Source organism: Flavobacterium zubiriense, from assembly GCF_041729725.1.
GTDB lineage: Bacteria > Bacteroidota > Bacteroidia > Flavobacteriales > Flavobacteriaceae > Flavobacterium > Flavobacterium zubiriense.
Map to the genome: position 1 here is coordinate 1 of NZ_JBCFQL010000020.1, position 44,826 is coordinate 44,826.

Sequence of the window (44,826 nt, forward strand, 5' to 3'; positions counted from 1 at the left end):
AAAGCTCCTACTATATTATAGTACAAGCTTCATATATAAGGTATAAATTAGGTTTTAAGGTTTGGTAGATAATTTGGTGTCCCAATACTCGTTCAATTTATCTACATCTACAGGATTAATAGCTGGTTGGTTTAATAATCTACCTGATTCGAAGGCTTCTTTAAGAATGTTTTCTATTAAATAATCTTCATTTGACTCAAATGGTTGGTATTGCGATTTTAAATTAATATCAAACATACTAGCGGCTGTGTTAGACCAAAAAGCTTTCCAGCCGCTTTTTAAAGTTTTGACCAACTCGTAGGTTGTTTTTCCTGTTTGCCTATGAATCAATTTGACTAAAATGCGACCTTGGCTACGAGATAATTTTTTTAACCTCGCTTCAAATTCATTTGTTAGATAGTCTTCTACTATTTTAAAATACTTTTTCTTCTCTCTTTCAGAGGAAAGTCGAGCCATTCCCTTATTTAAATTAGTCAATCTGTCAGCTGCTAATTTAGCATAAGGATACGTTCTATAAACGCGGCTTTGCAAAATAAGATATTGTTTTCTTGCTTCGGGATCTTGTTTTTCCTTTGAAATTGTAATTTCAGGCAGCTTTATAGTGTCATCTAATATACTATCTTTTTCTGTCAACACGTACCCCATAGCATTTGGATCATAAGGAGTACTTCCCTGGCTAAAACCTAAAAAAGACAACAATAAAAAGAATGCTAAAAAATAAATAGATTTCATAAAGACAATATTTTGCTGTAAAATTATACATTATATATACAACTGTAATACCAAATTTATAATTTAGCAAAAAAATATTTTTATGAGTACAAAATCGATATTAAACAATGAATCGATGGCTTTTTTAGAAAGCTACCTTAATAATGCTTCTCCAACTGGTTACGAAAGTAGCGGGCAAAAAATATGGATGGAGTATCTAAAACCTTATGTTGACACTTTTATAACAGATACCTATGGAACGGCTGTGGGAATTATCAATCCAGATGCTCCTTTTAAAGTTGTAATTGAGGGTCATGCTGACGAAATTTCGTGGTATGTGAATTACATTACCGATGACGGTTTGATTTATGTAATTAGAAATGGTGGTTCTGACCACCAAATTGCGCCTTCAAAACGTGTAAACATTCATACTAAAAAAGGTATTGTAAAAGGTGTTTTTGGTTGGCCAGCCATTCACACTAGAAATAGAGACAAAGAAGAAAACCCAAAAACAAGCAACATCTTTATTGATTTAGGGTGCGAAACAAAAGAAGAAGTAGAAAAATTAGGCGTTCATGTAGGTTGTGTGATTACCTATCCTGATGAATTTGTGATTTTAAACGAAAACAAATTCGTCTGCCGCGCCATTGATAACCGCATGGGAGGCTTTATGATTGCCGAAGTAGCTCGCCTTTTGCACGAAAACAAAGTAAAATTACCTTTTGGATTATACATTACAAATGCTGTCCAAGAAGAAGTAGGCCTGCGTGGTGCTGAAATGATTACACAAACCATAAAACCAAACGTGGCCATTATTACTGATGTGTGTCATGATTCTACTACTCCAATGATTGACAAAAAGATTGAAGGAGAAACAAAGATTGGTAAAGGTCCAGTAATTACTTATGCTCCAGCGGTACAAAACAATTTAAGAGACTTAATTATTACTACTGCCGAAGAAAAAGAAATTCCATTTCAACGTCTCGCCTCTTCTCGTGTTACTGGTACTGATACTGATGCTTTTGCTTATAGCAATGGCGGTGTGGCTTCGGCATTGATTTCGCTTCCGTTGCGTTACATGCACACCACTGTGGAAATGGTACATAAAGAAGATGTTGAAAATGTAATTAAATTGATTTACGAAACCATACTTAAAATAGAGAACAACGAAACTTTTTCTTATTTTAAATAATATTCATAGAGAATAAAGAATAAAAAATCCGTCTTGTTTAGAACGAGACGGATTTTTATTTTTAAAACTTTTTCGAATTATTTGACACTTTCTAGATAAGCCACAACATTTTTTTCTATTCTTTCATTGATATTAGAAATATCTGCTTTTACAAATTTTTCTCCAATGATATTTTCGTATAATTCGATATATCTGTCTGAAACCGTTTCGATGTATTCGTCAGTCATTTCAGGAATTTGTTGTCCTTCTTGTCCTTGAAAACCATTTTCAATTAACCAACGGCGTACAAATTCTTTAGATAATTGTTTTTGTTCTTCACCATTGTCTTGTCTTTCTTGATATCCTTCTGCATAAAAATAACGAGAAGAATCCGGAGTATGGATTTCATCAATTAAAACAATTTGTCCGTCTTTTGTTTTTCCAAATTCATATTTAGTATCCACTAAAATCAATCCGCGACTTGCAGCAATTTCAGTTCCTCTTTGGAATAAATCTCTGGTATATTTTTCTAAAACTAAATAATCGTCATCATTTACAATTCCTTTATCAAGAATAGCTTCTCTAGAAATATCAGCATCGTGTTCCCCATTATCAGCTTTAGTAGTGGGTGTAATAATTGGTTCTGGAAACTTATCGTTTTCTTTTAAACCTTCTGCCATTTTTACGCCACAAATTTCTCTTTTACCAAGAGCATATTCGCGTGAAGCGTGCCCTGACAAATATCCACGAATTACCATTTCAACCTTAAAAGGCTTACACAAATGACCTACAGCAACACTTGGATCCGGCGTAGCAATCAACCAGTTTGGAACAATATCCTGAGTCAATTCCATGAATTTTGTAGCAATTTGGTTCAGAATTTGTCCTTTGTAAGGAATTCCTTTTGGCAAAACCACATCAAAAGCCGAAAGCCTGTCAGTGGCCACCATTACTAATAATTCATCATTAATATTGTAAACTTCTCTTACTTTGCCTCTATAAACCGATTTTTGATTTGGAAAATTAAAATTAGTGGTAGTGATTGTATTGCTCATTTAGATACGTATTGCGTTGATTTTATAAGAATGCAAATTTAGGATTATTTTAGACAGAAATACAAAGAAAGTATCCTATATCTAAAAATATTGTTATGAGAAGTAGAAAGCAGTTTCATCACAAATTTTAAAAATTCACAATGATTATTTTAGAGCTGAAAAATTTTGAAAAAAAGTTTTAGTTCATGCCTGTTGTAAATACTCTGTTTGCTGTTTAACAATAGTCTTAGTAGCTGTTTAAATTTTAGGTATTAGAATTTTTAGAAGATTATTTTTCGATAGACAAGGATATTTTTGAAAGAATAATCAGCTTATTTTAGAATAAATTTAACGAAGAATAGCGGGAAATAATCCATAAAAAACAATTAGATAAAGCTTCAACATTTAACCGTTGGGTGAAATAATCAAAAACGTTAATGGTAGTGTTTTTTGCGTAATGAAATGCAGCGAAAAATGTATCGAGAACCGTTTTCTATTCAATATTTTCTTGTTCTCGATACAAATTTTCCGAAAAAGCTGTCGCGTTTTCTGAAAATTCACTCGAACTGACAAAAATTTAATATCCAAAAACAATTTCACCCAACGAGTTAAACATTTACTTAAATACATCTAAATGATTTTGTGTGTTTTTTTAATAGCATAGCTGTATGCAGTTACAATTTGAATAGTATTAGTTCCCTAACTGATGGAGTTGTAATCATTTCTATAAAAAACAGCTAGTTGTCTATTAATAATGATAAGGAGATACAATAAAGCTTTTTACAGAAAAAAAAAATGTCTATACCTCTATATTTAAGAACAAGCTGAATAATTACAGCGGTTTTATTTTTAAATTTAGAAGCTAAAGTGACTGTACTATTTTTAATTCCTTGTGAATGCTTATATTTGCTATCTTATAATTTTTAGCTTTTTTTATGACAACTACTAATAGACGTTTTCCTGCTGAATGGGAGATACAAGAGGGGATTTTACTTTGTTTTCCGCACAACGGAAATGATTGGCCTGGAAAATATGAAGCAGTACAATGGGCTTTTGTCGAGTTTATTAAAAAAATCACTACTTATGAAAAAGTATTCTTAGTAGTAATTGACGAAAAACTAAAAGCAAAAGTAATCGATATGCTCGACCGAGCACGAGTGAATCTAGATCTGGTTTCGTTTATCATTCAAAAAACCAATCGCAGTTGGATGCGAGACTCTGGTCCTATTGTAGTATATAAGGACGGCGAAAGAGAAGCGTTAAATTTTAATTTTAACGGTTGGGCGAAATATAAAAATTTCCAGTTAGATAAACACGTTCCTGGAAAAGTGTCGGATTTTTTAAAACTTCCTTTAACGCAGGTAACATATAAAGGAAAACCAGTAATTGTAGAAGGTGGTGCAATTGATGTAAATGGCAGAGGCACGCTTTTAACATCTGAAGAATGTTTAATGCACCCAAGTATTCAAGTTCGCAATGCAGGTTTTACTAAAGCGGATTATGAAGCAATTTTTAAAGAATACTTAGGTATAACTAATGTAATTTGGCTAGGCAATGGGATTGAAGGTGACGACACACACGGTCATATTGATGATTTGGCTCGATTTATAAACGAAGATACTATTGTGACCATCATAGAAACTGACCCAAACGACGCCAACTACAAACCTTTACAAGACAATTTAAAACGTTTGCAAAATGCCAAACTGGAAGATGGTAAATCACCTGTAATTGTAACTTTACCGATGCCGAAAAGATTAGATTTTGAAGAGTTAAGATTACCAGCAAGTTATGCTAATTTCCTGATTTTAAATCATTGTGTTTTAGTTCCAACTTTTAATGATGCTAACGACAGAAAAGCTTTGAATATCTTGGCTGAATGTTTTCCCGACAGAGAAATCATTGGGATTAGCGCGATAGATTTGATATGGGGGTTCGGGACTTTACATTGCTTGAGCCAACAGATTCCTAAGTAATTTATAGTCCGTAGATTTTATTTACAATCCATCTAAATCTGCTTAATGTGCGTGCTTTTCAATTTTCACGTAAATTAAGCAGATTCTTTTAGAAAATAAAGTTCATTGTAAGATTTCTAATCTTGGTTGATAAAATACAGTGGTTGCGAATAATTTGCAATTGCGACTAGAGCATTATAAATATATCTGGACACCAAAGCTCCTCCTTCAAAATTAATTAAATCAATATCATCTTCAGGAGTATGGTATTGCGGATGTCCTCCGGTATGAAATCCTATTGCTGCAATTGAAGATTTGTAAAAAGAAACATGATCCGAACCGCCTACTCCACCAGCATGAATAACTGGATTTAAACCGCTTTTCACTCCTATTTTTTTCATTAATTCGACACCGTCAGGAAAAGTTCCCGCACCTCCCATAAAAATTTGGTTTTCTACATTTAACCTTCCTACCATATCCATATTCAACATTACTTTCACTGCTTCTTTTGGAACGGGTAAGTTATTTACAAAATATTTTGAGCCAAATAAACCCTGCTCTTCTCCACTAAAAGAAATGAAAATGATACTTCTTTTCGGTTTTATTTCTAACTGGGATACTTTTTCCAGAATACACAGCAGCGCTGAAACACCAGAAGCATTATCATCCGCACCATTATGAATAGCCACTGTATCCTTTTTTTTACTGTTAGAAGCTATTCCTCCCCATCCCCAATGATCATAATGCGCTCCTATGACTATAAATTCCTTTTTTAGCTTTTCATCTGATCCTTCAATATATCCCACAACATTTTGAGTTGTAACGGTATCCGATTTCACCTTATTGATTCCTTCTTTAACAAACAATTGAAAAGATTGATAATAATTTTCATTGAATTTTTTCAGTTCGTATTTCTTAAAATACTTTCGGATGTAAGCTGCCGCATCATTATTACCTTTTGTTCCAGGAAAACGCCCTTCCATTTTATCCGATGAAAGATACTTGTCGTGTTTGTAAAAGGTTTTGGCATTAATACCATCCTGAGCATTTATAGTGGTATTCAAAAAGAATACACTAATTAAAAAGAGCTTCCGTTTTAAGTTTTTTAAAAATAACATCATTCCTTTTTTAAAATTAAAAATTAAGTAATAAAATAATTTTACAGTTATATAAAAAAATGCTTCTATATGAATTAATTTACATAATTATATATTTATTTCACCCGTTGGGTGAAATTATCAAAAACGTCAGTTCGAGTGTTTTTTGCGTAATGAAATGAAGCGAAAAATGTATCGAGAACCGTTTTCTATTCAATATTTTCTTGTTCTCGATACAAATTTTCCGAAAAAGCTGTCGCGTTTTCTGAAAATTCACTCGAACTGACGAAAATTTAATATCCAAAAACAATTTCACCCAACGAGTATTTATTTCATAAGATACTAGTTAAAACTTATTATGACTTATGTGGTTAAAACCGACATTATTTATTCCGATTACTTACTCAAGTTCAAAAATTTTATCCATCACTATCCATTTTTCTCCTGGTTTAGAATTCGGGAGTGCTTTTTGAAATTTCCACATCAAGGTTTCCCATTCCTGAACTTTTAAATTTGCGGCATCTAATTTTGATTTTTTCTCAAATGAAAAATCCGAATTAGCTTCTATAATCATCATCAAACGATTTCCGATATTATAGATTTCAAGATTAATAATCCCTGAATCTTTAATACTTTGTAAAATCTCGGGCCAAACCTCCTGATGCAATCTTATGTATTCCTCAATTAAATTTGGATCCTCTTTCAAATCTAAAGTAAGACAGTATTTTTGCATAATTTATTTTCTATTTAAATTTTTATTTTTTTACAAGATTAAGAAATAGGAATGAAATATTGTCGGTTTTTTAAACTTATAAGTCCAATACGTTTTTATTTTACCTAGTGTCTTACTTAATAAGTATTATGGTTTTATAAAATAAACCCCATAAGACAAGGCAGTCGATTTTGTATGATAATAAATTTATTAGTACTTATAGTAAGCTTAAAACTTACTTATTTTGGAAATTCGAAAGCCAGATGCTTGATGTATTTTCGATTGTAAGTATACAAAACATGAACTTTACCATCGGTCGTTTGAATGATTGCTGGATAACTAAATTCGCCTTCCGCCTGGTTTTCGAGATCAAATAACTTTTGCCATTTTATTCCATCATTCGAATATTCGACATCCAAAACATTTCGACCATTGAACCAATCTTTTCCTTGTGGCAATGGATTATTGACCAATAAAAATGTTTTTTTGGCGAGAGTAACAGCATCAATTCCAGAATTAGAATTGACAACAGCAATACTATCTGTTTTTTTCCAACTTGTTCCATTGTCTTCTGACCAAGTTGCAATCAATTTATTGTGCTTACTTCTGGACAACATCTGAATTTCATTGGGAGAATGAACTAAAAATGTAGGTTGAATGATCTGAAATTCTTGCGGATTTTCGATAGCTGTTTTCTCCCAGGAATCAGTAGCTTCGATATATTTTTCTACATGAACATTCCATTTGTTATCTCCTATATTTTCAGTACTACTTCCGCATAAAATCACACCTGGAGTGGTCTCAATTGGCTTGTTTTTGATTGGGCCAAGAATGCCTTCTGGTAGGTATTTTGGAGTACTCCAACTAACTCCATTATCTTTCGAAATTACCATCGCACCAAACCATTCTCTTGGATTTTTTCCAACTTTATAAAACAAATATAAATTTTCGCTTTTACTCTTAAATAGCACTGGATTCCAGCAAGGCAAAGTATCTTTTTGGGTTATTAAAGGCGAAATAATAGGTTGTGGAATCGACCATTTTTTATCTTTATAAACTGATAAATAAATTCCAACATCTTTTGCACCTTCATATTTTCCACCAAACCATGCTGCCATTAGTTCGTTTGGATTAAACTCAACTAAAGTTGCCGCATGACTATTAGCTGTTACAGGCGGATTAGCTATAAAAGTATTTGTGACATTAACTGCTTTTGGCATTTTCTTTAATGAAACACAAGAAAGGCATCCAAAAACGAGTAGTGCTATGAAATATTTGAATTTTAAAATCATTGCGAATTGTGACTATTTATTTTACTTTTTACTTAATCCCAATTTGTGTCCTGCAATAGCATAATACAAAATCACGAGATAACACGGTAATAAAATCCAATATCCCTTTGTAGAAGCCGTTGCTGTAGCTAAGGCATCGTTCATTCCCTGAGCGATATATTCTGCTTTATTTGAGTCGACAAGTTTACCATACAATGGCGGAATTATTGCTCCTCCAGAAATAGCCATAATCAACAATGCCGAAGCAGTTTTAGTGAATTTCCCCAAACCTTTTAAAGTTAAAGGCCAAACAGCTGGCCAAACCAAAGCATTTGCGATACCCAATGCTGCTACAAATAATACTGAAGTAAATCCATCGGTAAAAACAATACAAAATGAGAATACGATTCCTAAAATAGCACTTCCTTTTAAAGCTAAAGTTTGCGTAATGTATTTAGGAATTAAGAACGCGCCTAAAGCATAAGTTGCTACCATAGCCATCAAAGTAAATGTGGTAAAAAACTTTGCATCGGCAACTGGAATACCTAATGAAATTCCGTATGCTATAATGGTATCTCCCGCAATAACCTCAACACCAACGTACATGAAAAGGGTAAATACTCCAAGCCATAAATGTGGAAATTGAAAAATACTCGTTTTAGTGGTATTGCCTTCTTTTGGTTCATCAATTGGTTCAGCTTCTACATCTGGTAATGGTGCTTTCCTTATTAATATTCCTAAAGTAAATAAAACCAAAGCCATTACCACATAAGGTGTTACGACACTATCAGCCATGGTGTCTAACAATGCTGCTTTTTCGGCAGCACTTACCACGTTTAGTTTTTCTTTGATTTCATCAATCCCTGATAAAAGTAATGCGCCAAAAATAAGCGAACCTAAAGCACCCGCCACTTTATTAGCAATTCCCATAATTGAAATTCGTTTTGCCGCGCTATCAATAGGACCTAAAATGGTAATGTATGGATTTGATGCCGTTTGTAATAAAGTCATTCCGGCTCCCTGAATAAAAATTCCCGTCAAAAACATCCAATAGGTTCTTGCTTCGGCTGCGGGTATAAAAACTAAAGCCCCAAATCCCATTATAAATAATCCTAAAGACATTCCTTTTTTATATCCAACTTTTGACAAAATATAAGAAGCGGGCAAGGCCATCACAACAAATGAAATATAAGATGCCGAAGCCACTAAAAGTGACTGTGCCGATGTTAATTCATTTATGGTTTTCATAAACGGAATTAACGCACCATTAATCCATGTTACAAATCCAAAAATAAAAAATAGTCCTGCTATAATTATAATTGGGATCAAGGTGGTGTTTTTTGTTTGAGAAGATGTTATATTACTTGGCATAAGTATTGATTTATTTTTTTAATAATTCCAGTTGTTGTCTTAAGTAAGTCGAAAGTTTTAAAGTCGTAAAATCAAAAGAGGCTTTATTGGCTTAAACAACTATAAGTTTCTATTTTAAACAACATTATATCGTTTTAAATACGATATTATATAGTTTTCACTACATAAATTAAACTCTTTATTTTCTAATTAAAAGCAGCTATTATTTAACTAATACTATCCAAAATAGCTTTAATTGTATCGCCATCAGAATGGACAATTATACGATCATCAAATAATTTTTGATTGTTCATGGACAGCTTTTCATCTGCTTTTTGATATCTTATTAAAGATGCTGAACAATGAATTTCTTTAAATTCCATATTTTTAAATAAGTGGGCATTCTCTTTAATGATTCCTCCTCCTGGAAGAATAATAATCTTATTTTTTGCTCTTTCTTTCAACACTTTTAAAAGTTTCATCCCTTCAAGAGCGGTCTGTTTTTTTCCTGAAGTCAACACTCTGGCTGCTCCAATTGTTATTAATTGTTCTAGGGCTTCAAAAGAATTTTCGATCCAATCAAAAGCTCGGTGAAAAGTAAATTCTAATGGTTTAGCCAATTTGATTAATTCCTGTGTTCTTACGATATCAATGGTGTTGTCAGGATTTAAAACACCCGATACAATTCCGTTGCAACCTAACTCTTTGCACATTTGAATATCTGTTTTCATGATAGTAAATTCTGCTTCAGAATAGGTGAAATTGCCACTTCTGGGACGTATCAACACACTCACTGGAATAGTTACTGCTGCTAACACATTTTTAAGCAATCCATAAGAAGGCGTAATTCCTCCAACTGCTAATTCTGAGCACAATTCTATTCGATGCGCTCCCGAATGCTGCGCATTTATTGCCGATTGATAAGACGAAGCACAAATTTCTAGTAGCATGTTTTTTAAATCAATTATCTATATTATCCAATTGACCAACTAATATCCCTGAAATGTTCCAGTGATTGGTACTTGAACCTTCATTTGCTCCTTGTTCTATTACAATTTCAATCAGATGATTCCCTTTTTGCAACTGAGACAAGGGAATAATATAGGGGGGTGTTAATGTTCCTGGACACCAATTTGAACGACTCAAATCACTTGAAGACAATCCATCAAGGAAATTTCCTGATGCAGGATTAGACAATCGATAGGTTGCGCAGTCCGTTCGCCAAGGAATAATTTTAAACACTTCTTCACCATTAATAAATATTTTATTCATCCTTGGTACAAATTCATCACCATTACCCCATCCACCATGACCAGTAGTAGTGTATAAAAGTTGAAGATTTTTAATATTTTCTTTTAATTCAAAATTTACTCTGAGTGTATCGTTAGCAAAAAGTCCTCCATAATTTTGTCCTGACATCTCCATAGTATTAACTGTTGAAAATAAAGGATTAATATATTTCACCGTAGTATTTAAATTTTTTCTTTCAATTGCTGGATGAACATCTAACTCAAGACTGACTGTATGTCCTCCAATATCATAATTACCTATAAAAACTCCAATCCAAATTTCATCTTCTTCTGTGGGAATAAGTGAAGTTACTTCTTGTTTATAAACAACTTCTTTAGCCCAATTATAATTATTTATCTTTCGCTTGCTATTATAGTAATCCACACCAAAGGGAGTGAAAAAACTGAGTATTTCTATTGCCGGAGCATAACTATTTTCTTTAACAATTCCTTGATATTCTTTTTTATTTTTATCTATATGAACGGGTAACTTATTCAGTCCATACAAATAAGCATCCAGTATGGTAGTTAAAACACCATCTTTTTTAGCAGGAATGACAAATACAGAGCCTGTTCTATCATAAGCATCTCCATTAGATTTTGTTATTAATTTTGCAAAAACAGCTTTACTGTTTTTCAAGGCAGGGGTAATTTTAATTTTTTTCAAAACAACACTTCCATTTGAAAAATGATATACTTTATCAGGAACAAGTTCGGCTTCTTTGGGAATTGTTCTTTTGGGATCAAAGTTAATATTTTCGTTTTCGAAAATACTAATTCTATCGTATCTGGACTTTATGATGATTTCTTCAAACTCGGATTGATTTACCACGAATGCATTGCCAATATCGGTATAAAGCGGTTTTGGATTTTTTACTTTAGTTATTGCATTGGCAACTAAGGTTTGATTTCCATTAAATACCATTTTCAAAACAAGGGCATTTTTATTAGGCAGATAATTACTATTAGGAGTTCCCTTAGGAATTGTTTTTTCAGTGTACCAAATATCTATTCTATTAGAAAAATAAGAAAAAGAAACATGCTCACAGTTATAGCCAAGTATTACGGCATTGTCTTCTTCTTTTTTTGGACTTGGTAAACTATCAAAAGGAGTTATTTTTTTATATATTTTATCTTCAAAAGCAATTGTGCTAATATTGATACTATTTTTCAAATCAATGTATTGCTGAGTTTTATCCGTTGATTTTGATAAAAAAACGAAGTGATTTTGAAAAAATATTTCTATAATGTTATTCGTTTTTTTTTCATTATAATGTTGTTCATAAATCACTTTATATACATCCGATTTATTTTGAGCTATTAAAAAAAAAGGAAAAAAAAACACTATCAACTTACAAATTCTAATCATTTAAAATTTAGTATTATTTCTATAAATAGTATAGAAAAGTTATTAAATAAATAGAGGTAAGTATTTTAAGCTTACCTCTATCTAAATTTATATATTAGTTAACGTCCCAAAATATTTTGGTGTTTAAGTTATCATTTGCCCTAACAGCATTATAATTAACTGTATTATAAACACTTTCTGATGTTGGATATGTCCAACGTGTAGGAGGATTTTTTCTTACACTACTTGTTTCGTCCTCACGGAATGGTAAAACAGGAAGTTTCAATCTTCGTTGTTCAGCCCAAGATTCATCAGCCTGCATAATATTGTAATGAATATACTTTTGAAAAGCAATCAATTCCAATTGATCAGCAGGTGTAACAGCTCCTGCAAAATTTATAGTTGCAATATAAGCATCAATTTCAGTAGTAGTAGGTTCTGTAGTTGGTTTCCAATTCAAAACATCTGCTCTATCACCTAATCTTACATAATATTCTACAGACTGTCTGATAGCTTTCTCAAAATAAGTTAGTGCGGTAGCACCATTACCATTTCTTGAATAGTACTCAGCAAGGATTAAGTTTACCTCAGCAGCATTAATTAATGTTCCTGGTAACCATTTGTTTCTACTAATTACCGAACGATTGTAAATCGCAATTTTACCGTCATTTATCAATTGAGTTTGAGTTCCAGATGGTAACATTGGATCCAGTCCCTCATAAGTAGGAGATACTACCTCTACACCATCTACTATACGTGTTCCCTTTTCAAACAACCAAGATTGACGAGGGTCATTATTAGTATTCATATGATCAATCATTGGTTTTGGAGCAATGTTATTATAATCATCTTCTAAAGCTCTAATAAACCCATCTGTATCTAAATCTCCACTCTGAGTATATACTCTAAACGCAATATTTTCAGAATTTTCATCTACAATTTTTGCATCAGTAATAATTTCTGCCATTTCAGTATTGGCTCTTGTTGCAAAAGCAGGAACTGCAGAAAGTCTGTTTAACATTTTTAAGCGTAAAGAATTGGTATAGTTGATCCAACTCGTTAAGTTTCCTTTATTGATTAAATCCTGATTTTTGAAATCTAATGCAACACCATTAGATAAAGTAATTGAATTTAACTCAGCTGAGAAAGCTTTCAATTGATCCAACATCATAGTATATAGTTCCGTTTGATTATCATACTTTGCCAAGGCAAGAGCATAATTCCCGCCTGTTGAACTAATTTTTCCAGCCTCAGAAAAAGGAATATCTCCAAAGTTATCAATCATTTTTTGAGTATGATCATATAGGTAAATCGTTGAAGTGATTGTATAAATTCTATTTTCTGCTTGCATAGTAACAGGCAAAGAAGCCATCACTTTTTCTAACTCTCTATATTGAGCTATAAATTTGTAAAACCTATCCCACCTATTAACTGGTGCTGCTCCAGGAACATAGCTACCAGATGTATTTAAAAACCCATGCCCCTGTGTGTACGAAAGAGAAGTAGATCTCAGAACTGTATAATAATTCCAATAGGAAGGGATTACATCCTCGAAGTTAATTTTCATGAATCCAGCAAACTGTTTAGGCACAGTTGTTGTTTCAATGGTAGACGGATTTGGATACGCTTCTGCAAAATCATCTTTCGAGCACGAGCTCAAAAAAACAGCTGCCGTTGTTAAGGATATATATAATAATTTTCTCATTTTATATTTTTTTTTAAAATTATGAATTATGTAATTAAAAAGATGCTCTCAACATACATCCAATACTTCTAGTAGCTGGATTCGTACCTGCATTGTTTATGTTTTGAGACCATTTAGAACCAGCAGTAGTAGCCTCAGGATCCATGTCTTTAATTGATCTATAGATAAAGAATAAATTACGTCCGTAAGCAGACAAAGTGAATTTAGTGGCACCTATTTTGCTAGCCCAAGTACTTGGTAAATTATAAGATAACGATATTTCCCTCATTTTTATGTAGTTGTTTTTCTGAATATACAATTCATAACGTGAGTTACTGTATTGAGGACCTCCCCAATTATAAGTCGTATTATAGTACCCTGCCTGAGAAATAATATTAGAATTTGTAGAACCATCTGCAGTTACACCATCCATTAACATACCGTCACGGTATAATGTTTCACCGTTTGGACCACTAGTAGCACTATTAGGAACCTGAACTCCTTGAACTCGTGAACCATTTGCATCAAATACATTATAATATGTTAGACCTCCACGCTCATTTGTACTATAGTTCAAAGTTTCTTCTGTTAAACCTCTAGATTTCATCCAGTTAACACCTGTAGGCATTAAATAACCTCCATAAGAATAATCAATATTAACATCTAGAGTTAAATTTTTATATGCGAATGAATTTAATAAACCTCCCACACCTTTAGGCATAGCGGTACCATATTTTTCCCATTTATCTCCATCAATCATATAAAACCCATTAGCATTAACCATTTTATTACCATCTTCATCTGTTCTTACAGGATGCGCATAAATACCTCCCATAGGATCACCTACTACTGATTTTAATTGAGCAGCAGCACCATCATAATCAGCATGTAATAATTCTGATGCACCGTTAGCCAATTTCACTACTTTATTTATATTTTTTGACCAGTTCAAAGTAGCATCCCAAGAAAAAGAAGCTGTTTTTATAGGGGTTCCAGTCAATGCTATTTCAAATCCTTGATTACTCAACTCTCCAACATTTGCTAAAATTGATGATGCTCCTGTTGTTGGTGCTAAAGTCAAATCTAAAATTTGATCCTTAACTGTTGCATTATAATATGAAAAATCTAATCCCAATCGTCTGTTAAGGAATTTAGTTTCAAAACCTAATTCGTATTCATTTTTCATCTCAGGTTTAATGGTTTGATTACCATACTTATCCATCGAAGTGGTAATTAAAACTGGAGTTCCTGTCCCTTGAATACCCAGTGAGGTTTGATTGAAAGCTACATTGGCCTTATATAGTTCCGGGTAGTTACCTACAATTCCCCAAGAGGCACGTAATTTTGCATAACTGATTACTTCTGGCAAAATAAACGCATCTGACAATACGAATGATGAGTTCACAGAAGGATATGTAAAAGAATTATTATTAGGATTCATAGTAGAAGTACGATCTCTCCTTAATGTTCCTTCAAGGAATAGGTAGTTTTTATAGTTACCATTCACTGTTCCAAATAAAGCGTCTTTAACAACTTCATATCTTGAACTACTACTCAATGGAATGTTTACGGAAGAAAACATATCATACCAACCTTCAACACTCAATCCACCATCAGTGAATCTTGCTAAAGTAGAACCCGTTTCTTTTGTTGCAGTATAACCAGCTGTAGCACCAAACTCAAAAGATTCATTAATTTTTTTGTTATAAATTAACATTACATCTCCATAAAGAATATTGTAGTCTTTAGCATCCATTTGGTAAGAACCAGAGCCAAATCCATAAACCAAAGGTCTTTCAACTGGATTTCTTGTTTCAACATTTACTGAAGTTAAATCTGTAGAAGCACGACCACGTAATTTTAAATCTGAATAAATAGTGAATGTTTCAGTAACACTAGCAATCAAACGGTTTGTGATTTCGTCTTGTTGATTTGCATTGGTATTCCAAAAATAATCACCAAGATCCGTTTTAAAACCATTACGAATAATATTTTCATCTGGAGTCAAACTTTGATTAGTACCTGTAACATATTTATATCCTAAACTAGTCTTGTATTTAGCTCTGTACCAATCACCATTTTCAAACGGACTAAGCATACCTGTAAAGTTATTGATTAATCGATCCATACCAAAAGCTCGGTTATGAACATTTTGATTCATATAGCTCACAATTACATCCGTTTTTAATTTTTCGCTGGTTTTAAATGATGCATTAAGGTTAAGTGTATTTTTTTTATTCATATTACCCATACTCAAACCTTTTGACTCATTATGTGTATAAGAAAAACGAATACTACTATTGTCTGTATTATTAGAAAGCGCAACATTTGTTACACCATCCCATGAATTTTGGAACAAATTTTTATAACCATCTTTTTGAGCAGAATATGGACGAACAACACCATCCCAAGACATTATAGGTTGACCATCAAACCACGCACCAAAGTTAGAAGTTCCTGGTTGAACACCTCTAGTTTCTCTTATATTATCGCCATCTGTATCGTAGTAAGCAAAACCGTCTGGATAATTATTAAATGATGCCGTAGAATAAGAAGGATTTGCGTAACCAATACCTCTTTCATATTGAAATCTTGGCAAGTATGCAATTTTGTTACTTGCATAACTAGTACTAAAATCTACACCCAAGCCTTTTTTCCCTTTACCCGATTTAGATGTAATCAACACAACCCCGTTTACTGCTTCAGAACCATACAATGCAGCAGCCGAAGCCCCTTTAAGAATAGAGATGCTCTCAATATCTTCAGGATTAATATCTGCCAAACCATTACTTCTTATTCGCTGATCAGCCCAGTAATCATTATTTTTAGCCTCTCCGTCACGAATCGGAACACCATCTAAAACAATAAGTGGTTGATTTTTACCCGTAATAGAGTTAATCCCACGAATTTGGATATTAATATTTCCTGCACCACCAGGTGTAGAAGTTATACGAACTCCCGGTGCTTTACCATACATAGCATTAGCTATAGTAGGTGAGCCTGTCTTAACGAGGGCTTCAGACTTTATTACACTAGTTGCATACCCTAGAGCCTTTTTCTCTTTAGATTGACCAAGGGCTGTAACAACAACTTCTCCCAATTGATTTGAATCTTCAGTTAAGGACATATTTACAGTAGTTGAATTCCCTACAACTATTTCTTTAGATACCGATCCTATAAAGGAGAATACCAAAGTGGCTGATTGATTGGGAACACTAATACTGTACTTTCCATCCATATCCGTTGATACACCATTTGTTGTTCCTTTGACAACGATGTTTGCTCCTGGCAGTGGAATACCGCTTTTAGCATCTGTAACTGTCCCCTTTACCGTGATTTGAGCTTGAGCAAGTTGAAACCCGAACAAGCAAAACACAAACAGTAGTTTTAATACATTTTTAATCATAATCTGGTTTTTAGTTATTAATTTGTCTTTTATCGAATTAACCTCGAGGTTAATACTTTGTTAAATTTATCATTATAAATTGTTATAGAAATATAATTTCGACCAATGACATATTTACAAAGGTGTTTGTTAATTTTATTGTTTTTTTTCTACAAAAAACAGATAAACACCTATAATCATTAGACATACACTACATACCATCATTATTCCACAATATAAAAGAAGTTATTATAAACGAAAAAACATTAACCTTTTGTTAAAGATTAATGTTTATCGTTTTATTATTAAAAAAAGGATTTTATTTTTTTAATAAAACCAATTAATTGGAGTTTAATTCACAACTTTGAAATTTGTTTTTAGTAAATCTGTTGCATTTCCTCCTACCATCACTTCAAAATCACCTGCTTCTACTACATTTTTCATTTCTCGGTTCCAAATAGCCAATTCGTCAGGAGTTAAAGTAAATTCTACTTTTTTTGTTTCTCCTTTTTTGATATTTAACCTTTTAAAACCTTTTAATGTTTTTTTAGGTGTTGTTGCTGAACTGTACACATCATTAATATAGAGTTGTACTACTTCGTCTCCATCAAAATTTCCTGTGTTTTTCACATCCACACTTACTTTTAAACTACCGTCAGCCTTAATTTCTTGAGTACTTAAAGTTAGATTTGAATATTCAAAAGTGGTATAACTCAAGCCATATCCAAAAGTATACAATGGATTTTCGCTTTCAGAAACATATCTGTGTATCGCAGATGGTTTTTGGTTGTAATAAATAGGCAATTGCCCCACCGATTTTGGGAAAGTAATTGGTAATCTTCCTCCGGGATTGTAATCACCAAATAGAACATCAGCTACTGCTTTTCCTCCTGCTTCACCTGGAAACCAAGCTTCTACAATGGCAGGAATATGTTCATCAATCCAATTTATAGAAAGCGGACGACCATTTAACAACACACAAACCACAGGAGTTCCCGTTTTTTGAATCGCCTCGATTAATTCCTGTTGCATTCCGTGTAAATCTAAAGAAGCCACATCTCTGTTTTCTTCTACCAATTCATTAGATTCTCCTAAAACCACAACAGCAACATCGGCTTTTTTAGCAATATCAATTGCGGGTTGAAAATTTACTTTTTCCAAGTTCCAACGCAAGTGCGCTCTGGCTCCCCAGCCGCCTTCCCACATTTCGATGCGGACTTTGTATTTTTTTCCTGCCTCAATATTTTTTGGAGTAGTAACAATACTCGTTGCTCCTTTGGTCCAGTTGTCAATAACCAATTGATCGTCAATCCACATTCTGATTCCATCATCAGAACTTAGACCTAACCAACCGTCAAATGATTTTTCAGATTGAATGTAACCTGTCCAGCGAATGGAAAAATCATCATCATTCACCCCAACACCCGGATTCCAAGGCCAATCGAATTCTAATTGACTATCAATACGTGTCAATGCTGGTGTTCCTTCTACATTTCTGTTATTGAAATATTCTCCTTTCAATCCGTTTTGAGATCCATCTGGAGTAAATAAATATTTAGACGGAATAATTTGTCCTTTTACAATTAAAGGAACGCCTTCTTCATAAAGTACATTGGTATTTTTACCCACCACTTGCTGAATTCCTTCCAAAACTGTAGTTCCAACTTTATTTTTAACTGAATATCCTCCCAATCTTGACGCATCGGCATTTGGCCCAATAACTGCAATGGTTTGAATGTCTTTTTTTAGGGGTAAAAGATTGTTTTCATTTTTCAATAAAACCATCGATTTATGTCCCGCTTCAAGAGCGATATCCTGATTTTCTTTGGTATGAAAACGCTCTTTGATTAAATTTTTGTCAGTATATGGATTTTCGAATAAACCTAACATAAACTTCAATCTTAAAACGCCACCCGCCGCACGATCAATTTGCTCCATGGTCAATTTCTTTTCATTTACCAATTCAATCAGACTTTGTTGCCAAAACTCATTTGTAAAATCATAAAACTGCATATCCACTCCTGCAGCAACTGCTTCACGGATGCTTTCTTTAGGGGAACTGGTAACATAATGTGTCGTTTGAAGGTATTTAATAGCTCCTAAATCTGAAACCACAATTCCCTTGAACCCCCATTCTTTTCGTAAAACATCAGTCAACAACCATTGATTAGCAGCACAAGGAATTCCGTCTAATTCAGAATAAGCACACATAGTTCCTAGCGCTCCACCTTTTGTAAATGCTTTTTGAAAAGAAGGCAAATGATCTTCACGAGCTGAACGTTCACCCACTAAAATAGGAGAAGAATTTCCTCCCGCTTGTGGAATTCCGTGAACAGCAAAGTGTTTCGGTTCCGCAATAATCGAACGATCTGAAGTTAAATCATCGCCTTGCATTCCTTTAATCATGGCCAAACCAATTTCACTATTCAAGTAAGCATCTTCTCCAAAAGTCTCCGCAACCCTTCCCCAACGTGGCTCACGACCTAAATCTAAATTGGGACCTAAACCAAAATGAACACCATGTGCTCTGGCTTCGGTAGCAATTACTTTTCCCACCTTATCCATTAAATTAGTATCCCAGGTAGCTCCTAAACCAATATTCATTGGGAAAGCGGTACTTCCATCGTCTAAATAACCATGAAGCATCTCGCACATAATCAACGCTGGAATTCCCCAACGGTTGTTTTTAATGACTTCTTTCTGCAAATCATTAATCATTTTTGCTGAACGAGGATAAACGTCATGAATGGCTCCTATTCCTAATTTTCCAATTTTAGCATTGGATTTTATTTTAGAAAAATCTTCTTTTTCTTTAAAAAATTCGCCTTTGTACATATCCATTTGGCGTACTTTTTCTTCCAGACTCATTCGGCTCAACAAGTCTTTTACTCTTGCTTCAACTTCTAATTTGGAATCTTGATAAGGTAGTTTTTTTTGAGTAAATCCTTGGTTCAAAAAACCAAAGAATACCACCAAAGCAATTGTTATTTTTTTCATTTTAATTTATGTTTTTTAATTAAAAAATAGGTTGGTATTTTATAAATAGCTGAAACCCATTTCTATTGATAGAATTCAATTTTACCGCAAATTCGCAAATTTTCAGTAATTATCGCTTTTTAAAAAATTTGCGAATTTGCGGTTAATTTTTCTAAACTTAATTTTGAATCACTTTCAACATTGTTCCATTCACAAAATCATCATGCGAAATAAAATAGCTATGTATTGTTTTTCCGTCTAATTGAATTTGCTTGATTTTGCCATCATTATTGACTTCTCTTTCAATTACAATATTTTCTTTTTTGTAATAATTAGCATCTAATTTGATGGTAATTTTATCGAACATTGGCGTTGTAATCGTGTAAACAGGTTCTCCCGGTGCAATTGGATAAATTCCCATCATCGAATACACCAACCAAGCCGACATAGTTCCTGTATCATCATTTCCAGGTAATCCTTTGGGACTATTTTGAAAATATTCTTGAACTAGTCTTTTTACATTTTCCTGCGCTTTCCCTTCTTCTCCTTTTATGTAATTAAACAAATACGGATTGGCTATGTCGGGTTCGTTGGCCATGTCAAATTGCTTGCTATCAAACACTTTCTGCAATTGAGTAGCAAAGGCTTTATCGCCTCCCATCAATTTTTTTAAGCCATTGATATCATGCAACACCATAAAGGCATATTGCCAAGCATTTCCTTCGATAAACCCCACATTTTCTTCAAAATTGGCTCCCGAATTTGGATCAAATGGCTCGTACCATTTTCCATTGGCTAATCGTGGACGTAAAAGTTTTAAATTTTTATCGAATAATTTTCGATAAGACAAAGAGCGATTTTTAAATCGATTGGCATCGTTTGTTTTTCCTAGGGCTTTCGCCAAAAGTGAAATCGCATAATCCGAAGCATTGTATTCTTGCGTGGTAGAAACAGGTCCTTTTTCGCTAGTAGTCACATAACCTTTTTCAATATAATCTTTTAGTCCGTTTCGCAACGGATTATTCTCGATTTGGTCGGCTCCTTTCAACATCGCTTTGTAGGCTTTTTGCACATCAAAATCACGGATTCCTTTTAGATATGTATCTGCAATTACAATACTTGCCGGATCGCCCACCATAGTAAACGTTTCAGTCGAATTCAATTCCCATTTAGGCAACCAGCCGTTTTCATCGTACATTTCGAGCATACTTTTTACCATATCCGATTGCTGTTTGGGATACACCAAAGACATCAATTGGTGCAAATTTCTATACGTATCCCAAAGTGAAAAAACCGTGTAACGAGTGCCATCCGTTTTACCTATCTTACTTCTTTTAATTTCAGGATACTCTCCGTTATAATCATTTAAGGTATTTGGATGAATCAAAGTGTGATACAATGCGGTATAAAAAATAGTTTTATCGTCTTTTGAACCTCCTTCGACTAGAATTTTAGAAAGTTCGCTATTCCATTCGTCATAGGTTTCTTTATAAACCGCATCAAAAGATTTATTTCCTGTTTCTTTTTCTAAGTTTTCACGAGCATTTTCGATACTTACATACGAAATTCCTATTTTAACTTCAACTTTTTCTTCCTTATCAAATTGATACGTAAAATAGGTTCCAATGCTATCTCCAACTACCGTTTTAATGGTATTTTCCATCATTCGGGTTTTGCCATTATAGCCCATCCATTGCGCTTCCACTCCGTTGTATTGGGCAGGTTTTTTCCAAACGCCAAAATTAGCTGCTGGTTTCGAAAATTTCGCTACAAAATACACCGGATACGCCTCTTCTGGACTGTTGTAACAAAACGAACCCACGCTTCGCATTCCTTCAATTTCTGTCGGCGACACCACTTTTAGCATACCTCCTTCTTCATTGGTTAAACCAACACCAAGATTCAGCAAAATATTGGATTGCCCTTTCGGGAAAGTGAATCTGCTCACTCCCACTCGTTTGGAAGCCGTAAATTCTCCTTTAACTTTGTATTTATCAATATTTACACTGTAATAGGCCGTTTTGGCAATTTCGTTAGAATAAGTAGAACCGTATTTTAAGTGATTGGTTTCAACAGTTCCTGTAGTTGGCATCAGCAAAATAACACCTAATTCCGGACAACCTACTCCGCTTAAATTGACCTGACTGAATCCTGTTAGAAATGTATTTTCATTCACATACGGATTCGACAGCCACTGACTGTCTTTTTCTAAAGGTCGGTTTTGAGGTCCGGAAACATTAAACGGACTAATACTAGCCGTTCCTCTTGGTGCAATTGGCCCAGGAAAAGCAGCTCCAAAATTGGAAGTTCCAATAAACGGATTGACAAAATCGGCTGGCTGCTGTGCCAAAATAGCTGCGCTAAAAAACAGCATGTAAAAAAAACATGCTGTTTGTAATGTTATCCTTTTATATAAAACCATAATTTAATTTTATCTGTTAATTGCTTCAATTTTTAAAGTCCAAGCTTCTTTTGATGGTAAATTATTTCTTAAACTTTCTGGAATTACGACTTTAAATCCTTTGTCTAATTTAGTCCATTTTAAGGATGTTTTAGAACCTAACATCGTAATTTTGCTTCCTTTTTTTGGACTAATAGAATTGACAACCACTTCAGATGGAATGGTGTTTTCCCCTTCTTTAGCCAAATAAAATAAAAATACATTTCCAGCCTTGTTTTGAGTCATACAAATATTATTTTCTTTGTAGGGTGCAATAGGTTTAGTGTTATAAATTGCGATATTATTTACTTTCATCCAATTGCCATAAGCGGCTAATAAATCATAAGCGCCTTGCTGCCATTCTCCGTCAGGTCCTGGTGCTACGTTTAGTAACAAATTCCCACCTTTGGCAACCACATCAATCAACATGTGAATTCCTTGTCTTCCTGTTAAATATTTAGCATCTGGAGTGTAAGACCATCCACCACCTGAAGTAATACAAGATTCCCAAGGATAAGGCAAAGTTTTCTCTGGAACACGGTTTTCAGGAGTTAAGTAATTTTGGTTTTTTCCGTGAACTGCTCTATCAACTACAATCAATCCAGGTTGTTTTTGACGTGCTTTTACCACCAATTCATCCATTTTAATGTCTTGATCTACTACTCTGTGTTTGATAAATCCGTTACCTGATTCGTTTTCAGCAAACTTTTGAGTATATCCTTTTTTAACATCCTCTTTATCGGTTTTAGCAACCCAACCACCATCTAACCATAAAATATCAATTTTACCGTAATCAGTTAATAACTCTAAAATTTGGTTGTGTGTAAAATCAACGTATTTCTGCCATTTTTCAGGATATGCCGCTGGATCATAATTTACATTTCTATCGAAAGGAGGAAAATAAGGATCCCAATAATTTTCGTTATGCCAGTCTGGTTTAGAAAAATAAGCTCCTGTAGAAATATTTTCTTTTCTAAAAGCATTAAAAACTTCTTTTGCAATGTTGGCTTTTGGATTAGTACTAAAATCACAACCCGCATCAGTTACTTTATAATCCGAATATTTCGTATCATACATATTAAAACCATCATGGTGTTTTGTGGTAAAAACCATGTATTTCATTCCGGCATATTTAGCCGCTTTGGCCCATTTTGCAGGATCAAATTTTACGGGATTAAATGATTCTCTCAAATTTTCATAATCCTTTACATAATCATTATAGTTTGATGGATTGCTTCCTTTTTTGCGTTCGCACCAACCATAATCCTCTGGACAAATCGACCAGGATTCCACAATTCCCCATTGACTGTAGGTTCCCCAATGCATTAACAGACCAAACTTTTTTCCTTGCCATTCATCCAAGTTCTTAAGTACTAATGGATCTGTTTCAGGCACATATCTTTCGTCTTCATAAATGGCTTGTGAAAATAGTTGTGCCGAAAATAATAAGGCTATTATTGCTATTCTTTTTTTCATTTTCCTGTTTTTATTATAAATTATTTTTATTTAATTGCTCATTTAAAATGGTTTCAATAATTAAATATCCGGTTATCTTAAGATGTATGGTTAGCCAAAATTTGGTGATTAATAGATTCGTAAACCCATTTTTCGTTCATCAATTCCCGTTTTAATTATTATAATTTTGATTTTGAAATCGCTAAAATTAAACCAATCTAGTGAGTGCAAAACTGCCATTTTTTAATTTTCTGGTTTTCTCAATTGTTCTAGAATCGGCTCATTAGTAAAAGTGATGTGAGTTTGTGGCTTTTCATTGAGTTGATCATAAATAACAATACTATTTTGCCCCGATTTCAACCAACAACCTGGTACATATAGCGTTTGTTGTGGTCCTACTTTCCAATATCTTCCAAGATTATGTCCATTGACAAATACAATTCCCTTTCCCCACTCTGACATATCAAGAAATGTGTCGGCTGGTTTCTCTATTGTTACTGTAGATTCATACAAAACAGGTCGTCCAATTTTTATCGTTTCATTTTTAACGAATGGGACTTCATTCATTGGCATTTTATACATTTCCCATCCACCACTAATTTCATAATCATTTATTAAAATTGGAGAAATAATTCCTTTGGTGTTGTGTACTATTTCTGCTCCGTAGTTGATACGTCCCATATTTTCGACTAGGATTTCCAAAATACCACTAAAAGGTATAGTAACAGCCAATTCATATTTATTAAAAACCCTGTTTAATTCACCAACGTTTACTCCATTCACATAAACTGTAGCAAAGTCTCTCAATCCTTCTATTTTTAATATGCCTGATATGGGTTGAGTAAATCGTTTTCGATACAAAACATATCCATTTCCCTGACCTAATTTTTCAAATGTTAAAGGTTGGTCACTCACAATTGCTTTTTGTTTTTTTATCCAACTTAAAACATCCATACTAGCTTTTACAACTTGATTGGGATATTTTGTAACTGGAATTTTCTCAGGAATCGGTGCTAATTTTGTTTTGGTGTGCTTTTGCATTATTTCGCGTATTGCCATAAATTTTGATGTTGGCCAACCTGCTTCGCTAATAGGTGCATCATAATCATAACTTGTAATATCGGGCTGAATATCGCTTTCTTCATTATAATTTGCTCCAGAGGTAAATCCAAAATTAGTACCACCATGTACCATATAATAATTAAAAGAAACTCCTGCATTAAGGTAGTTTTTGGTTTGGCTTGCAATCTCATCGCTTCCTATTTTAACAAATGGTTCTGCCCAATGATCGAGCCAGCCCGAATAAAACTCCGCAACCATATAAGGGCCTTGACCCTTATTGTATTTATTAACCTGTTTCTTTAAATTATCAATATTTGTTTCGCCATTGGCAGTCGGTAAAACGCCATCCACAGCTCCATCTTCAAATAACCAAGTTCCATCCGAGGTAAAAAAAGGGGCTTGAAAACCAGTATCTTTGAGCAAATTATAAATAGCCATTTTATAGTCTTTATGATCGCTAGATTTAATATCCGTTCTTTGTGAAACATAAGATCCAAATTCGTTTTCAACCTGAACCATAATAATGGGTCCACCCTGACTTGCAAAAAGTCCTTTAACCTCTGCATACAAATGTTCAAGATAAGTTTTACAAGCCTCTAAAAAAGCTTTATTGTTTGTACGAATCACTAAATCAGGATTGTTTTGTAACCACCAAGGGTATCCACCAAATTCCCACTCACCGCAAGCGTATGGTCCTGGTCTAAGGATTACATATAAACCTTCACTTTTTGCTATGCGAATAAACTCGGCTAAATCCTTATTGCCCGTTTTAAAATCCCATACTCCCGGTTCTATTTCGTGATAATTCCAAAACACATAAGTAGCAACAGTATTCATCCCCATAGCTTTGAGCATTTGTAATCTGTGCCTCCAGTACTCTCTAGGAATACGTTCATAGTGCATTTCTCCTGAATGTATTTTTATAATTTTACCGTCTTGACGAAATTCTCCATCAGAAATAGTAAATACTTTTGACTGCCCTAGAATACTATAGGGTAATAAACAAATTAATAAAATTCCGAACCTAAATAAAAACTGCTTCATTTTTTTCATTTTTAAAATACTGTTACATCATATTAACTTATACCTATGATTTATGTTTTACGCTTATTAATTTTTAAATTCATTATTACTTAAAGAATAAGGAACATTTTCATTTTTACTTCCCCAGTATTTATTTGGCCTTTTATCTACATTGAATTCTAATCTTCCTCCTTTTTGAATTACATCAAATTTTATAAAACTATTAAAATAGGCATCCCCATTTAAAGTAGCAGACTGTATGTATAAATTATCTTTAGAATTGTTTTTAGCATCAATTTGAAACTTCTTTCCGTTTTCTAAATAAAGAGTTACTTTTTTAAATAAAGGACTTCCTATTACATACTGATCAACACCTGAAGTAACAGGATAAAATCCTAGCGAACTAAAAACATACCAAGCAGAAGTTTGTCCATTGTCCTCATCACCACAGTAACCATCTGGTGTTGCAGCATATAATTTAGTAAGAACTTCTCTTATTTTTTTTTGTGCTTTATAGGGTTGATTGGCATAATTATATAGATAAATCATGTGTTGAATGGGTTGATTACCATGAGCATAATTCCCCATATTCGCGACTTGCATTTCACGAATTTCATGAATCGTTTGTCCATAATAAGAATCGTCAAAAGAGGGTGGCATCTGAAAAACTTCATCAAGTTTTGAGGCAAATTTTTCTTTTCCTCCCATCAAATCTATTAACCCTTGAATATCATGAAATACCGACCATGTGTAGTGCAAACTATTTCCTTCGGTAAACGCATCTCCCCATTTTAAAGGATTAAAAGGAGTTTGAAAATCTCCTTCTTTGTTTTTACCTCTCATTAAGTTTACTGAAGGATCAAATACATTTTTATAATTTAACGATTTCTTGAAATAGGTATCTGCAATGTTTGTCTTGCCTAACTTTTGTGCCATTTTAGCAATGGTAAAATCTGCAAAAGCATATTCTAGTGTTCGAGCGACATTTTCATTTATACCAACGTTGTAAGGAACATACCCCAAAGTATTATAATATCCTAAACCTTCACGACCAACAGATTTGACAGGTCTACCTTCTTCGATTGTTGCGTTTTTTAACATTGCCTCAAATAGCAGTTCAGTATCCTTATTTTGAACCCCTTTTAAAAAAGCATCGGCTATAATTGGTGCAGAATTGGATCCGACCATACAATCTCTATGACCCGGGCTTGCCCATTCTGGTAACCAACCTGACTCTTTGTAAGTATTAGCGAGTCCTTCCAAAATATGACCATTCATATCAGGATACATCATATTAAAAAAAGGAAAAACAGCTCTAAAAGTGTCCCAAAATCCATTATCTGTAAACATATAACCTGAATTTACTTTGCCATTGTAAGGGCTATAATGTACTACTGCATTATTTTTATCATATTCATAAAACTTTCTAGGGAATAACAACACACGGTATAAACTTGAATAAAATGTTCTGACATGATCTATATTGTCGTCTTCCACTTGAATTCTACTTAATTCTTTTTCCCAAGCTTGTTTTGCCTTCTCTTTAGTTTCTTCAAAAGTATCCTTACCTATTTCTTTACTCAAGTTAAGTTGAGCCTGATCTAAACTTATAAAGGATGAAGCTACTTTTACATGCACAACTTCCCCTTTTTTAGTTTTAAAACCAATGATTGCTCCTACATGCTCACCTTTACTTTCCGTAGCATTAGTAAGTATTTTCCATCCATCTGTCCAAGTATGGTTTATCTCAAAATCTTTATCAAACTCGGCCACAAAATAGTTATGGAAATTTTCTGGAACACCTCCACTATTATTGCGACAATACCCTATTATTTTGCGCTCACTCGGAATAATTTTGACCATAGAGCCTTTAAAAAAGGCATCCAGCATAATATAGGAGGTGTTAGATTCTGGAAAAGTAAATTTAAAATGAGCCGCTCTTTCTGTTGGAGAAACCTCTGCTGTTACATCGTAATCAGCCAAATAAACTGAATAATAATACGGTTTAGCCGTTTCTGCTTTATGCGAAAACCAAGATTCCCGATCATCTTCTTGAAATTTCAAATTTCCAGTTACAGCCATCAACGAGAAAGCGGCATAATCATTAATCCAAGGACTTGGTTGGTGTGTTTGTTTAATTCCTCTAATTTTTTTATCATGGTATTTATAAGTCCAACCATCTCCCATTTTGGCAGTCATTGGAGACCAAAAATTCATTGCCCAAGGAGTAGCAATTACGGGATAGGTGTTACCGTTAGATATACTATAATCGGAGTCAGTTCCCATTAAGGGATTAACATAATCTACTAAACTTTGTTTTTCTTGACTAATTAGTTCTTGATTTGCGGATAGACATAATACAAAACCAACTACAATAAATTCCCTTATTTTATCTCTTACTTTCAACTCTTTATATTTTAAATTAATTATATCAATTTAATTGCTTTCAATGACTTGTCCTTTTTCCCTATATAAATCAACTGTTCCATTTAATTGTATGGCTATTACAGTAACTTCATCGTCTTGTACTTCTTCAGGTAAATCAATATATAACAAGCCTGGAACTTCACTCCAATACTGTTTACCAACCACATTATAATTTAATTTCGTTCCATTACCTACAACCCAAATTCGATTGACTTGATTTTTTAAACCTTTAATCAACAAAGAACCATTTGGTTTATTATCTACATATAAATACAAAATTGTTCTATCCTTAGATAATGCAGTATATCCATTAAAATGACCATGAGAAATACCTGCTCTAGTCCCATAAATAGCTGATTCATGCTTGTTTGTCCATCGCCCTAAATCTTTTAAAATTGCTACTTGTTCTTCAGGAATAGTGCCATCGGGTTTAGGTCCTATATCCAAAAGTAAATTTCCTCCCATACTAATACAATCAACCAAAATTCTAATCAATTGATTTACACTTTTATAATTCTTATCATTAGGTTGGTATCCCCAAGAATTATTGATAGTCATACACAACTCCCAATAATCGTTTTCTGGCTTCGTTACGGGAACTCCTTGTTCTGGTGTTTCATAATCTCCATAACCTTGCAATCTAGAATTGATAATGGTTGTAGGTTTTTTTTCTAATAATAATTTTCTTATTTCTTTAGCTTTCCATTGCTCTGCTGATTGTTCCCAGTCACCATCAAACCAATATAAATCTGGATTAAATTGGGTTAACTCCCCTAATTGTCCAAAATTAAATTTGGTAAAAGCATCCCATTTTTCACTGTCATTTTCATATTTTTTCTCCTTTCTAGTAAAAATGGGATAATTAGGATTTGACCAATCTAATAAAGAATAATACAAACCTACTTTTAAATTTTCTTTACGAGCAGCATTGACAAAAGGCGTAATTAAATCTCTTTTTGCTTTCGTTTTCTTAATCACATTAAGATCGCTAAACTTAGTATCCCAAAGTGCCACTCCATCATGATGTTTTGTTGTAATTACCGTATATTTTGCTCCAGTTTCCTTTATCAATTTTGCCCAATATTCAGGATCATAATTTTTAGCAGTAAATCCATCTAATTGTTTCATATAATCAGGATAGGAAATGTAATCATTATAAAACGACCAAGATTCATCTATACCATTTACAGCATAGATTCCCCAATGAATAAAAATCCCCAATTTAGCATCTTTAAACCATTCTAGTCGCTGTTCTTTTGACAATTCCTTAGCTTGACCAATGATTTGATTTTGAGTAAATAAAAACAAAATCAATATGATTTTTAAGTATTTCATATATTAATCTATTAAAATTTCGTCAAAAAACAGAAAAGAACTATCTCCTTTTGGGCTTTTCTTTAAATTAGTCGCTATTACTTTTACAAACCTTGTAATAGTTTTTTCGAAACTAATTTTAAAATTTTTTAATTCTGATTTGGAGTTGGTCGCAAACGGATGTGTTATTTCCCCAACTTTTTTATAAGTTTTGCCATCCGTAGAAATAAAAACTTTTATCTCTGTTGGAAAATAAATCCCCGAACCTTGATTCTCTAAAGAACCTAATATCACTTGATCAATTGCTTGCATTTTCTCTAAATCAATAACTACTTCCATATCATCCTCCAACCAAGCTTGCCATTGTCCATCATGAAAATTTTTGCTCCCTCTGATGATATTAGCCAAACTTAAGTTACCATCTCCTTTGTAATTTTTATTGTAAGGTGTTTTAAATGTTAATTGATGTCCTACTGCATTATGAAATTGAATACTATCCGTAAAAACTTTACCTACTGGTTTATCATTTTTGAACAAAGAAGCTTTTAGAATAGTTGTACCTTGAATCGCAATAGAATCGGAGTACTTTATGGCTTGATTGTCTAAATTTTTATTGTCCAAAACATAGCGAATATCCGCATTAGGAAATTCATTTTTTAAAGCCACTTTAATCTGTTTTTTATCCAAATTAGCTGCTGAAACTGCCGATATCAAATAAGCGCTTTTAGAATAATTAATTCCTAAATAATCATAACGTTCTAACAATAAAGGTAATCTTGTGGTAAAATCATTCCAATTTCGAGCTTCTTTTGGACTCCATAAAACCTCTGCCATGGCTCCTAATCTTGGAAAAATCATATATTCTGACTGCTGAGTCGTAGGGATATATTCTGCCCATAAATTGGCTTGACCTCCCAAAACATGTTTGGCTTGTTCAGGAGACATTGCATCAACAATAGGGTCAAATTGATATACTTTACTCAATGGAGAATAACCTCCAAAAGCAAGAGGCTCTTCGTTTTGTGGACCTTGATAATGATCAAAATAACAATGGGATTGTGGTGTCATAATTACATCATGACCTTGTTTAGATGCTTCGATTCCTCCTTCATTGCCTTGCCAACTCATCACTGTGGCATCGGGAGCTAATCCGCCTTCTAAAATTTCGTCCCAACCAATTACTTTTTTGCCTTTCGAATTGATGTATTTCTCCATTCTTTTAATGAAGTAACTCTGTAATTCATGTACGTTTTTCAAACCTTCATCCTGCATTCTTTTTTGACAATGCGGACATTTTTCCCAATTGGTTTTAGTGGCTTCATCTCCTCCAATGTGAATGTATTTAGAAGGAAATATGGTAACAACTTCATCAATTACATCTTGTAAAAATTCAAAAGTATTTTCTTTTCCCGCACAATAAATATCAGTAATAGGCCAAACTCCGCCTGATGGAACTCCAATTCTTTGATTAAAACAAGTCAATTCTGGATAAGCCGCAATGGCACTACTCACGTGAGCTGGCATTTCGATTTCTGGAATAACTTGGATGTTTTTAGTTCCTGCGTATTTTATAATTTCTTTTAATTCCTCTTGGGTTAAAAATCCACCATAGGTTCCTTTTTCATCTGGATTTACAGTAAGTCTAGCATTCCAAATCACGTTTTCCTGATCCACTCTCCAAGCACCAATTTCAGTTAGTTTTGGATATTTTTTAATTTCAATTCGCCATCCTTGATCGTCCACTAAATGCAAGTGGAGCACATTCATTTTTAGCATTGCCAATCGATCAATAGTTTCTAACACATAACTTTTATTAAAGAAATGACGTGATAAATCCAACATCAAACCTCTCCATTGAAAACGAGGTTCATCTTTAATACTCACATTAGGTATAACCCAATTTACATTTGCTACTTGTTTTTTACTTTCGATAGCTGTTGGTAATAATTGTCTAATACTTTCAAGTCCATAGATAAAACCTGCATTCTCATTAGCGGTAATGACAATACTTTTAGAAGTTACTTCTAATTGATACGCTTCACGATTTAAATTTTTGTCGATTTTGAATTCGATGTAATTGTTCTTTGGTTTTTTATTCGAAAATTCAGGCTGCCATCCTGTTGCGGATTTAAATTTGCTCATCAAGGCAGTAGCTATTTCTTTTTGAGAAGCAGTTGTAGCAATAATTTTAGTCTCTCTACTAAATTCGAATTTCCCTTCTTTAACTTCAACACTAGAGGGTTTTGGTATAATTGCTATTTCCTTCTGAGCAACAACCGAAGTAGAAATCAAAAGTAAAAAAAAGGCAATCGATGTATTAATTATTTTCATAAATTATATGTATTAAAAGACTTGTTTGTTAAGACTATCGCATTTGTAAAAAGCCTATTATTATGAAAGTAGGGATTAATTATCCCAACTCATTTTGGATTGAGCATCTTCCATTCTATTGCCTTTTTGGTCATCACAAACAGCATAGTTAAAACCAGAGCGTAAACTATAACCTGCATGTTCTCCTTTTTTATTTAGAGCAATAAAACCCACTTGCAAATATTCCATGTCTTTGTGGTTTTTATGTTTGTTGTAAATACGCTCCGTGATTTCTTTGCAAGCTTCGAATGGCGATTTTCCCTGACGCATTAATTCAACAACCATAGCACTTCCGGCAGTTCGAATCACGGCTTCTCCTAATCCTGTTGCTGCTGCAGCTCCTACTTCATTATCCAGAAAAAGTCCCGCGCCGATGATTGGGGAGTCACCGACGCGACCGTGCATTTTCCAGGCTGCTCCACTGGTGGTACAAGCACCCGAAAGATTTCCATCTTCATCAATCATCAACATACTTATAGTATCGTGATTTTCGATATTAATTACCGGTTTGTATTTGGATTCTTCTAACCATTTTTTCCAGTCTTTCTCGGATTCTGGAGTTAATAAATTTTCTTCAACAAATCCTTCTGAAAGTGCAAATTGCAAGGCACCTTGTCCAGATAACATGACGTGTGGCGTATTTTCTAAAACTCTTTTGGCTACCGAAAGCGGATGTTTGATTCCTTGCAAAAAAGAAACCGATCCACAATTGCTATTGTGATCCATTATGCACGCATCTAGCGTAACCTTTCCTTCACGGTCAGGATAACCGCCATAACCCACACTGCGAACATTGGGATCGGCTTCAGGGATTTTCATTCCCGCTTCTATAGCATCCAAGGCTGGTTTTCCCGCTTTTAATTGTTTCCAGGTTTCAGCATTGGCTGGCAAACCATGATTCCAGGTTGAAATAACTACTGGCTTTTTTGTCTTTTTAGCACCACTTTTTTTCGTTTCCTCTGCATTTTGAGCCACTCCATGAAATCCAAAAACAGAACTTACAGCTAATGTTCCTAAGGTGGTTTTTTTTATAAAATCTCTTCTGTTAGACATATCTTGATTATTTAAAAATTTCTGATGACAAAGCATTCTCATTTTTTTCAAAAACGGGAGACTTTCCCATTGTAAATACTAAAGTTCCTCCCTGAGTAATCTCTTTGTGCGTTATATAATTTCTATCAATTTTTTTTCCGTTTAAAACAACAAATTGTATGTATATATTTTCTTTACTATTTTTCTCGGTTTGAATAATAAATGTTTTGTTGTTTTCCAAATTAATCGTGGCAGTATGGAATATTGGCGAACCAAAAACATATACCCCTTGAGCCGGATTCACAGGATAAAAACCAAGGGAGCTCAATACATACCAAGATGACATTTGCCCGCAATCTTCATTTCCACAATGCCCATTTGGTTGATTTTTATATTGTGTTTCCAATATTTCACGAACCCTTTTTTGAGATTTCCAAGGTTTATTAATATAGTTGTATAAGTAGGCAACGTGATGACTCGGTTCGTTACCGTGCGCATACTGACCTATCATTCCAGTACTAAAAATGGGCAATTTATCTTCTGGCAAGGGTTTTAAAGCAAACATAGAGTCTAACTTTTTCTCAAAATAATCTTTCCCTCCTACTACTTTTATTAAACTTTCAATGTTTTGAGGAACTGACCAAAAATATTGCCAAGCATTACTTTCGCAAAAATAGGGGGTATACTCCTTTGGAATAAAATTATTTATAAACTGCCCATTTTTTAATTTAGGACGCATAAACGTACTTTTAGCATCATACACATTTTTCCAGTTTTCTGAACGATTCAAAAAATATTTATAATCATTTGGTTTATTTAACGCTTTTGCAAATTGAGCTAAGCACCAATCATCATAAGCATATTCAAGAGTTTTAGAAACGGACCAATTTTCTCCACTACCATCGACAGGTACATAACCTATAGATTTGTAGGTATCTAACTGCCTTGCATCTACCATTGAGCTCTCTTTGCAGGCTTTGTAAGCCAATGCTATATCAAAATTTTTAATCCCTTTAAAATAAGCATCTACAATTACAGGAATAGCATGATTGCCTATCATCATGTTAGTTTCATTCCCTTGTAAGGACCAAACGGGTAATAACCCTGTTTCGTTATAATGTGCCAATAATGAATTAATCATACTAGATACTCGATTAGGATGTAAAATAGTATATAATGGATGAGCTGCTCTATAGGTGTCCCATAAGGAGAAAGTATCATACCTATCATAGCCTTTTGCCTTTTGATTTTCACCATTAGCCCCTTTATAATCTCCGTTACAATCACTTAATAAAGTTGGTGCCAACATAGATTGATACAACATCGTATAAAAAATCTTTTTCTTAGTTTCATCCGTTGTTGTTACTTGAATTTTTTGCAATTCATTTTCCCAAAGGGTACTCGCTTTTTCTTTATACTTTTCAAAATCAAAATCGGGAGCTTCTACTGTTAAGGATTTATATGCACCTTGAATTGTTGCTGTAGAAAGTCCTGTTTTTAGAATTATTTCTTCCTTATCATTGGTTTTATAATTCAAAATTATTTTTGTCTTTACCGCTTCAACTGGACTGTTAGATAAGGAATCATTTTTATAAATTTGATAGGTTTTAAATGGTTTTGAAAATTTGATCACAAAAAATACCCTTTGGTCTTTTGCCCAACCAGTTGATTTTCGGTAGCCTTCAATAGTGGTTTTATCTACTACTTTAATATACGTTTTGGTTGGTGCATCCCAATTCAAATTATATCCTAAATCAATGTGAATTTGTGACGCATCATCTTTAGGAAAAGTATACTTATGAATTCCTGTTCTTGCTGTTGTTGTTAATTCAGCTTTTATACCATAATCTAATAAATCTACCGTATAATACCCTGGAGTAGCCGCTTCCTTAGCATGCGAAAAACTAGAATAGGGCATATAATTATTATCCTTTATTCTTTTATTGAACCGACTATTGGTAGGCATTACTAAAATATCATATAAATCACCAGCTCCTGTACCAGTCAAGTGCATGTGCGAAAAACCGGTAATTATAGAGTCATTATAAAAATAACCTGCAATTCTGTCCCAACCAGGAATACCAATATCAGGACTTAATTGTACCATTCCATAGGGTATTGTTGCTCCGGGATATGTATTTCCTGGACCACTTGTACCTACAAACGGATTTACGTAATTGACTAATTTATTGTCATTGGAATTAAAAAAGCTGCAATTATATAAAAAGGTCAGAAATACTATGAATATAAAACCTCTGTTTTTCATTATTTCAAACTTGCTTTGGTTTCTTTGATCGTTTTCAAATTACTAACAGACAAGGCATTTCCGTCAAAGAAAGTAACGCCAACAGCTCCATTTTCTTTTGCCTGTAAAATAGCTTCTTTCAGTTCTTTATCGTTCTTTAATCCTGGGATGTAAATTCCGGTGTTAATTTTCGTTTTTTTACCTTCTAAATCAGTAACACCTTGCTTTGTAGCGTAACCCACCCAGTCAATTTCTTCATCATAAAAACTATTATAAATCATTGGGTAAACCTCGTCGATATTCCATTTATCCCAACGCTGACGCACCATGTGATCTGCCATTTCCGGATAAGGAAAAACGGCTGCAGTTAATTGTTTGTTATGTTTGTGTACAATTTGAAACGCATCATCAACAACTGCTTTTATTGCATTTAATCTGAAATTTTTCCACTCCATATCAATAGAAGTATTGTGGCTTTCTCTTGGATTTTTATGATGGATTTTTTCGAATGCATTAGTACATTCATCACAATAACAGAAATCGAATTGCGGTAATTCTACATCTTGAACCAGATTATACTTTGGTAATAAGCTAATGGGTAAAAAGATGTCTGGGAAACGAATATAATCTAAGTGAACACTTTCAATTCCGTCTACTTTTGCCAATTCCTCAACCAAAGCCAAAACATGTTCTCTTGACTCTTTTCTGGTTGGACACAACCATTGATAGTAATCTACATAAGGGCGGTTGTCAAAACAAGACTTCCCATCTTTACTCACCATGTACCAATCTGGGTGTTGCAAAGCAAGTGAATCACCAGGTCTGTTCATTGCCATAATCCAAGCATGTACTTTTAGTCCTTCTTTTGTAGCTAGAGGCACTAATCTTTGCAAGAGTTTTGGATCTGTAGAAGTATTAATTAACACTTCGTCAATTCCTCCATCTTTGTATTTTTTAAATTCTTTTGTATATTCTGCGTCAGATTTTTTTGCATCCGCAGTTGTCCAGACTCCAAATTTAAAAGGAATTTTATCCTCATTACTTGTACATGAAATGATACTAAGTGCTAATAAAAAAAGGAATAATTTAGGTAGTTTCATAGTGATTTTAGTTTGATATAATTTTACCATCTTCTTTAATAATCAATGTTTTGTTGGAAAAAGGACTCTTTACTGAAATAGTATACCCAGTTTTGTAATTTTCTAAAACGGGTTTTATCGCTTTTCCATCGACAACAATAGACGATATTTTCAATAAATCTGAGGATTTAGGCCAAGCATTGTTTTTTTGATAATATCTTTTTTGTGCACGATAAAGAGAATATAATTCCCATTTTATTTTTTCATCTTGAGGAATTGTAAAACTGTCTTTTCCTTCTTTCGAAGAAAAATAAACATAACCCCATTTTTCAGGTTCGTGCATGTTGATTACCCCTTGTGGAGACCAAACCCAGTTGTATTCAGGCAAAAATTTACCAGAAGCGTCTTTCTTGCGTTCGTATTTACCATTGATGATATCATGTTGCCAATTGACTCTGGAAAAATTCACTCGCCAAAAATTATCCCTTGGTACATTGTCTTCTCCATACGATTTTCTATAAGCTGCCCAAGGAATTGCTATTTCCAGCATCCAGCCTTCATCAGTGTCGTTTGGATTGTTTAATGTTCCATTAATTTTTACCGCCGATTGTAATCCTGTAATATTCCAATCGTTTAAAACCACAAGATCATTTTCTCTATAAGGTTTGGTTAAAAACAAATCCCAGGCGGTATTTAAGGCGTTGATTTCTAATTCGTAATAATTAAAGGTATCGCCATCTGGGTCTATGAAAACTTCAAAATCGTTGTTATAAAAAATAATGGTGTCGCGTTGTTTTAAATTAGCCCAAACATGCGGTTCTTCCATTTTAGCTAAGATGTAATAGTTGGTTTCATCCCAAAGCATTTTTACCTGAGTAGCGTACTTTGGTTTTTCGACTCCTTCGATATCAATAAAAGCATCTGACCAATCCACTTTTGACCAAGAAGCATCAGAATCGTCGCCATCAATTACAATTTTATCTGTAGTTTTATAGGCTACATAGGTTTTAGGCACAATTCCTTTTTTGGATTGTGAAAAACCAAGAACAGAAATTAATCCGAATACAAGGGCTAAATATTTCATTTTTACAAGCATACTTTCTCTATAAACTGTTTTCTTTTGTAAATTGAATTACTTCACTTAATTTACCAAAAGCTATGGCTACCACTGTATCTGCTGCACCGTAATATACGGCTAATTTATCTTCTTTTATATCATGTAAAGCAGCACATGGAAAAACTACATTGGGCACATCTCCTACTTGCTCATAATTTACGGCAGGGCCTAATAAATAAGGTTGTGTTCTATATTTTACCATATCTGGTGCATCCACTTCCAAAAGCGCTGCTCCCATAGCGTAACGAAACCCATTGCAGGTATTGATTACTCCGTGGTAAATCATCAACCAACCTTCATCAGTAAGTATAGGAATTGGGCCTGCACCAATTTTAGTACACTGCCAGGCACTATCTTCAAAAGGTGTTGGTTTCATTACCAAACGGTGTTCGCCCCAATATTTCATATCTGGACTATAACTAATCCAAATATCGCCAAAAGGTGTGTGCCCGTTATCACTTGGACGGCTTAACATGGCATATTTGCCATTGATTTTTTGTGGAAACAAAACACCATTTCTGTTAAAAGGCAAATAGGCATTTTCGCATTGGAAAAACTCTTTGAAATCAAAAGTGTAGCCAATACCAATTGTGGGTCCATTGTACCCATTACACCAGGTAATCCAATAGCGATCTTCTATAAAAACCACACGAGGATCATATTTATAAGCTGATTCAATCATTTCGGTATTACCGGCTTGCATTACAATAGGTTCACGATTGATCTCCCAGTTGATTCCATCTTTACTAAAACCAGCAAAAATGTTCATTTGAACTGCTTTGTTATCACATCTAAAAACACCTGCAAATCCGTCTTCAAATGGTACTACTGCGCTATTAAAAACACTATTTGATGATGGAATAGCGTAACGATCAATAATTGGATTCTCTGAATATCTCCACATTACATCGTTACTGTTTTCTGGTCTATCTTGCCAAGGAATTGTACTCATTATTTTCTTATTTGTTGTTTATTCGTTTATGTGTTTATTTGTGGATTTGGTTATTTGTTAAACCAATCTTTAAATCCTTAGATTTTCCTTACTTTATCCAGCCAAGTGAATTTTAAAATAGTGGTTGTTACTAAAAAAACTATTAAAGCCGCAATTGTTTTAGGATAATCTCTAATCATGAAGAATATAGGCAACACAATCATACTGGATTGCCATACGATTCCAATAACGCAATTCAACATATCTTTTGTAAACTCATTATTTTTTTCAAAAGTTAAATCGTCTTTTTTTAATGTTTTATAAACAGGTTTCCACCATCCCCAAGGTCTTACATTGGTATAGAATGATTTTAACACTTCAATATCAGTAGGCTTACTCAAAAAAGTTCCTAAAATAGAACCTAAAATAGAGAAAGCTAATATCACTGGAAATAAATAAATCGCTTGCATTTCGGACACATCATACAGCCATGTTCCGGGAGTAAAATTGCCTTTGTTTTGATCCAAAACAAATTCTAATGAAGCTACGATAAGTCCGGAAAACATTCCCCAGAAGTAACCCCAACCATTAAATCGCCACCAAACCCATTTTAAAAAATTGGCAGCTACATAACCGCCAAATAAAGCACTGGTAATCCATAAAGTCAAGGAATTAATCGAATTAGCAAAAAAGCCCATAAAAACACCTAAACCTACCACTAAAAACGAAGCCACCTGACTTATTTTAATGTAATGTTCGCTGGTTTCATTAGGTTTAAAATATTTTTTATACAAATCATTTACAATATAAGCGGGTCCAGCATTCACAAAAGCAGAGAAAGTGGACATAAATGCCGCCAGCAAACCGGCTAATAACAAACCTTTAATTCCCACTGGAATATGAAGATTAATTACTTTTGGCATAATGATTTCTAAATCGGCACCACTTAAATTGGGATTCAGATTCATTTCTGGAGCTAAAGTCACCAGAGCAATTACTACAATTCCTGCAATCAACAAATACCTTGGAATAAAAAGAATTAAATTAGTAAATCCGCTCATGTATGCGGCTTCTTTTACTGATTTAGTCGAAAGAATTCGTTGCAAATCATAACTCGGGGTTGGCCCTGCAATACTGGCAAAAAAACCTTTGAATAAAGACATTCCTACCAAAGATCCAAACATTTTATAACCTTCGGTATCAATCAAATTATTAAAAGCCTGGAATTTGTCTCCCCAATGCGGCCCTAATTCCGAAGAGAAAAATACGTTTCTCCATTCTTCAGTAATCACCGAATTGATTTGAACATCAGTGTAATTAATAAAAGCGTATCCTGCAACTAATATTCCTGCCACCACCATAATTCCGTATTGTAACACCTCTGTTGCAACCACTGAGAACATTCCGCCTTTGATGGTGTAAATGGTAGTTAAAAAGATAATCACCAAGGCATAAGACTGTTCTGAATTCAACAGCGTAAAATCGGAAAAATGAATAGCCAAATCCCAAGGTAAAATAATAGTCATAAATTTTCCTATTCCTTCAAAGAAATAAGCGATAAAACCGATGGTAGAAACAATGGCAAAAACAGCCACAATAATATGAGAAGCTCTTCCAGCTTTGTCATTTCCAAAACGAGTTAAAATCCATTCAGATCCCGTCATGGTATTGGATTTCCGAATCCAAACTGCTAGAAACATCATCACAAAAATTTGATTCCAAATAGGCCAAAGCCACATGAAAAAGAAACTTTTTACTCCATATAAAAACAACACACCCACCATCCAGGCTGTTCCTGAAACATCAAACATTCCGGATCCATTACTTAATCCTAAATAATACCATTTGATAGAATTGCCTCCTAAAAAATAATCATCTAAACCTTTGGATGCTTTTCTAGAAATCCAAACCCCAATACCAATGGTTAACAGGATATAAAAAACGATGATGGCTACGTCAATGCTATTCATTATTTTGATGTTTTATTCGTTAATCCCCAGTTTTTATTGGGCTTTGAACCCATAACAAAATGCAAAACACCACCTTGTAATAGCTGTTGATGCGAGATTGCTGTTTGATTGAAAGCAACTTCGTTAAGCGTTGCTGATTGAATGTAAAAATTCTTGTCGGAAACATTTTCAGCTTCTATAACAAAGGTTTTTCCTCCTTGAAGTTTGATGGTGGTTTTTTCGAAAATAGGACTTCCTATTTCGTATTCACCCGAAGCGGGATTCATTGGATACAATCCCATGGAACTAAAAATATACCAAGCCGACATTTGTCCGCAATCTTCATTTCCACTTAATCCGTTGGGTGTTGTATTGTATTGTGTATCTAAAATATGACGCACCCAATATTGCGTTCTCCAAGGCTGATTGGCATGATTGAACATGTAAGCAATATGATGACTTGGTTCATTACCATGTGCATATTGACCAATTAACCCCGAAATATCTGCCGAAACATTGTTGCCTGTAATTTCTGAACTTTCGGTAAACAACTGTTCTAAACGTTTTGCAAACACTTCATTGCTTCCGTGAAGCGAAATAAAATCATCTACATTATGCGGTACAAACCAGCTGTGTTGCCACGCATTTCCTTCGGTATAATCGGTGTGCTCTCTATGATTCGAATGTTTGGGATCAAAAGGTTCGTTCCATGATTTTCCATCTGCCGATTTTCCGCGCATGAATCCTGTTTTCGAATCAAATAAATGCTGATAGGCTTTAGAACGATTTAGAAAAAACTGATAATCTTCATTTTTACCAAGTGCTTTTGCCATTTGTGCCACACACCAGTCGTCATAGGCATATTCTAAAGTAATCGTAACCGATTCATCCAATAAATTATAAGGAATAAAACCAAATTTTTGATACAAATCCAATCCGCGTTCGTTTTGCATCATGGTATTTTTCATGGCTTCGAAAGCTTTTTCGGCATCAAAACCTTTAATTCCGTTTTTATAAGCATTTAAGATTACTGGAATCGAATGATAACCAGTCATCGTATTGGTTTCATTGGCATATAACGTCCAAACGGGTAAAACTTTTTTGGTTTCATAATAGGCTAACATCGAATTAACCATATCCGAAACTCTATTGGGTGCTAATAAAGTCAACAAAGGATTTTCGGCTCTAAAAGTATCCCAAAGTGATAAAGTAGAATAGGCCGTATAATTTTTAGCGGTTATAATTTGATCGTCTTCTCTTCTAAACTGACCATTTTTATCACTGTAGGTAACTGGTGCAACTTGTGCGTGATACATAGCGGTATAAAAAATAGTTTTCAACGAATCTACAGGAGTTTCTACTTCTATTGTTGATAACGCAGTATTCCAAGCAGTTGCAGCGGCCGATTTTACTTTTTCGAAATTAAAATTGCCTTGGTCTAAATTGTCTTTGGCATTAGCCACACTAACAGAGGATAAGGCTACTTTTACTCCTAACTCATTAGTGCTTTTTTCGTCAAAAAATAATTGTGCTGCTGTTCGTTCTCCTTTTGTAGCGTTCGTTTTTATTAATTTCCCATCAGCTGTTAATTCGTAACTAGAAATAGGTTTTGAAAACTGAGCAACAAAAAACACTTTCTGATTTTTTGCCCATCCCGTACTAAAACGATATCCACTTATGGTCGTTTCATTTTCAATAGTAATTCCTGATGCTGTAGCCTTGTCCCAGTTAATTGCAAAACCAAGATCAATAACTACGGCTTGTTTGTCATTTTTTTTGTAAGTGTATTTATGAAAAGCCGTACGTTCAGACGAAGTTAATTCTACATTAATTTTAGGGTCGTTTAAGAACACTTGATAATAACCTGGTTTTGCAGTTTCGTTCGTATGACTGTAACCTGATTTATATGGAAGTGAATCTCGAGAAGTAACTTTTGTAGTTAAATCTACTTTTTTATTAATGGGCATAAAAAGAATATCGGCCAAATCGCCAATCCCCGTTCCGCTTAAATGCAAATGACTAAAACCCGCAACAATAGAATCAGAATAATGATAACCCGAACACCAATCCCAACTGGAAATACCATTATCTGGGCTAGGTTGCAGCATTCCAAAAGGAACTGTTGCTCCTGGATACGTATGTCCGTGCCCACCTGTACCTATAAAAGGATTGACGTGATTTGTTAAATTTTCATTTCTACTATTAATTTTGTCACTGTTTGATTTACAATTCGAGAGCAAAACTGTAGCTAAAACAACTAAAGCGATATTCTTCATAAACGATATTCTTAAATTTAACATTAAATTTATATAAATTTGACCGCAGTCAAAATAATTTTAGACAGACAACAAAAAAACAAAGCTAAACACCACAAAAAGGTGTGAGAAACAAAAAACGCAACAATGATTTTCAATTCAAACAAGTTTCATAAAATTCCATTGCACTACCATATTACCTTTTGGTTCATTTACTTTGTATTTAATACTTTTAGATGGGGAAGTTATTTTAACGATTACACCTATTCCTTAAAATCAAACTTACTAGGCTTTCCTATTCACATGACCTTATGTTATTTAAATATACTGGTTTTAATGCCCTACTTAATTTACAAAAAAAAGTACGTGCAATATATTTTCATTTTATTAATTGCGCTTTTTAGTATGGTATTGATAAAATTTAGCCTTACCTATTTTTTAATCAGTCACAATGTTTGGCCCGAAGGTCCAGAACCAATAGAAAAACTAACATTGAATTATACCATCGACATGATGATAGGTGAACTTTATGTAATTACTTTTGTAACGGCTATTAAAATTACTTTAGACTTTATTAAAGAACATAAAAGAGTTACCGATCTTGAAAAATCAAATTTAGAAACCGAATTATTGTTTCTAAAGTCGCAAATTTCTCCTCATTTTTTCTTTAATACACTTAATAATATTTATTCGTTATCGGTCGAAAAATCGAATAAAACTCCTAGAATTATTTTAAAATTATCCGAGTTAATGCGCTATATGCTTTATGAAACTCAGAGTAAAAAACAAACCTTAGAAAACGAAATTCTCTGTATCCAAAATTATTTAGACTTAGAGCGCATTCGACATGACGAAAGACTGGAAGTTAACATGTATATTTCTGGTGATATTCAGGACAAAGAAATTTCACCTATGCTGCTGTTAACCTTTATAGAAAATTCTTTTAAACATGGTGTTAATAAAAATGTAGGCCATGTTAAAATAGATATTAATTTTAAAATCAAAGAGGATTTTCTCTATTTTTCGGTTTCAAATCCTATGCCTACTATAACTAAACATGTAGACAACTTTAACAAATCAAGTGGTATTGGAATTGAAAATGTAAAAAAAAGACTTGAATTAGGGTATAACAATAACGATTATAAGCTGTCAATTAAAAATAAAAACAATACTTTTGTGATTAAACTTAAAATAAGAGTTTCCTAAATAGGTCTCTTATTTCCTCCCACTCCACAATTGTTTTGACTCTTAAAAATTATAAAAAAATGAAAATCAAATGTCTAATAATAGATGATGAGCCATTAGCAATTAATGTAATAAAAAACTATATAGAACAAATTGAAGATCTAGAATTAATAAATTCTTTCAGTAATTCAATTGAAGGTTTAAACTTTTTAAAGAACAACAGCGTCGATGTTATATTCTTAGATATCAATATGCCTGTACTGGATGGCATCAATTTCATTAAGAGTTTAGAAAACCCACCACTTTTAGTCATTACAAGTGCTTATGACGAATTTGCCATAGAAACTTATGAATTAGATGTTCTGGATTACTTAGTTAAACCTATAGAATTCCCAAGGTTGATGAAGGCTGTCAATAAAATCAATAAAAGACTTGATACTTCGAGCAAAACACCTCTAGAAAACAGTAAAGAACATCCATTTATCTTTGTGAAAATTGACAAAAAGAAAATGAAAAAAATATTTTTAGACGAAATCTTAGTCATCGAAAGCCTAAAAGACTATCTAAAAATAAACACCACATCAGGCAAATATATCATCCACAGCACATTATCTGACTTTACTAATTTATTACCTGAAAGAGATTTTATTAGAATACACCGTTCCTATACTGTAGCTATTGATAAAATTGATGCCGTAGAAGGAAATAGTATCGAAATTGAAGGTTTAAGATACGTTATTGGAAGATCGTATATTGACGAAGTAAAACAAAGAATATTAAATTCGGCTATTTAATACTACTATTTTTACCTTTAAATTTTGATTTTGATTTCTTGATAGTCTTTAAACTAATCGCTATGGCGTGGTAGCCATTTGTGCTTTCACGCTATTTTATATTATATACTCTTTGTTGAGAAATGTTTCATTTTTTTTTTTTTAGAATATAGGTATATTTTCAGT

Annotated in this window: 28 protein-coding genes; 4 read left to right on the forward strand and 24 right to left on the reverse strand. The window is 33.6% G+C overall.

The window, feature by feature from the left end:
* Nucleotides 1-54: 54 nt before the first annotated feature.
* Complete coding sequence (locus AAGV28_RS15155) at nucleotides 55-732, reverse strand: DUF4294 domain-containing protein (protein ID WP_373407597.1); 678 nt, start codon at nucleotides 730-732, stop codon at nucleotides 55-57.
* An 82-nt stretch (nucleotides 733-814) separates the two neighbouring features.
* Between AAGV28_RS15155 and AAGV28_RS15160 the strand changes: the two genes are divergently transcribed.
* Complete coding sequence (locus tag AAGV28_RS15160; RefSeq protein ID WP_373407598.1) at nucleotides 815-1,903, forward strand: M42 family metallopeptidase; 1,089 nt, start codon at nucleotides 815-817, stop codon at nucleotides 1,901-1,903.
* A 77-nt stretch (nucleotides 1,904-1,980) separates the two neighbouring features.
* On the opposite strand, the gene AAGV28_RS15165 is transcribed toward AAGV28_RS15160, so the two are convergent.
* Complete coding sequence (locus AAGV28_RS15165) at nucleotides 1,981-2,937, reverse strand: phosphoribosylaminoimidazolesuccinocarboxamide synthase (protein ID WP_373407599.1); 957 nt, start codon at nucleotides 2,935-2,937, stop codon at nucleotides 1,981-1,983.
* A gap of 914 nt (nucleotides 2,938-3,851) precedes the next feature.
* Between AAGV28_RS15165 and AAGV28_RS15170 the strand changes: the two genes are divergently transcribed.
* Complete coding sequence (locus AAGV28_RS15170; protein ID WP_373407600.1) at nucleotides 3,852-4,892, forward strand: agmatine deiminase family protein; 1,041 nt, start codon at nucleotides 3,852-3,854, stop codon at nucleotides 4,890-4,892.
* 116 nt (nucleotides 4,893-5,008) lie between these two features.
* On the opposite strand, the gene AAGV28_RS15175 is transcribed toward AAGV28_RS15170, so the two are convergent.
* The 22 genes from AAGV28_RS15175 to AAGV28_RS15280 form a co-directional block, all read right to left on the reverse strand.
* Nucleotides 5,009-5,992, reverse strand: a complete 984-nt coding sequence (locus AAGV28_RS15175; RefSeq protein WP_373407601.1) for a M20/M25/M40 family metallo-hydrolase — start codon at nucleotides 5,990-5,992, stop codon at nucleotides 5,009-5,011.
* Between the two features lie 376 nt (nucleotides 5,993-6,368).
* Nucleotides 6,369-6,701, reverse strand: a complete 333-nt coding sequence (locus tag AAGV28_RS15180; protein ID WP_373407602.1) for an L-rhamnose mutarotase — start codon at nucleotides 6,699-6,701, stop codon at nucleotides 6,369-6,371.
* Nucleotides 6,702-6,919: 218 nt separating this feature from the next.
* Nucleotides 6,920-7,972 (reverse strand): sialidase family protein, encoded by a 1,053-nt coding sequence (locus AAGV28_RS15185; RefSeq protein WP_373407603.1) that lies wholly within the window; start codon nucleotides 7,970-7,972, stop codon nucleotides 6,920-6,922.
* A gap of 21 nt (nucleotides 7,973-7,993) precedes the next feature.
* Nucleotides 7,994-9,322, reverse strand: coding sequence for a sugar MFS transporter (locus AAGV28_RS15190; protein ID WP_373407604.1), 1,329 nt, complete (start codon nucleotides 9,320-9,322; stop codon nucleotides 7,994-7,996).
* Nucleotides 9,323-9,528: 206 nt separating this feature from the next.
* On the reverse strand, nucleotides 9,529-10,251 hold the full coding sequence (locus AAGV28_RS15195; protein ID WP_373407605.1) for a copper homeostasis protein CutC: 723 nt from the start codon (nucleotides 10,249-10,251) through the stop codon (nucleotides 9,529-9,531).
* A gap of 10 nt (nucleotides 10,252-10,261) precedes the next feature.
* Nucleotides 10,262-11,959: a peptide-N-glycosidase F-related protein gene (locus AAGV28_RS15200; RefSeq protein WP_373407606.1), complete on the reverse strand. Its 1,698-nt coding sequence runs from the start codon at nucleotides 11,957-11,959 to the stop codon at nucleotides 10,262-10,264.
* 94 nt (nucleotides 11,960-12,053) lie between these two features.
* Nucleotides 12,054-13,643 (reverse strand): SusD/RagB family nutrient-binding outer membrane lipoprotein, encoded by a 1,590-nt coding sequence (locus AAGV28_RS15205; RefSeq protein WP_373407607.1) that lies wholly within the window; start codon nucleotides 13,641-13,643, stop codon nucleotides 12,054-12,056.
* Nucleotides 13,644-13,677: 34 nt separating this feature from the next.
* Complete coding sequence (locus AAGV28_RS15210; RefSeq protein WP_373407608.1) at nucleotides 13,678-17,028, reverse strand: SusC/RagA family TonB-linked outer membrane protein; 3,351 nt, start codon at nucleotides 17,026-17,028, stop codon at nucleotides 13,678-13,680.
* Between the two features lie 330 nt (nucleotides 17,029-17,358).
* Nucleotides 17,359-20,004, reverse strand: a complete 2,646-nt coding sequence (locus tag AAGV28_RS15215) for a glycoside hydrolase family 3 N-terminal domain-containing protein (protein WP_373407609.1) — start codon at nucleotides 20,002-20,004, stop codon at nucleotides 17,359-17,361.
* Nucleotides 20,005-20,161: 157 nt separating this feature from the next.
* Nucleotides 20,162-22,405: a GH92 family glycosyl hydrolase gene (locus AAGV28_RS15220; RefSeq protein ID WP_373407610.1), complete on the reverse strand. Its 2,244-nt coding sequence runs from the start codon at nucleotides 22,403-22,405 to the stop codon at nucleotides 20,162-20,164.
* A gap of 9 nt (nucleotides 22,406-22,414) precedes the next feature.
* Complete coding sequence (locus AAGV28_RS15225) at nucleotides 22,415-23,899, reverse strand: alpha-L-fucosidase (RefSeq protein WP_373407611.1); 1,485 nt, start codon at nucleotides 23,897-23,899, stop codon at nucleotides 22,415-22,417.
* A gap of 222 nt (nucleotides 23,900-24,121) precedes the next feature.
* Nucleotides 24,122-25,993, reverse strand: a complete 1,872-nt coding sequence (locus AAGV28_RS15230) for a glycoside hydrolase family 35 protein (protein WP_373407612.1) — start codon at nucleotides 25,991-25,993, stop codon at nucleotides 24,122-24,124.
* A gap of 57 nt (nucleotides 25,994-26,050) precedes the next feature.
* Nucleotides 26,051-28,369: a GH92 family glycosyl hydrolase gene (locus AAGV28_RS15235; protein ID WP_373407613.1), complete on the reverse strand. Its 2,319-nt coding sequence runs from the start codon at nucleotides 28,367-28,369 to the stop codon at nucleotides 26,051-26,053.
* A gap of 30 nt (nucleotides 28,370-28,399) precedes the next feature.
* Nucleotides 28,400-29,725, reverse strand: coding sequence for an alpha-L-fucosidase (locus AAGV28_RS15240; RefSeq protein ID WP_373407614.1), 1,326 nt, complete (start codon nucleotides 29,723-29,725; stop codon nucleotides 28,400-28,402).
* Between the two features lie 3 nt (nucleotides 29,726-29,728).
* Entirely contained in the window at nucleotides 29,729-32,035 is a 2,307-nt protein-coding gene (locus AAGV28_RS15245; protein WP_373407615.1) for a glycoside hydrolase family 20 protein, read from the reverse strand.
* 75 nt (nucleotides 32,036-32,110) lie between these two features.
* Entirely contained in the window at nucleotides 32,111-33,127 is a 1,017-nt protein-coding gene (locus AAGV28_RS15250; RefSeq protein ID WP_373407616.1) for an isoaspartyl peptidase/L-asparaginase family protein, read from the reverse strand.
* Nucleotides 33,128-33,134: 7 nt separating this feature from the next.
* A complete protein-coding gene (locus AAGV28_RS15255) occupies nucleotides 33,135-35,372 on the reverse strand; it encodes a GH92 family glycosyl hydrolase (protein ID WP_373407617.1) in 2,238 nt (745 codons plus the stop codon).
* The gene (locus AAGV28_RS15260; protein WP_373407618.1) at nucleotides 35,372-36,451 is read right to left on the reverse strand and encodes a putative glycoside hydrolase; all 1,080 of its coding nucleotides are present in this window, start codon (nucleotides 36,449-36,451) and stop codon (nucleotides 35,372-35,374) included. Before AAGV28_RS15260 ends, AAGV28_RS15255 begins: the two co-directional genes overlap by 1 nt.
* 7 nt (nucleotides 36,452-36,458) lie before the next feature.
* Nucleotides 36,459-37,514 (reverse strand): carbohydrate-binding family 9-like protein, encoded by a 1,056-nt coding sequence (locus AAGV28_RS15265; protein ID WP_373407619.1) that lies wholly within the window; start codon nucleotides 37,512-37,514, stop codon nucleotides 36,459-36,461.
* 19 nt (nucleotides 37,515-37,533) lie between these two features.
* Nucleotides 37,534-38,499, reverse strand: a complete 966-nt coding sequence (locus AAGV28_RS15270; protein ID WP_373407620.1) for a glycoside hydrolase family 130 protein — start codon at nucleotides 38,497-38,499, stop codon at nucleotides 37,534-37,536.
* A gap of 77 nt (nucleotides 38,500-38,576) precedes the next feature.
* Nucleotides 38,577-40,448, reverse strand: coding sequence for a sodium:solute symporter family protein (locus AAGV28_RS15275; protein ID WP_373407621.1), 1,872 nt, complete (start codon nucleotides 40,446-40,448; stop codon nucleotides 38,577-38,579).
* Nucleotides 40,448-42,703: a GH92 family glycosyl hydrolase gene (locus AAGV28_RS15280; RefSeq protein ID WP_373407622.1), complete on the reverse strand. Its 2,256-nt coding sequence runs from the start codon at nucleotides 42,701-42,703 to the stop codon at nucleotides 40,448-40,450. The genes AAGV28_RS15275 and AAGV28_RS15280 overlap by 1 nt, the downstream gene beginning before the upstream one ends.
* Nucleotides 42,704-42,829: 126 nt before the next feature.
* Between AAGV28_RS15280 and AAGV28_RS15285 the strand changes: the two genes are divergently transcribed.
* Complete coding sequence (locus tag AAGV28_RS15285; RefSeq protein WP_373407623.1) at nucleotides 42,830-43,888, forward strand: sensor histidine kinase; 1,059 nt, start codon at nucleotides 42,830-42,832, stop codon at nucleotides 43,886-43,888.
* A gap of 59 nt (nucleotides 43,889-43,947) precedes the next feature.
* On the forward strand, nucleotides 43,948-44,661 hold the full coding sequence (locus AAGV28_RS15290) for a LytR/AlgR family response regulator transcription factor (protein ID WP_373407624.1): 714 nt from the start codon (nucleotides 43,948-43,950) through the stop codon (nucleotides 44,659-44,661).
* Nucleotides 44,662-44,826: the final 165 nt, after the last annotated feature.

Bases quoted from the DNA above. Each gene is read 5' to 3' on its own strand.
- AAGV28_RS15265 (WP_373407619.1), bottom strand. From the start codon at position 37,514: ATGAAATATTTAGCCCTTGTATTCGGATTAATTTCTGTTCTTGGTTTT.
- AAGV28_RS15170 (WP_373407600.1), top strand. From the start codon at position 3,852: ATGACAACTACTAATAGACGTTTTCCTGCTGAATGGGAGATACAAGAG.
- AAGV28_RS15155 (WP_373407597.1), bottom strand. From the start codon at position 732: ATGAAATCTATTTATTTTTTAGCATTCTTTTTATTGTTGTCTTTTTTA.
- AAGV28_RS15230 (WP_373407612.1), bottom strand. From the start codon at position 25,993: ATGAAAAAAATGAAGCAGTTTTTATTTAGGTTCGGAATTTTATTAATT.
- AAGV28_RS15175 (WP_373407601.1), bottom strand. From the start codon at position 5,992: ATGATGTTATTTTTAAAAAACTTAAAACGGAAGCTCTTTTTAATTAGT.
- AAGV28_RS15260 (WP_373407618.1), bottom strand. From the start codon at position 36,451: ATGAAACTACCTAAATTATTCCTTTTTTTATTAGCACTTAGTATCATT.
- AAGV28_RS15275 (WP_373407621.1), bottom strand. From the start codon at position 40,448: ATGAATAGCATTGACGTAGCCATCATCGTTTTTTATATCCTGTTAACC.
- AAGV28_RS15160 (WP_373407598.1), top strand. From the start codon at position 815: ATGAGTACAAAATCGATATTAAACAATGAATCGATGGCTTTTTTAGAA.
- AAGV28_RS15220 (WP_373407610.1), bottom strand. From the start codon at position 22,405: ATGGTTTTATATAAAAGGATAACATTACAAACAGCATGTTTTTTTTAC.
- AAGV28_RS15255 (WP_373407617.1), bottom strand. From the start codon at position 35,372: ATGAAAAACAGAGGTTTTATATTCATAGTATTTCTGACCTTTTTATAT.
- AAGV28_RS15280 (WP_373407622.1), bottom strand. From the start codon at position 42,703: ATGAAGAATATCGCTTTAGTTGTTTTAGCTACAGTTTTGCTCTCGAAT.
- AAGV28_RS15225 (WP_373407611.1), bottom strand. From the start codon at position 23,899: ATGAAAAAAAGAATAGCAATAATAGCCTTATTATTTTCGGCACAACTA.
- AAGV28_RS15200 (WP_373407606.1), bottom strand. From the start codon at position 11,959: ATGATTAGAATTTGTAAGTTGATAGTGTTTTTTTTTCCTTTTTTTTTA.
- AAGV28_RS15290 (WP_373407624.1), top strand. From the start codon at position 43,948: ATGAAAATCAAATGTCTAATAATAGATGATGAGCCATTAGCAATTAAT.
- AAGV28_RS15245 (WP_373407615.1), bottom strand. From the start codon at position 32,035: ATGAAAATAATTAATACATCGATTGCCTTTTTTTTACTTTTGATTTCT.
- AAGV28_RS15270 (WP_373407620.1), bottom strand. From the start codon at position 38,499: ATGAGTACAATTCCTTGGCAAGATAGACCAGAAAACAGTAACGATGTA.
- AAGV28_RS15190 (WP_373407604.1), bottom strand. From the start codon at position 9,322: ATGCCAAGTAATATAACATCTTCTCAAACAAAAAACACCACCTTGATC.
- AAGV28_RS15210 (WP_373407608.1), bottom strand. From the start codon at position 17,028: ATGATTAAAAATGTATTAAAACTACTGTTTGTGTTTTGCTTGTTCGGG.
- AAGV28_RS15185 (WP_373407603.1), bottom strand. From the start codon at position 7,972: ATGATTTTAAAATTCAAATATTTCATAGCACTACTCGTTTTTGGATGC.
- AAGV28_RS15215 (WP_373407609.1), bottom strand. From the start codon at position 20,004: ATGAAAAAAATAACAATTGCTTTGGTGGTATTCTTTGGTTTTTTGAAC.
- AAGV28_RS15285 (WP_373407623.1), top strand. From the start codon at position 42,830: ATGATTTTCAATTCAAACAAGTTTCATAAAATTCCATTGCACTACCAT.
- AAGV28_RS15240 (WP_373407614.1), bottom strand. From the start codon at position 29,725: ATGAAATACTTAAAAATCATATTGATTTTGTTTTTATTTACTCAAAAT.
- AAGV28_RS15205 (WP_373407607.1), bottom strand. From the start codon at position 13,643: ATGAGAAAATTATTATATATATCCTTAACAACGGCAGCTGTTTTTTTG.
- AAGV28_RS15165 (WP_373407599.1), bottom strand. From the start codon at position 2,937: ATGAGCAATACAATCACTACCACTAATTTTAATTTTCCAAATCAAAAA.
- AAGV28_RS15195 (WP_373407605.1), bottom strand. From the start codon at position 10,251: ATGCTACTAGAAATTTGTGCTTCGTCTTATCAATCGGCAATAAATGCG.
- AAGV28_RS15180 (WP_373407602.1), bottom strand. From the start codon at position 6,701: ATGCAAAAATACTGTCTTACTTTAGATTTGAAAGAGGATCCAAATTTA.
- AAGV28_RS15250 (WP_373407616.1), bottom strand. From the start codon at position 33,127: ATGTCTAACAGAAGAGATTTTATAAAAAAAACCACCTTAGGAACATTA.